This is a genomic window from Collinsella sp. AF08-23, assembly GCF_003479805.1.
GTDB lineage: Bacteria > Actinomycetota > Coriobacteriia > Coriobacteriales > Coriobacteriaceae > Collinsella.
Genome location: NZ_QUHV01000002.1, coordinates 114493 through 172163, shown reverse-complemented (window position 1 = coordinate 172163; position 57671 = coordinate 114493). Strand labels below are relative to the sequence as shown.

The following is a 57671-nucleotide window of genomic DNA, read 5'->3' as shown; positions in this document are numbered from 1 at the left end:
CAGGTAGCTGATGAGACCGTTCATGGAGTTCGTGGACTCGTAGCTCTGGGCACGCGTGGCCTCCATGCCCCAAATCGCGCTTTCGGACCCGTCTGCGTTCAGGATCTGATCCCACGAGCGGTCCTGACGTACGTAGCCCTCCGTCTCGTCGTACGTGAGGCCCTCGCGGTAGTCGCCCAAGAAGTAGCTCGCGTACAGCGGCAGGCCACTTGCATCCACCAGCTCGTCCGGCACGACGATTGTGCCCGAATTGCTGCCCATCGAGGAGTTGAAGAAGGAGCTCGCGGCCTCGTCCACACTCGCGGCGACGGGACGAAGCACGCGTCCGCCAAGCTCGATCTCCACGCCCTCGCGCATGTCGGCGTTGTAGATCTTGTTCACCGACTCGCCCATGTCGCTCGTGATGAGGTAGCCATCATCACCCAGGTCGACGTGCTCCTTACCACGGAAGTCGAGATAGCGATTGTAGTCGCTCTCCTTCATGACCGTCAGGCCCATCATGCTCGCGTTACTCGAGTTCGTGCCCTTGGGCATGGGCATGTCCACCGCAGCGGCAAGATCATTCAGGCTCACCAACGGTAACTTGGTGCCTATCGGTCGCGAGTCGTAGATTTCCACCTGGACGTGGCTACCCAAGATGCCCGCAAGGTCGAAGGGGCGCTCCTCGGATGTGCCCTTATCGATGACGTTGCTCCGGCTCAGCTCCAGGATGTCCACGGGCTCGGTCGCAAGCTTCATGGGTATGTCGCCCGTATATGTGGGGTCGTTCACCACGTTCTCGCCAAGGTACATAACCACGCGCGAATAATCGGCGATCGTGCTGCGCTCCACGCTCGTGTTCATCACGCTGGCAATGGACATGCCGCCCGTCACGCTCGTGATGGCTAGGAACAAAATCATCGAGATGATGGCCATGGAAAAGCTCATCGTGTTCACCTTTGCGGACAGCTGGCGCACGGTGAACATGTTAAGGCCCCTCCAATACAGACCGCGCGCGGCCTGGAGCACCTTGAGCAAGAACCCGGACAGACCAAAGAAGAACAGAATCGTGCCCACAACCACAATGCCCGTGGTGAGCATGAACTGATTCATGGCGGCTTCGATCTCGCTTGGCGCGCTGTCAATGGGCAGGCCGTCACGCAGCAGCCGGAAGTACGCAATGCCGATGAGTGCGGTGCCCAGGATGAATATCGCCGCGGACACGATCGGGTTGCGCATCTTGATGGCCTCATTCTTGCGACCGGCGCTCATGAGGTCGATCACCTTGGCACGACGCACCACGCGCAGGTTGAACACGAGCGTCACCAGGAAAATCGCAACCAGGCAACCCACCGTGATCAAAAATGCCGGCACCGAGAAAAAGAAATGGAAGTCACGGATCTGCGTTTTGAACAGTGACGCCGTGAAGAAGGTCATGAGCTGGGAGAATCCCACACCCAGCGCGATGCCGAGTACAAGGGCCGCACCGGAGACGATGGCCGTCTCGAGGGCCATCACGCGCGACACCTGGCCACGACTCATGCCAAGGACCTGATACAGGCCGAATTCCTTCTTGCGTCGCTTCATGATGAAGTTGTTCGCGTACACCATGAGAAAACCCATGAGCGTAGCGAGGAACATGGTGAGTCCGGACATGATGGTGCTTAGGAGTTCGGGCATGCCCTCTTCCTCAAGCACCAGATCCGCCTGAACGGAAATGGTGTTGAACGCGTAGAACACCGTGACGGCAAGCGTGAGCGTGAGCAGGTAGACCAAGTAGTCCTTACCCGCACGGCGCACGTTGCCCCAAGCGAGTTTACAGAGCATCGGAGCCCTCCCCACCCATCATGGCCACGACCTCCATGATTCGGTCGAAGAACTCGCGGCGCGGGCTGTCTCCGCGGCGGAGCTCGGTAAAAATGCGCCCGTCGCGGATGAACAGCACGCGGTTGGTGTAGCTCGCGGCAAAGCTGTCGTGCGTGACCATAAGCACGGTTGCCTGGTACGCATGGTTCATGTTTTCGAGGCTCTCGAGCAACAGGCGGGCGTTCTTGGAGTCGAGGGCGCCCGTGGGCTCGTCGGCCAGGATGACGGCGGGGTCGGTCACCAGGGCACGGGCAGCCGCCACGCGCTGCTGCTGTCCGCCGGACATCTGGTAGGGATACTTATCGAGCACGCCCGCGATGTCCAGACGCTGTGCCACTTGTTCAACGCGCGCAAGGGTCTCCTTGGCGGGCGTGCGCGCGATGGTGAGCGGTAGGGCGATGTTCTCGCGCGCGGTAAGCGTGTCGAGTAGGTTCGAATCCTGGAAAATAAAGCCCAGCTGCTCGCGACGGAAGCGCGTGAGCTTGGCCTGCTTGAGACGCGTTACGTCCGCCCCGTTGATGATGACGCTGCCGCTTGTCACGGTGTCGATGGTAGACACGCAGTTGAGCAGTGTCGATTTGCCGGATCCCGATGCGCCCATGATACCCACGAACTCGCCCTTATTCACCGTGAACGACACATCGGCGAGCGCGCGCGTGACGTTGTTGCGACTGCCGTATACCTTCTCGACGTGGCGCACCTCAAGGACGGGAGCGGCCTGTGCCTCAAATGCCATGTGAATCATTCCTCTCTCTTTAACAATCTTGCCAGAGCGCGGCCAAATAGCTGACTAGCGGCTTACCAGCGCAAGCAATGCGAGCATGCCCGATGCCATGAGCGCCATCACGCACAGCCACACCGTCATCTCAACCTGGCTCATGCTCGCCTGAACGAGCGCGGGCTCACCCTGAACAATCGCGGCGTCCATCTTCATCATCATGTCCTTCATCGTAAGCGTCCTTTCCCATCTGCTCGCGCACACTGGCGCGCTGGTCTTTTTCTTCGACCCCTATACTCGCAGCAACCCCCGTGCACAACCATCGATTTGGCTTACAGAAGGGTTGCATTCGTGTAAGGTTGCTTGTGGAAAACGGAAGCAGCGATTGGAAGCATCGCAAAGCGAGGTGACGCGCATGAAGAACGTTCGCGTGGCGGCGGGCATTATCCAGCGCGAGGGTGGCGAAGTTTTGGCCGTTCAACGCGGATATGGCAGCATGGCAGGCATGTGGGAGTTCCCCGGCGGCAAAATTGAGAACGGCGAGACGCCGGAGGAAGCGTGCAGGCGGGAGCTGCTCGAGGAGCTGCAGGTGCGCGTCACTAACTTGCAAGATTTTTACACCCTCGAGTACGACTACCCCGACTTCCATCTTTCGATGAACTGCTTCTTTTGCCAAATTGCCGAAGATGAGGGGGAGCCTCAGGGCAACGACCGTCAACGTGAACTGCGCTGGATACCGCAGGTCTCGCTCGCGACGCTGGAATGGATGCCGGCCGATATCGAGCTTGTGGAACTCCTCGAACAGCTCGCGCGGAAATCGAACGGCGAAGGGGCCCGTCAGCCCAAGACGAGCGACGAGGTCGGCAAGGAGCATGAGGGAAGGACGCGCGCTAGCAAGAGGCGCGCTCGAAAGAAGCGCGCCCCGAAGAAGCCCGACCTCCTCGACGGCATCGACACCTCGCAGCTGACCGCCGGCCAAACCGCCCTGGTCCGTCGCCGCGCCGCTGTGCGCAAATCCATGCAGGGCAACAAGCGGCGCGACACCAAGCCCGAACTTCTTGTGCGCCAACGGTTGCGTGCCGCCGGGCTCACCGGCTACCGCCTCGACTGGGCAAAGGCCCCCGGACGTCCCGACATCGCCTTCCCCGGACGCAAGATCGCCATCTTCGTCAATGGCTGTTACTGGCACCGCTGCCCCAACTGCAATCCAAGCGTCCCCAAGAAGAACGTCGAGTTCTGGGAAGCGAAGTTCCGCCGTAACGTCGAGCGTGACCAGCGCGCGCTCGATGAGCTCAAGGCACTGGACTGGACCGCCATCACCATTTGGGAATGCGAGCTCAAGCGCGACCGCATCGATGAGACAATGGAGCGCGTGATTGAGCGCGTACGCGCGGCAAGCACCGGTGCGAGCACGGACAAGGCAGCAGCTGAGTCGCAAACCGCCCCAATCGCCTCAGACGCCCCTGCCGAACCGAACGCCTCGCCAACGCCGGATGCCGCCTCGATTTTGACAGACGCCCCAATCCACGACCCCTCGCCCACCAAGTAAGGAGCCCATCATGCACCTGGGAATGTTTCAAGCCGAGGAGTTCGGCGACCTGCAGCGCCTTGTAGACGGCCTGTTCACCGGGCGCGAGACAATCGAGCGGCTCGACCTCATCGTGCAGGCCGAGATTTTGGACCTCGCGCCCGATTTGCTCGAAATCGTGAACCTCGTGCCCCCGGGAACGTACGACCGCACGAGGCTGTGCGATCAAATCAACTCCGCCCTCGCCGCGCACGGCTGGGGCGCCACCTACGGCACGGTCGAGTAGGCAGCAGGGGCACCCCGCCGGACCTCGAATTGGAGATGGGCTCCAAATTGAGGTGCATGCGCGTGCGTGCGCGCGATGCGGACGGACGTGGGCGAATACGGGCGAATGCGGACGGACACAGGCGCGATGCGGGCACAGGCAAACGCAAGCGCAGTACGAACGCAATCAGGCGTGGTGCGAACGCGCGCGAGCAAATGCAGGCGCTGTGCGCGTGTAATGTCGAAAGTGAAGGGCTTCAATCTCATTTTTTTCGACATTACACGCGCGCGGTAAGGCTAGGCGCGCCTCCATGCGCGCGGTAAGGTCAGGGGCGCTTCGCCTTTTTGCAGGCGACCGTCATGTAAATCATGCCGATTACCGCGGCGCTCACGGATCCTGCGAGGATGGCGGCCTTGGCAGCGAGCATCTCGAAGGGCTCGGCGGGGAACGCAAGGCCCGAGATCAAAATCGACATGGTGAACCCGATGCCGCCCAAGATACCAACGCCCACGATGTGCCGCCACGTCACCCTGCTTGGCAGTTCGGCAATGCCAAGCTTCACCAGCAGAAATGTTACCCCCACAATGCCGATGGGCTTGCCCAGCAGCATGCCAAAGTACGTACCCATGGACACGGGGTCGAATGCCAACTGCACCACATCGACGCCCACCAGGCGCACTTGAGCGTTCACGAAAGCAAACAGCGGCAAGATGATAAAGTTAACCGGCGTCGAGATCTTACGCTCGAGGCGGACGAGCGGGGGCGAGACGCGATGCATAACGCGCTCGGCACCCAAGGTGGCGTGCGTGAAGTCGTGCTGTCCCAGGATATGCGCATCCTCATCGTAAGAATCGACCAGGTCGGGCATATAACCGCGCAGCCAGTCAGTCAGGTTGTCCAAGCGGATGCCCGAGCGCGCGGGAATCGCGAACGCCACAATGACGCCCGCGAGCGTGGCATGCACGCCCGACTTGAACAGGCACACCCAGAGGACGAATCCACCCACCATATAAGGCGCCAAGCGGTAATGCTGCGTCTTGTTGAGCATGAACAGGGATGCGGTCACCACAGCGGCGGCTAGGAGCCACATGAGATCGGGAGCCTGACCGTAGAACAGGGCGATCGCCGCGATGGAGATGAGATCGTCGGCAATAGCGAGGGTCGAGAAGAACACGCGCACGCCGGCGGGCACGCGGTTGCCCAACAGCGAGAGCACGCCAAGAGCGAACGCGATGTCCGTTGCCATGGGAATAGCCCAGCCCTGTGCCGAACCGCTTCCGCGATTGAGCAGCATGTAGATCGTCGCTGGCACCACCACGCCGCCCACGGCGGCAAGCATGGGGAGCAGCGCCTGACGCGGGCGCCTCAACTCGCCCACCGTCATCTCGTATTTGAGCTCGATGCCCACGAGCAGGAAGAAGATCGCCATGAGGAAATCGTTTACGAACACCTCGATGGAGATCGCCATCGTATGCGAACCAATGCCCACGTGGATGGGCTCCATCAAGATATGGTGAATCGCCTCATAAGCGTCACTGTTGGCACAGATAACCGCGGCAATCGCCGCCACAACCATCACGGCAGCGGCGATAGTTCCATTTTCCGAGATGCGTTCCCAAATATCGCGCCGCTCGATGCGCTTGCGCTGCGTCTCGTTGAAAAGCTGCTCGCGTGCGTCCATACCACTCCCCGTCTCTTTTCACATCGAGAACTATCCTACCCAGCGGGCACATATGAGCGACATATGTCCATTATTGGTTCTAGAGCGAATCCATAATTGCCGGGCATCCATATTGCAAAACTCAACCTCTGGCATAGAAAGGCGCCCTGCACCGCACATGCGTTGCAGGGCGCCTCACGCTTGTTGGAGAAGCGTTAGTTCGCGGCGAGAATGGGGGCAGCGACCTGCTTCTTGCGAGAAAGCACGCCGGGCATCCACACGCCCTCGGCCACGTCCTCGATACCGAGACCCTTCTGCGCGGCGGCGGTGTCGCCCTCGAGCAGGACCTGGGAGCCCTCCTCCATGATGTCGGTGAGACAGAGCACAATGCCATCAGCGGCCTTCTCGGCCTGGTAAGCGCGCATGGCCTCGCGGATCTCGGGAATCATACCGAGCGCGCGGGACTTGTCCACGGTCTCGTACTGACCAATGAGGAGCTTCTTGCCAGCAACCTCGAACATCTTGATGTCGTTGCCGACCATCTCGGCGGCGGTGAAGGAGCCGGACGGGCGGGTGAGGAAGACCTCCATGCCGAACTTGACCGGGTCGACGCCGAGCTGCTCGCCGAGCTTTGCGGCGATAGCGGCATCCACATCGGTGGCGGTGGGGCTCTTGAGCATGAGGGTATCGGTCATCATGGCGGACAGCAGCAGCTTGGCCTGCGTGTCCGTGGGCTCAACGCCCAGAACCTCGAACAGCTTGGCCACGATGGAGCAGGAGGAGCCCCAAGGCAACGCCACGATGTGAAGCGGAGCGGCGGTGGTGAAGTCACCGAAGCGATGGTGATCCACAACGCCGAAGATGGTGGCGTTCTCGAGGCCGGTGACGGACTGGCCGGGCTCGTTGTGGTCGGTCAGGATGACGAGCTGGGCATCGTCGCCCTCGGCAGCGGGCTCGATGGCGTCGATGAGCGTCGGGGCAGCCACGCCGGCGTCCTCAAGGAGCTTGGCGGACTCGGCGGGAAGCGGACCCAAGCAGCAGGCGGTGTAGGTGTTGCCCTGGTACTCGACCTGGTTGAGCAGCTGGGACAGGACGACGGACGACATGATGGCGTCGTTGTCGGGGTTCTGGTGTCCGAAGACGAGGACGTTTGCCATGAGGGCTCCTCCCTTGTAGCGAATGCATGGATGCTCTCATTGTAACGCGCGGACGTCACCCCGCCTCGCAAGCCTCTGTATTAACGATAAACACCCGTCTCTTTGACGAAGCCCTGTTATCAGCACGGTATCATACGTGCGGAATAGCAACACCCCCTTCGTCGATCCATGCGAGGCGCGGCATCGCGCGCAGGCTGCGCCAGCAGAGACCGGCTTTTCGTCGGGCATCCTTGCAAGTGGCATGTCCACGGCCAATTCGATTGGCATTCGCCATCGACGAGGGGAATTCTCTTTCTTGATTGGAGCCAGCATGCTTGCTGATTACCATGTACACACCGACTTCTCCGACGACTCCGTCTTCCCGCTCGAAGACGTCTGCGCGCTCGCCGTTGAACGCGGCTTCGACGAGATCTGCATCACCGACCACGTGGACTACGGCGTGCGCCCCGACTGGGACGAATACCGCCGCGACCCCTCCTGCGCCAAGATCGTTGAGGGCAAGCCCTCCATCAACGTCGACTACGAGCGCTACTTCCCCGCCATCGAGCGGGCGCGCGAGCGATTTGCACCGGAGCTCACGGTGAAAACGGGTATGGAATTCGGCGTGCAATCGCACACGCTCGACAAGTACCAGACGCTGTTCGACCAGCACGCCAATGCATGGGGCTTCATCATCCTGTCCATCCACCAGGTTGGTGACCAGGAGTTTTGGGATGGAACGTTCCAGGAGGGCAGGACGCAGGAGCAGTACAACATGCAGCACTACGAGGAGATGCTGCGCGTTGTCCAGAACTTCGACCATTGGTCGGTTATCGGACACCTCGACCACATCAAGCGCTACGACCCGCTCGGACCCTGGCCCGACGTGAACGTTCGCGACATCGTGGCGGAAATTCTTGAAGAGGCGATTCGCCGCGACAAGGGCATCGAGCTCAACACCTCCTCCGTCCGATACGGCCTGTCCGATCTCACCCCCAGCGTTGAGATCCTGAGCCTCTACCACGACCTCGGCGGCCGTATCCTCACCATCGGCAGCGACTCGCACAAGCCCGAACACCTTGGCGCGCACATCCCCATGATGCGCGAGCGCCTGCAGGAAATCGGCTTTACCGAGTTCTGCACCTTCGACCACATGGAGCCGATCTTCCATAGGCTGTAGGCTCTCCCTGTCGGCATAGCGCCGAAGCACGTCTTGCCGTCCACCTCGTCCCATCAACCCCGGAGCATCAATGGCCTCTCTCCTTCTCGCCGTCATCTATCTCACGTTTATCTCGCTCGGCCTTCCCGACTCGTTGCTCGGCACCGCATGGCCCGTCATGCACGTCGACCTCGCCGCGCCCGTTGCCGCACAAAGCCTCATCTCCATCATCATCAGCTGCTGTACGATCATCTCGTCACTGCTCACCGCGCGCCTGGTCCACAAGCTCGGCACCGGCAAGCTCACCGCACTTTCGGTTGGCCTCACCGCTGCGGCGATCCTCGGCTTCTCTACAACGAACGCGTTCTGGCAGCTCTGCCTCATCGCCATTCCCTACGGTCTAGGCGCGGGTGCCATCGATTCCGCCCTCAACAACTACGTTGCTCTGCATTACGGCGCACGCCACATGAGCTGGCTACACTGCTGCTGGGGTGTCGGCGCGAGCGTGGGCCCGCTCGTTATGGGCTGGGCCCTCGCCAGCCCCTTGAGTTGGCATGGCGGATACCTCGGTATCGGCCTTATCCAGGCCGCAATCACGGCGGCCCTGTTCCTCTCACTTCCTCTGTGGAAATCAACCGACGCGGAGGCGACCGATGCAAATGAGGGCACGGCGATCGAACCTGCCTTTGACACCGGTGCTCCCCGTAAGCAGCCCTCTGGCGAACGCCCCCTCACGAACCGAGAGCTACTTAGACTCCCGGGTGCCATCGCCTCCATCGGTTCCTTTGGCTCCTACTGCGCGCTCGAGGGCTCCATTGGCCTGTGGATTGCCAGCTACCTCGTCATGGCGCGCTCCATCGACACGGCAACGGCGGCTTCCATCGTTGCACAATTCTTTATGGGCATCACCATCGGACGCCTCGTGTCGGGCTTTGTTGCCCAATGGCTCACAAGCGAGAACCAGATCCGCATTGGCCAAGCGCTCATCACCCTCGGCATCTTCTCGCTCCTGGTGTTTGACGGGCCTGTTGCCGCCGGTATCTCCATTCTGCTTATGGGTCTTGGGTGTGCTCCCATCTACCCCAGCATCGTCGCCCTCACGCCCAAGCGCTTTAGCGCCAAGGCGTCCCAGGGGCTGGTCAGCCTGCAAATGGCATGCGCGTATGCGGGCTCCATGCTCGTGCCGCCCGTCTTTGGGCTCGTCGCCGGTGCGGGTGGAGCGGTGCTCATTCCCTATATGATTGCGGCGCTCCTCGTTACCAATACCGTCCTTGCCGAGCTTGCCGTGCGCAAGGCCAACGCCGCCCCGGGCAACGCGACGCGCTGACAGGAAGAAAGCCCCCCTCGAACCTCCCAATGTGGCAGTTCGAGGACAAACACCGCATGCAAAACAAGAGGCCGGCTCCATTTGGAACCGGCCTCTTCATCTACAGCGATCCGCACACGCCGTCGAGCAGGACAGCGGACAGTCATGCGGCGAGTGCACGACGCTCGTCTACACCTCGCACGCAGCGGCGCGCAGCGCCACGTACGCAGCACCGATGATACCCGCATCGTTGCCGAGCTCGGCGACCTCAATGGGAGTCTTGGTACTCACAGAGAGAGCGCAAGCGGCATACTTCTCGCGCAGCTTGTCCAAATATACGTCCGCAGAAGCAGAAGCGCCGCCGCCCAAGACATACACCTCGGGATCGACCACAGCAGAGATGATCTGCAGGCCGCGGGCGAGATAGTCGGTCATCGTTTCAACGGCAGCCCAGGCGACCTCGTCGCCCTCACGGCACGCCTGGAACACGGCGCGGGAGTCGCTCGTGCCGGAAAGTTCGATGGGGTCGACGCCACGGACCTTGCACTCATGCAGGTAGTTGCTCACCACGCCGGTGGCGGAGGCGTATTGCTCGAGGCAGCCCTTGTTGCCGCAGCCGCACACACGGGTCTCGTCGGGGTTCACGCACATGTGGCCGATCTCGCCGCCCGCACCGAACGCGCCGTCGATCACATCGCCGTTCACCACGACGCCACCGCCCAAACCGGTGCCGATCGTCACCATGACCATGCTGCGATGACCCTTGGCGCTACCACGCCACAGCTCCCCCATGGCAGCCGCGTTCGCATCGTTCACGTAGCGCACGGCGGCATGGGGACAGCGAGACTCGAGTGCCTCCTTGAGCTCGGGGGCGTTGATCTTGATGTTGGCGGCAAGCGTGATGTTGCCGCTCGCGGGAACGGGGCACGGCAGCGCCAGACCGACGCCGCGCACGAACAGCATGGGCTGCTGCACGGACGCCATGAGCTCCTCGATGCCGCCCACGACCGCCGCGTAGCCCTCCTCATTGGCCAAAGAGGGGGTTGGCACGCTCACCTTGCCGAGTAGGTTGCCGTCCTCGTCGAACAGGCCCTCCTTGACGGAGGTGCCTCCCACGTCGATGCCAATGTAGTACTGCTTGCTTTCGGTCATTGGAGCTCCCTTCGTGTGGCAGGTCCATGTGCCCGCCTCAATCGCTGGCTCCAACTATACCGCTACCTGCCGCCATCATGCCAAACGAATGGGCAGCATATCGCCCGGAGGCCCCGGAGCCCAAGAGGCCCGACACCATCACCCAATTCACCGAGCAGGCGCTTTTCATACGATTCGGAGGGTACAAACGCAGGAAAAGCACTCACTTAGGACGCGCTTTGGGGCTTTTTGCCGGCAAACGACACCACAACGCCGATTAACGCTCCGAGCAGTGCGGGCACAACCCAATTCATGCCCAAATCGGCAAAGGGCAGGACGTCGAACGGCAGCCAAGCGCCGGTGAAAAACGCGTCGCGCAAAGAGGTGGCAATGCTCACGACGGCGGTTAAGCCCACGGCGCATGGCCACACGGCGGGCATGCCATCGCACACCTTATGCAGCATGCCCATCACAACCAGGACGATCGCCATGGGGTACATCGCGTTGAGCAGTGGGACGGAGAACGTGAGGATGGCATCGAGCCCGAAGTTCGACACCACGCAGGAGAACACGGCAAAACCCAGTGCCCACACGCGATATGGAATGCGCGGGAACTCGTCGGAGAAGTACGTGCCGCAACAGCTGATGAGACCGATGCACACATTGAGGCAGGCAAGCAGGAAGATTGCCGCAACGACCACCGTGCCCACCGTACCGAAGTGCTGACCAGCGGAGGCAGCAAGGATCTCGGCACCGTTGGTAGCGCCGGGCAGAACGGCGGCTATGTTGACGCCCACCAGCGCCAAGCCGCAGTAGATGATGCCCATGAGCACGCCCGCGAATACGCCCGCGCGGGAAACCTCGCGCGTGAGGCCGGCATCGTCCGTCACGCCGAGCTCGCGGATATTCGTGGCGATGACGATGCCGAACGTGAGCGACGCCAGCAGATCCATGGTCTGGTAACCCGTGAGGAAGCCCGACATAGCGGGGGCGGAGGCGTACGTAGCATGGGCGGCCTCGAGACTGGATGCGGGGTCGAAGAGCGCGGCACCGATCACGAAGACCAGCAAGGCGATGAGGGCGGGGCCGGTGATGCGACCGAGCAGGCGCGTGAGAGCGTTCGGATGCATGGCGAGCAGGTAGGCAACGGTGAAGAACACGACCGAGAACACGAGGCGCGCCACCTCGAGCGAAAGCCCCGCGGGGAGCAGCGGCTCAAACATCTCAAACGAGGTGGAAGAGGTGCGCGGAATGGCGAGGCACGGACCGATTGCCAGGTAATTCGCCGCAACGAAGACGTGCGCGAACAGCGGGTGCACGCGCGAGGCGAGGTCGCGGATAGTGCCCGCGAGGCCAACCGCGATAATGCCGAGCATGGGCAGACCGATACCCGTAACGAGGAAACCGACCATGGCGGGAACCACGGCCTCACCCGCCTGCAAACCCAGTAAGGGCGGGATAATCAGGTTGCCTGCGCCGAAGAACATGGAAAAGAGGGTAACGCCCACGAATAGGGACTGCCTCGATGTCAACTTACCAGTAGTCATAGTCTCCCCGTTCCCGCGATTCCGCCGTAGTGCTCGTACTTTACCAGAGGGGAGTAGTTCTCACAATATGCACGAGGCGTGCGAGATTATGCGTTCAGCACCCCACAATGCAACGGATTAACACAGCGTCAACATTTGACATGAGCGGAAGGCGCTCACATTGCGACGAGGCACGGCGACGCACAACATGAAAAGGCGGAGCACCCTCAGGGTGCCCCGCCCTATCATCGGCGATCAGGTAACGTTACGCGCGTGCAGCAGTCACTGCTTGCGACGCCTCACAATAACGCCAGCGGAGATTACAGCCACAGCAGCCACCGCAACGCCACCAATCACGAGCATCGAGCTATCACCCGTCTGGGGCAACCCAGAATCGGGCTTCTGCGTCGAGCCCTGCCCGGGCTTCTCGCCCGGCTTCTCAGACGGCGCGTCATTCTTCGAGAACTTCGCAACGAGCGTCAGGTCGCTCGTCACGGGTGTCTCAAACGAATACAGCTCGCCGTTGAGATACCAGCCCTTGAAGGTGTGGCCGTCCTTAACCGGATCATCCTGCGGCGCCGCGACCGTCTCGCCATCGGCCACCTCAACCTTGTGATACTGCTCACCATCAACCGTGAAGGTCACCGTATGAGTCGTAGGCACAGGGGGAGCAGGCGTCTCATCGGAGCGCTTAAAGCGCGCCTCGAGCGCAACGCTGTAGTCGGCTGCAACCTCATAGGAAGTCTCCTCGCTCAGAGGCTCGCTTGAACAGGGGGCAAACCAACCCACGAACTCCATGTCATCGCCGGCCTTTGCCGTGAGAGTCACCCTGGAGCCGGGCTTGACGTCCGCCCGGAACACGGCGTCGGAGGCATCCGCGTCCTCGACCGATCCCGTCACGATACCACCCAACTCACCCGCGGACATGTCAAGCGACCCGTCCTGCGCGGCGACATAGCTCATGCCGCGCGCGTACACCGTGCTTGCAGGTGCAGGCTTGTTGGCGATGTCGAACTCGGAAACGGCGACCCACTCGTCATTGGACTTGGTCGCCTCAAAGCGCACGCCGTACACTGTCTGCTCGTCGAACGAGATGGTCTTCTTGGAACCATCCGCCTTGAACGTGGCGCCCTTGACGACCTGCTTCCATTCCCCATCTTTCTCCGTGCGAATGAACAGATTCGCCTCGGTCACCTGACCGCTGTTTTGGCCCTTACGCGGCGTAAAGGAGAACTGATTGATGAGATAGCCCTTACCGAAGTCGATCTCAGCGTAGATTGGGTTCGTCACGGACAGGTGCCCGTCGGCGTTACCTTCCGTTACGTCCTTCCAATTGGAATGCCAGATGGTGGCATCGTCGTTGTCACAGGCGTGCTCGATGTGGCCGCCGGCGGTTTCGCCTTGAAGGGTCTGGCTATTGGTCGTTGCCGTCCAGCCCTTCTTGTTGAACTCATCGATCTCGGGTTCCTCGACGGCAGGTTTGACCACCACGTTGTCCATAGTCGCGGCGATCGCCTGCGTCTTGGACCCTATGCGCTGCAGAGGCAGGGTAAAGGTGGCATTGGTAATGCCCTCCTTGGTCACCTTGCCCGCATCGACGTTGTAAAAGCTGCCACGTGCCGTCCCGATGGCCTCACCATCGATCTTGAGCGTTGCCTCCTGCACGCTGGTGACAATCTCAACGTGGACCGACTTGCCCACCGGCAGCTTATAGTCGAAGTAGTAGTTGTACAGCTCGCGCGTAAAGCCAAGCCGCCCGTCGTCCATTACGCGAATATCCAACGTGCCGTACGGCGCATCGGCCTCAAAGAGGATATCGCCGGGACAGGCAGGCTCGGTGAGCTCGATGTCAAAGGAGAGCGAGGTGCCGGTCGAAATCTTGTCGATCGCACCGTCAACATAGGACTCGCCACCGCTCAATGTGAGCTTGCCGTTCTCCACCTCCGCGTTCTTGCCCTCCGTAAGGTCGCGGCCGTTCTCACTCACATCGTCGAGGCCCTGCTCGAAGTCGAACTCCTCGTAGGAATCGCCCTTGAGGGAAGCCTCGCCGTACGGATTCACGCCCGGACCGTAGCCGGCCGTCTCCACGAGAGAGCGAAGGTTCTGATACCCCTTGCTTCCCTCGCCCTTTTCCTTGCCGGTAGCAGCCCAGTTGTTCTCTGCGTACACAGGCATCGCATCGAAGAAGCGCGTGAACTCGTCGGCCTCAGATAGACCGGATGCGCGTGTGTCGATATTGTCGTTCCAGATGGCGAATGCGGATCCCAGCACCTGCTTATCGCCAGATGGCAGCACGGTACCGCCAAAGTTGTTGGGATCGAACGAGTTGTACAGCCCCTCGGAGTTGAGGTAGTCGCCGTATGCACCGCGATTGCCGCCACCATTGGGGACCATGTAGCCATAGGAATCGAGGATGTTGATAAGATCGAAGCCCTTATCGTGCATGCGCCGAGGGTTCGCCCAACCAAGAGACCAGATGTTCATCTGAACGTCCTCGATGCCCTCAGGACCGGGCTCGGTGCCACCACCCTGCAGGTAGCTGCTGTCAAAGCTGCCCCATACGCGTACGGTATTGCCGTTTGCCTTGAGGTGCGGCACGAGGTCGTTATAGAAGCTGCAATATGCCGGGCGGCCGTTGGGGATGATGAACTCGTCTGCGCCGATGTGCACGACGGTCTCGTCGTCGAAAACCTCGTTTTCGCCCGTAGTGTAATCATCGAAGATATCCTTGATGAGTTCCATGGTCTCGGGCTTGGTCACATCGAGATGGTCGATAGCGGAACGCGTCGTGTTCCCAGCCGTCGTGACCCTGGTGTTGTGCACGCCGAGCTCAGGCCACACCTTGGTAAAGGCCACAGCATGCGCGGGCATGTCGATCTCGGGGACGATGTTCATGCCAAGGGCGCGTTCGGACTGAATGAAGTCACGCATCTGGTCCTTGGTAATGGAGTAGTCCTTTGCCGTGGGGGTCTCGCCCTCGGCATTGGCCACATCCGTCTGCAAACGGAAGGCACTATAGGCCTGCCACTGGTTTTCCTCCGCGCCGTAATCCTCGAGGAAGATCAGGTTGTCGGAAAGATGGACCTGGAAGTCGTTCATCTTGTAGTAACGCATGGTGCGCGTCACGTTCTTCATCATGTCGAGGGACACGGGCTTACGCGCCACGTCCCACATGAAGCCGCGCACTTCGAAGCGCGGATAGTCGCGCATCTGGCCAACGGGGAACCCGGCCGTGTCGAGCTTGTACATCTGTAGGATGGTCTGCATAGCGTACATGTTGCCGGTCACGGCGGGCGCCACCACGTCGATGCTGTCGGCATCGATGGTCATGGCATAGCCCTCATCCCCAAGAAGTGCATCGCCCTCGGGGGACGCCAGCGTGAAGTTGAACGCGCCGGCCTTTGCGCCGACCTGCTCGATCGTCAGATCGCGACCGGTAAAGGTCTTGTAGTCATCTGCGAATTCCTCGGCAATTGCCTTGAGCGAGGCATCGGAATAGGTGATCGCGGTCACGGTGTCGAGGGAGAGCTTGGCCGTCGAGTCGGAGAACCACTCCTGGATTTCGGGCACAACGGAGGGCTTGGCGTTTTTGCCCTGCTCCTGCGTTTTGGCGCCCTTCACCACATAGGGGATGTCCTTGGTCTCGGCGGTCTCATCGCTGCCGTCCTTGGTCACCTTCCACGATACCTGCACGACCTTATCGACCAGAGGGTGAACCACGCTCAGGTCATCACCGATGACCTGCTCGAAGTCCGCTCCATTCAACTGGACGCTGAAACCCTCGGGGACCTCGGGAAGGGAGATGGACGCGGCGTCGAGCGCAATGGTCTGCTCCCCCATCTGCTCCAGGTCCTTCACCACGCTGCTAAGCGACTGGGTCACGGCCTGTTCATTCGTGTAGGCAGCGAGCTCGACCACGGACACGCCGTTCCACTGCGTGTCGCCCGCGACGATGTCGAAATTAGTCAGGCGGACCTTGGAGGCCACAATGGGCTCGTCAAGCATCACGCGAACGTGAGTCTCGTAACCATCGCCGCTCTTGACGTTCTCGACGGTCTTGGCCAGTTTCCACTCGTCGCTGCCTGGGGTCTGATACTGAATATCAAAGCCCTTTACGTTGCTGGGCTTGACCGCAACCGTGCGCCCCTCGAACTGGATGTCGAAGAACTGCAGCTTGGCGGCTTGCTTGAGGTCGACGGCAAGCCAGGTTGTATCGTCCCTGTTGGGCTTTGCCGAGCTGCTCGACCAACGCGTATCGGTCTTGCCGTCGATGGCATGGTCGGGCTTGAGCTTATCGTCGTTGTCCTCGTAGGCACTCGCGGTCGCCGTCCCACCAAGCAGGTGGTTGACGTTCACAGTATCGACCACTCCGTCAACAGCAAACACACGCATGGGTCCCAAAGCGCAACAAAGCGCCCATGCAAGCAGCGCGATGGCAGCAAGTCTCCGGCTTACACCTCCCTTATACATATTGAGATGCATTCGAACCATACATGCTCCTTTCTGCGAGCCTCCGGCATGCCGAGTGACAGAACCCACAGGAGTCCCATTGGCCGGCCTGCGCCGACCCGCCTCCCCTCGTCATCCTGCTCAATCACTCTGCATGCATAGCCGCATGATTGTCGCATGCACATAAACATATAGATTCAATGGGCAATTCGCACCCCAGCAACGGTCGCTTTTTCTCGGCAAGCGGTACGTTGCGCGATGCAACACATCCAATTATCTATGCAAAGCAGAGGGCGGGGCGCAATTCACTTGGGGAGCGCCCCGCCCTAAAACGGAATCCGTAGAGCCCGAGGTTAGCGCGAACGAAGAGCGCGCGTTTGTTCGTGGCGCCCGACGATTGAAGGCGAGTCGAACACGTTGTGCACGGCAGCCGACGTTTGAACGGCGGGTCGGGTGCCACGAGAAGCCGTTAGGTCAGTTTGACGATGGGAGCGAAGCCCTTCATGAGCTTCTTGGTCTGACCGGAGCGCTCGAACTGGACTTCGATCATATCGCCAGCGGCGGAGATAACCGTGCCCGGGCCGAACGTCTTGTGGCTCACGCGATCGCCCGCCGCGAAACTCGTGGCAGCAGCAGTTGCGTCGCGCTCGCGCTCGACCGTGGCGGACACGCTGGCCTTCTTGGGTCGGGGCGCACCGGAGCCGAAGGTCGACGGCTTGCGGGGCGCCGAGCTCGCTCCCGCGCCTGCACCCACAGCACCCACGCGCCCGGCGTCGGGGCTGATCGCGGTGCGGCGTTGCGTGCCGGGCGTCGAGCGGGTATACGAGCCGAACACGCGCCCGCCGTACATATCGGAGCCCTTGCCGGAACCGAACGTGCCGCGACGGTCGCCGCGCTTCTCCCAGCCCGTGCCCTCAAAACCGGAGGAGCCGATCCCGGAGAACTCGATGTGCTCCGACGGGATCTCGTTCACGAAGCGAGAGCGGGGATTTGCCTGGGTGGAGCCGTAGGTGCGGCGCGTGGCGGCGTAGGTGAGGAACAGACGCTTGCGGGCGCGCGTGATGGCCACGTACGCGAGGCGGCGCTCCTCCTCGAGCTTGGCCGGGTCGTCATCGGTCCAGCCGGCGACATGCGGGAAGATGCCCTCCTCCATACCGGCAACGAACACCGCCGGGAACTCCAGGCCCTTCGCGGAGTGCACCGTCATCATCGTGATGGCGTGGGTCTCCCCCGCCAGTGCATCGAGGTCGCTGCGCAGAGCGAGCCACTCGAGCAGGGCGGGCAGGGCCTTGCAGGCGAGCGGGCCGTACATGCGCTCGACCTCCGTCGCGGCGATGGCGGCGGCGTTCGGAGCGGAGGCGGGCGCCGTGGAAGGGTTCGCCAATGCGCCAGCGAGCGCACCGGCGGCCGAAGCCGTCGCGTCATCCAACTGCATCGATGTCCCTGCCCCCGCAGCGGCCGAGGCACCCGTGGCACCGACGGCACCCAGGGCGCCAGCAGAACCACCAGCACCACCGACGGCACCCGCCTCCGGCACTCCCGCGACGCCCGCGGCGCGCAGCTCCTCGAGGCTCTCGAGCGTGCCCTCGATGTCCTCGTGCGTCTCCTCGAATTCGGCGGCGACGCCCAGGAATTCCTGGATGTTCTCGGCGCGGCTCTCCGCCTCCATCGTCGCCTCGGCACGGAATGCCTGGATAAGGCCGCTCTTGTCGACGATCATCTCGACAACATCCTTGAGCTCCCCGTCCATGCGACGCCCCTCGCGCACGAGCGAGACAAAGTCGCCCAGGGCATTGCGAACCTTGGCGGAGAACATGCCCGTCTCCGCCGTGGCGATCTCGCACGCCTGGAAGAACGAGCAGCGGTTGGTGCGTGCAAGGTCCTCGATCTTGGAAATGGAGGTGGATCCGATGCCGCGGCGCGGGGTGTTGATAACGCGTTTGACGCTCATCTCGTCGGCGGGGTTCACAATCATCTTGAGGTACGCCATGACGTCGCGGATCTCGGCGCGGTCGAAGAATCGCGTGCCTCCCACGATCTTGTACGGCACGCCCGCGCGCAGGAACATATCTTCCAAGATACGGGACTGCGCGTTGGTGCGGTAAAAAACCGCCATGTCGTCGTAGCTCATGCCACCAACGTGCAGCTTCTCGATCTCCGAGGCGATCCAACGGCCCTCATCGCGCTCGTCGCTCGCCTGGTAGGACTGGATCTTCTCGCCGTCGCCGAGGTCGGTGAACAGGCGCTTGTCCTTGCGCTGCGAGTTGTTGCGCACCACCGCGTTGGCGGCGGCGAGGATATGGCCGGTCGAACGGTAGTTCTGCTCGAGCTTGACCACCTTGGCCTGTTTGAAGTCCTTCTCGAAGTCGAGGATGTTCGAGATGTCGGCGCCGCGCCAGGAATAGATGGACTGGTCGTCGTCGCCCACGACCATGAGGTTCTGGTACTTGGCGGCGAGCAGATTGGCGATCTCGTACTGGACGTGGTTGGTGTCCTGGTACTCGTCGACGCTGATGTAGCGGAAGCGCTCCTGGTACTTCTCCAGCACCTCGGGGCGCGTACGCAGCAGCTCGAGCGTGCGGACGAGCAGGTCGTCGAAGTCCATGGCGTTCGCGGCGCGCAGGCGGCGCTCGAGCTCCAGGTACACCTGGCCCGCCTTCTGCTCCTGCGGGGAGCTTGCCTTCTCGATGAACTCCTCCGGGCCGATCATGGCGTTCTTCGCCGTGGAAATCTTGGAGCGGATCATGTTGATGGGGTACTGCTTTTGCTCGATGCCGAGCTGCGTCATGATCTCGCGCACCATGCGGCGGGAGTCATCGTCGTCGTAGATGGTGAACTGGCCGGTGTAGCCCAGCAAGTCGGCGTCCTCGCGCAGAATGCGCACGCACATGGCGTGGAAGGTGCAGACCCACATGCCGCGCATGCCGCCGTCGGAAAGCATGGCGGCCAGACGCTCGCGCATCTCGGCAGCGGCCTTGTTGGTAAAGGTAATGGCCAGGATCTGCCACGGGCGAATGCCGAGGTCGCCGATCATGCGCGCGATGCGGAAGGTGAGCACGCGCGTCTTGCCGGAGCCGGCGCCTGCGAGCACAAGCAACGGCCCTTCGGTGGTGAGGACCGCCTCGCGCTGGGCGGGATTGAGCGAGTCGATGTCCACAAGCGGGCGGGCGGGCGCGGCAGGGGCTGAAACGGGAATCGGGGCGGATGCCGGGACGTCAACGGGCACGTAGTCTGCAGGAACGTAGTCCACTGGTGCGGATTCGGGCACCGCCACCACGCCATACGCCTCAAGCGGAACGTAATCGGGCTCGGGCGCAGCGGCAGCGGCCTGCATGCCCCACAGATCAGGCTGATCGTTCATGACTTCTCTCCAAAACACATCATCGACGGGCCTGCGGGCCGCCGTCTTTTGAGCCTATCCAGTATACCGAGGCGTCGTGACGGAACCTTTGACCCTGCAAATACGCAAATGTTGACTGCTTTTCCGAAAACCCGAGTAGACAGCGTCAATGACTTTGCAAACATGCAGGTAGACGCGGTGCGGGATTTTGCTCTACTCCGAGCGTCCTCTTTTAGGCCAACATTTGCGTATTTGCACACGGCACCGCACCTGCATCCACGCACCCGAGCCGCGCAAAAGGCCCCGGCAACCCAGAAAAGGCCCCGGCGCACCCTAGAATAGCCACTGGCAAAACGCAGAAGAGCCCCAAACACCATGATTTCAGCGCCCCGCGAGACGCCGCTGCCCAGCGAGACACCGCTGCCCAGCAAAACGTCGCCACCCCACGGGACGCCACTGCCCCACGGGACGCCGCCGCATTGCGAGGCGCCACTTCTCCGCGAGGCACCTCCGCATTGCGAGGCTCCGCCGCGCGCTTGGCGCCGCATTCAGATAGCAAGACGACCCGAAGTCCGCGCGCTTCGCCCCAGCCGGAACTATTTACCAGCACCCACGCGGGTGACGTCGTAGGGCGTGGTCTGATACACGTAGTAGTTGAGCCAATTGGTGTAAATGAGCTGCGCCTGGGCGCGCCACGTGCACAGGGGTTCGCGCGCCGGATCGTCGCCGGGGAAGTAGTTCACCGGCACGTCTGGATCAATGCCTGCACGCACGTCGCGCTCGTACTCGAGCTGCAACGTATCGGCGTCATACTCGGGATGCCCAAACACGAAGAACCGCCGACTATCCACGCTTTTTACCAGGTAGAGCCCTGCCTCGGACGAACTCGCGATGACCTCGAGCTCCGGATGCGCGCGCACCGCGGCCTCATCGACCTCGGTGTAGCGCGAATGCACCGCGAAAAAGCGGTCGTCCAAGCCACGCACCAAAGGCGAACTCGGCTTCTCAATACGATGCTCGTACACGCCGGAGAGCTTGGCGGGCAGCGCGTGCTTGTCGATGTCGTAATGATGAAAGAGCCCCGCCTGCGCACCCCAACAGATGTGCAACGTTGAGTGCACATTTGTGGTAGACCAATCCATAATGTCCACCAGCTCGTCCCAGTAGTCGACATCCGCGAAGTCAAGCTTCTCAACCGGCGCTCCCGTGATAATGAGGCCGTCGAAGTGCTCATGGCGTACCTCGTCGAACGTGCGGTAGAAGGTCTCCAGGTGCTCGGGGGAGACGTTTTTCGCCTCGTGGCTACGCGTGCGCAGCAGCTCGACTTCGATCTGCAGAGGCGTATTGGAGAGCTTGCGCATGATTTGCGTCTCGGTGGCGATCTTGGTGGGCATGAGGTTCAAGATCAGCACACGAAGCGGACGAATGTCCTGGTGGAGGGCGCGGAACTCGGTCATGACAAAGATGTTCTCGCTCTCCAGCGCCGCGGTGGCGGGCAGAGCGTCAGGAATGCGAATGGGCATGGGGCCTCCTTGGTTCACGTCCCCCTATGGTACGACACAAACGCGTGCGCCGGGAGGTGGGCTCGATGCGAACCGATGCCGGAGCGAACCGAGCGCCACGGACGCCGTGCGTGCGTGTCTGCGCCGTCCCGCAACCCCGCCGCGCCCGCTGCACCTGCAGAACCCATCATGCCCGGAACGCCCGCCGCCCCCACATGCCGCCACCGCAATGTGTCAGAACTGAAACGAATCACTTTATCTCGGCGCAGCGCCATGCACGAACTACAATGACTCTTACGCGAACTTCGGCCGAAAGGACTCGGATATGTACCAGACTCGAAAGATTGGCGTGGTGGGCCAGGGCCATGTGGGCGCGCACGTTGCCGACAGTCTGCTGATGCAGGGAATCGCAGACGAGCTCTACCTGTGCGACATCAACGAGACAAAGGTGACCTCCGAAGTCCAGGACCTGCGCGACTCGCTCAGCTTCGTTCCCTACAACACCAAGATCGTCGACTGTGGAAACCGCTACGAAGAGCTCGCTTGCTGCGACATCGTCGTCAACGCCGCCGGCAAGGTCGCGCTTGCCGCAACCAATCGCGATGGCGAGCTGTTCTACACCACGGACGCCGCGCGCACCTTCGCCAACCGCATCGTCGACGCCGGGTTCGACGGCATCTTCGTAAGCATCTCCAACCCCTGCGACGTCGTGTGCACCGAGATCTGGCACCTGACCGGCTACGACCCCAAGAAGATCATCGGCTCGGGCTGTGGCTTGGACTCCGCGCGCCTGCGCACCGAGATCTCCAAGCAGATCGGCATCTCGCCCAAGTCCATCGATGCGTACATGGTCGGCGAGCACGGCTTTAGCCAGATCGGCGCATTCAAGGCCGCGACCGTCGCCGGCAAGAAGCTCAGCGAGCTCGAGGCGGAAAACCCCGAGAAGTACGCATTCGACCACATGAAGATCGAGGAACTCGCACGTAAGGGCGGCTACGTGACGTACGCGGGCAAGGGCTGCACCGAGTACGCCGTCGCCAACTCCGCCGCTCGCGTCTGCGCCGCCGTGCTGCACAACGAGCACGCCGTGCTCTCCGCCTCCACGCTCATGACCGGCCAATATGGCGAGGAGGGCATCTTCACCTCCCTGCCGTGCGTAATCGGCGCCGAAGGCGTCGAGGAGGTCTATACGCTCGATTTGTCCGAGCACGAGCTTGAGGGCTTCCACAAGAGCTGCCAACACATTCGCGACAACATCGCCCAGCTCGATTGGTGGGACGAGGCCGCCTGGGACGCCAAATAGTCAATCGACTGCCGTCTGGTCGAGCGTAACGCGCTCCTACATATCGCGCTCCTACAGAGGCCGCGCGCGGAGAAAGCACTTCCGGCGCGGCCCGTTTATTGTCCCTGCGAACGCCCACAGAGGCCTCCGTCACTGAACAATTACCCCACAGCTGCCCCAGGATGCAATCGAATGACGGCACCTACCGCACGCTTGCTTCGTACTCGGCAATCGCCGCAAGAAACGCCTCGCCATAGGCGTCGGCCTTCTTCTCGCCTATGCCTGTGACCTCGAGCAGGTCCTCGCGCGTTGCGGGACGCTTGCGGCACAAACCGCGCAGCGTCGCGTCCGAGCAGATGATGTACGCCGGGACGTTGTGCTCATCCGCCAACTTGCGACGCAAGGACCTGAGCTCGTCGAACAGCTCGGCGTCATCACCCACGCGCGGGCGAGCATCCAGCGCAGCCTCCTCACGCACCAAGTCGACCGCCCGGCGCGCCCGGCTTGCCGAGACGCTCTGGGAGGCGCGCTTCTTCACCGTAAAGGAGAAGCCACTCACACGCTGCGGATCAAGTGCCTCACCTGCGTGGGAGCCCAGGCCCACAACGGGGAACCGACCCTGCGATTGCGCCAAGTAGCCGCGACCAACCAGCTGGTCCAGGACGTCCTTGATGCGCTTGATGGAGACCTCCGCAACAACACCGTATCCCGGCGCGTCGTCGAGGTGAAATTGGCGGATCTTCTCGGTGTTGGCACCGTGCAGAACCTCGGCTATAAGTGCCTTGCCAAACCGCCCGCCCGTCGCGGAGACCAGGCGCATGGCAGCGAGCGCGATGTCCGTGACGTCCTCCACTTCATAGCGCGTCAGGCAATTGGAGCAATTGCCGCAGCCGGTCTCGCTTGACGCGGCGCCCCCGATTGCCAAAGTCGCGCTGACCGGTACGGGGCTCCCTGCCGCCGCGCCTGCGCCGATCGGGTCGGCACTCCCAGTTGCCACCCCCTTGACACCCAGCGCGCCCTCGTCGCCAAAATAGCGCAGGATGTACTCGCGCAAGCAGCCAGTGGTCTGACAGTAGCCCTCCATCTGCGCCAACAAACGGTACCGGTTCTGCCGTGTGAACGCGCGCTCTTCCGCGCTGAGCGCGTCTTCAGGCACATCCCGCTCGATAAAGTAGCGCCTCAGGCCAAAATCGTGCCCGTTCCACAGCAGGTAGCATGCGGCTGGATCACCGTCGCGCCCCGCGCGACCGGCCTCCTGGTAATAGGCTTCGATGCTCTCGGGCACATTATGATGAATCACGTAACGCACGTTGGGCTTGTCGATTCCCATGCCAAAGGCGTTCGTGGCGACCATGAGCGGTGCGGCGTCGGCGATGAAGGCGGCCTGCTCCGCCGTGCGTTCGTCTGTGCTCATGCCTGCGTGGTAGCGCGCAACACGTATTCCCTGCGGCGCAAGCGTCCGGCCCAAGTCAAAGGCCAGTTCGTCCACCGCCTTGCGAGTGGCGCAGTACACAATGCCGCTTTCGTCGGCGTGCGATGCGGCATAATCGCGAATCCAAGCCGCCTTCGCCTTGTCGCCCATCTCCTGCACGTTGAACGAGAGGTTGGCTCGGTCAAAACCCGTCACCACCGTCTGCGGCGAGCGCAGCCCCAGCATCTGGACGATGTCGTCGCGCACGCGCTCCGTCGCCGTTGCCGTAAAGGCAGCCACCACGGGGCGCGCGGGCAGGGCGGCAATGAACTCTGCTATCTGCAGGTAGGATGGGCGGAAATCCTGACCCCACTGGGAAACACAGTGGGCCTCGTCCACGGCGACGAGTGGAAGACCGATGCCTCCCGGGGCCGCGGCCGCCTGCGCAAACGCGAGGAAGCGCTCGTCGGCGAGGCGTTCGGGCGCCACGTACATGATCTGGTACCAGCCTTCAGACGCACGCTTGAGCACGGTGTTCTGCTGGGCGGGCGTGAGCGAGGAGTTGAGGTAGCTCGGGCGCGCACCGACTTCTTTGAGGGCGCGGACTTGGTCGCCCATAAGTGAGACAAGCGGAGACACCACCAGCGTGAGGCCCTGCATCATGAGCGCTGGCACCTGGTAGCAGATCGATTTTCCGGCGCCGGTGGGCATCACACCCAGCGCATCGCGGCCGGCGAGGATGGCGTCGACCATCCGCTCCTGACCCGGACGAAACGAGTCGTAGCCAAAATAGCGCTTGAGAATGTCCTTTGTTGCTTCCACGAACCCCCTATGCCTCCCGAACCGAATGCGCGGATTCGCCCGCATTGGACGAGACGGACCTAGGCTTGGTGCGCCGGGGCCTTCCACCAGGCCTGGGGTTGTTTGCGCGGTCGCGCACGCTCTCCACGTCCACCATCCATAGATTCCCTTCTTTATGCCCGCGCAAAATGCCGCTTTTCAGCATACGTGAACTCAAGTTCCATATGTATGACGACAGCGTTTGAGGACGATTCGTCTGTGCTATGATGTATCCAAGCACGCGAGGCTCACCCTCTTTTAAGCAAGTGAATCGGGTGGAACGGAACATATGTCTCGCACCTAGACTCCGGGTCGCTTGCAGGGCGGCCCGGAGTCGTCTTTTGTGCGAGAGCAGAAATTAAGACTTGGCCACGATCACCAGGACGGTGACGAGGGCCAGAAGCAAAATAACCTCGGACACGACGACCACCCCCTTCCCATTGGATGAGGGCGATGGGCACACCTCGCGTACTCGATCTCCATTATAGCAACCGGCGCGTCGCGTGCTGCAAGGCCGCTGGCGATAGACGCGGCCCGCCCGTGATACAATCGCTCGACACACCCTGTACCAACACCTACCTGCAAAAGGAGCGCCCGTGGCGAACGCCGTCGACCAGCTCACCGACCGCGCGCTCGAGCTCGCGCGCCTCACCATCGTCCGCCGCATCATCACCGCGGCGGCCGTCACGGTGTCCGCCCTGATCCAAACCTTCCTCATCCAGACCTTCGTTCAGCCCGCCGACCTCCTGCCCAGCGGCTTCACCGGCGTCGCGGTCCTCCTCGACCGCATCACCTCGCTCGGCGGCGTCCATATCGACACCTCGCTCGGTATGCTCGCGCTGAACATCCCCGTGGCACTCATGTGCTGGAGCGGCATCAGCAGGCGCTTCGTCATCTTCTCGATGACCCAAGTCGCCCTCTCCTCGCTGTTCCTCAACATCTTCGACTTCGCGCCTTTCCTGGGCGACAAGATCATGCTCATCATCTTCGGCGGCGTGGTCTCGGGGCTCTCCATCGCCATCGCCCTCAAGGCGGGCGCCTCCACCGGAGGAACCGACTTCATCGCGCTGTGGGTCTCGAACCACACGGGCAAGACCATCTGGGGAGTGATCTTCGCCTTCAACTGCCTCATCCTCGTGATCTTCGGTTGGATGTTCGGATGGGACAACGCCGCGTACTCAATCGTGTTCCAGTTCATATCCACCAAGACGATCGACAGCTTCTACCACCGTTACGACCGCGTGACCCTGCAGATCACCACCCGCCTGGCCGACGAGGTCATGACCGCCTACGTCAACCACTTCCAGCACGGCATCAGCTGCGCCGAGGTCATCGGCGGCTACAGCCGCGAGAAGATGTACCTGCTGCACACCGTTGTGTCCACATACGAGAGCCAGGACATCATCAAGCTCGTGTGCGACATCGACCCCGGCGCCGTGATCAACGTGTTCCATACGCTCGACTTCGTGGGCGGATGGTGGGGTGGCCATGTGGATGAGCCGTTGCCCACCGCGGTGCCCGACCCCGACAAACCCGCCCGCCTGCTCTCCAAGCAGGCCCGCAGGCACGAACCCGCCGGCCTGCAGCAGGACGACGGCAGGTAATCCCCGCACATCCCATATGGCGGCGCGCCGTCATATCGACCCACCGCCATGCCGAAGCTCCGTTATATCGAGCGCTTTTGCCTACAACACGAAGCGGTACCTGCTGCCCACGTAGTACTGGCGGCCGATGCACACGGGGTTGTCCTCGTCGTCGGCGAAGCAGACATTCAGGAAGAGCAGCGGGTCGCCCACCGAGATCGCCAACCTCGACGCCTGCTCCTGCGTGGCGCGAACCGCCTCGACGGTGCGTCTTGGTGTTTTAGTCGGCCGGTGTCCGGTAACTTCCGCAATTTTGTCGAACAGGGATACGTCCTCCAAATCGACGTTGAGAAGCTCTTGGCAACCTTCGTACGGCACGAAAACATTTTCTTCGAAAATCGGCTGCTCGTCGGCAGTGCGAATTCGCTGGACATACAGGAGTAGCGCCGACTCGTCGAGGCCAAAGAACTTCGCTTCCTCCAAGCGCACGGGGACGATGAGGCGATTGAGAACATGGGCACCAGGCTTCATGTTGCTGTCGCGACACACATCTGTAAAACTCCGCGCCGCCGTATATTGCAGAAGACGGCGATTAATGTGAGGCGTGCTCACGAAGGTGCCGCGACCCTGCTGCTTGACCAAATATCCCTCGGCACACAACTCCTCAACAGCACGGCGAACGGTGATACGGCTCACTCCATAACGCTCGGAAAGCTCCGGCTCGGAGGGAATCCGCTCCTTCGGAACGTAATCCCCCGCCTCGATCGCCCCTTTAATCTCTTCGAAAATCTGCTGGTACAGAGGTGCCGACTTGCTATTTGTCATGATTCCATCCAATTATGTGATGTATATAACGTCTTAAGTATAATCGCTTGCGCATCAGTTGAGCCCGCCTCAGCCGGCAATGGCATACACCTCGGTAAACGGTAAAAAGCCAATCGCCGTCCAGACCTTGACTACAGCTCGTCCATGATTGCGCCCAAAGTGTCAATCACTTTATCTGCCCGAGATTGATCGAGCACAACCCCGTCGCGGGGCCTCAATGCCAAGACACGTGCGCCAGAACGCACGCCCGACTCAATACCAGTAGGAGAGTCTTCGACGACTAAGCATTCGGAAGGCTCAACCCTCAAATAGCTCATCGCTCTCGCGTAGATTTCAGGATCAGGCTTGAAAGCATTGCACTCAAACCCACTTATCACATAGTCTACAATACCCCTGATTCCCGCAACGCTAATGACCTCCTCAATCATGTCTCGATATGATGAACTCGCAATAGCAGTCTTTATTCCGCGTTCGTGCAACTTTCGAAACGTGTCCCTCACCCCATCATTGAGAAGCTCGGAATACGGAATGGGGTGAGCATCGCAATAGGGGCCATATGCCTCACATAGACGTTCACGCAGCCCTAAATCGTTAGGGATGAGCACCTCCCAAGTTTCGGCAGTGCTAATACCAGTCAAATCGGGAAAAACATCGTATGTTATCCCGCACTCAGCTAAATATGCCTCACGACGCCTGCTGTAAAACCACTCTGTATCTACCAGCACACCGTCCATGTCAAACAGCACTGCCCTAATCATAGGAACCTCCCTGTAATAAAGGGCGGCCCCATAAGGAGCCGCCCCGCCGAGTCAAAATACAAATCGCAGACAGAACCTGCGGCCTTCACCTAGTAGGTGAGCTTCCACATGTAGCGACGCATGGTCAGCGGGTGCTGACGGGCCTCGGCGATCTGGTTGCCGTACTCGCGCATAACGGCGAGGTGCAGCAGCGGGTTGAAGTAGGTGATGACGCTTGCCGGCACAGCGTCGGCCAGACCGTAGTCCTTGGAGTCGATCAGAGCGACCTTGGCGCCCATGCGCTCAAGGAAGGTGAGGGCGCGGGCGTCCATCGGACGGGTGGCACCATCGGACATGAAGAAGACGTAGGGCTTACCCTCGGTGGAAACCTCGAACGGGCCGTGGAAGTACTCGCCGGTGTTGTAGGCGGCGGCGTCGATCCACTGCATCTCGGTGAACAGGAAGGCGGCGTGAGAATAAGCCATCTTCTCGGAGGCACCGGAAGCCATGAAGTAGATCATCTTGTCGTCCTTGAAGTCCTCGGCGAACTTCTTGGCGAGCTTCTTGCAGTGCTGAGCGGCGTTCTCGCACAGGTCGAAGATGTTGGTGAGGCCGGTGATCATATCCTCGTAGCGATCATAGCCCTCGGTCTGCTGAAGGATCTCGAGAGCAAGAGCGATGGCATAGCCAGGCTTCTCGGCCTTGGCGGCATAGTTGGCGTGGAAGCCGTGGACGATGACGTGGTCGGCGTCGACGGTCAGAGCGGAGCCAGCCTTGTTGGTGAGGGAGACGACCGGGCAGTTGTGCTTCTTGGCGGTCTTGTTGGCCTCGACGGTCTCGGGCGTGGAGCCACCGAGGGAGCAGGTGATCACGAAGGTGTGCTCGTTGACCCAGGAAGGCGTGTCGTAGTTGAACTCGTTAGCGGTGAAGATCTGAACGTTCAGCTTGTCCGTGTTGTTGGCCAGGAAGTACTTGGCGGGGTACAGGTCGGACATGGAGGCACCGCAGCCGACGAAGGCGACGCTGTGGATCTCGTGGTTGGACAGGACGTCAGCGACGATCTGCTTAGGGAGGTTAAGGTCGATCTCGTACATAACATGCTTCCTTTCTATGCTGCCGCGACAAGACTCTCCTACGCGCCGTCGTGGCACCTATAAACAAATGGTTTTATGCAGTGGATTTAAACCGCCGTACGCTAAACAGACGTAATAGGTTCTTTCGGGAACGAAGGGGTCTGCTGGCTATAGAGCTTCACGCCCATTGCGAGCAACTCTCGGGTATCACTTTGTTCAGACTCATCCAAAAAGACGCTTTGGTCAATCTGCTTCGAACCGTCCTTATTAAAGGTGGCTCCATATTGGATCTCGTTAATCGCACCAGTAGCCTTACACACGTCGACAAGCGCCTTAGTAGTACCAAAGACCATCATGATATTCTCGTTGAGCTCGAGAATCTTTGGCATCTTCGTGATAGCTTTCTCAACGGTAAAGAAATTCAGGCGAATCCCCGCGGGCTTTGCGAGCTTCAGGGCGGCAGACTTCATTTCGTCATTCGCCGCCGCATCGTCAACCAAAATGATACGCTGAGCGCTCAGGTGGTTCACCCAGGCTGCCAAAATCTGGCCGTGTACCAAACGATAGTCCAAACGCACAAGCTTGATCATAGGTCGTCCTCCTCTTCTTCCTGTGCCTTCTGAGCCAAAAGGGCCGCGACGTCTTGGATGCCGCCCTTGCTTTGCGAGATGATTTCGTCAATGCGCTCTCGAGAAAGAGGCCCGGTTGCCAACGACATCTCAAGCACTAGAGGAAAATTCATCCCAGAGATCACCGTGACAGAGGGACGCTGGGCAAGCACGGAAACCATCGAGTTATTCACGCTGCTACCCATCATATCGGTCAAAATATAAACTGCATCAGACGGCTCGAACGAGTCGATTAGCGCAATCGTGCGCTCGTCGATCCGATCCTTGTCATCCCTCTCCAGCGAAACCACGTGAACACGCGACACATCGCCAATAATCATTTCGAGCGTATCGCGGGCACCAGCCGCAAGGCCACCATGCGACGCAAGTATGAGTTGATTCATACGTACCTCCTATTCGTTACTGACATCATAGACGTTATATACCGATTGGTCTAGATTCAAGTTGAAATGTCCGTTTATCGCCGAATATCTACCGTTCACGGCAAGAACCCCAGGTCTGCACATCATACATCTCTTTAATTTATAATCGTATATGACGTCTGAGACGTGTTTGTTGATAAATCCTTGGAAAGGAGTCGGGATGGCACAGCCTCGCATTGAACTTGCCACCATGAACCACCACTACATGTTCTATGACCTTGATGACTTTTTTGCCAATGCACAAAAGCTCGGCTATCCCTGCGTCGAGCTATGGACATCTCCCCAGCACTTCTTTATGGATTATCGGCAGAACGATCCCATTGAGCGCCTAAGCCATCTCATCGATGAATACGGCATCCGCATCCACGGCATATGCCCGGAGCAATGCAACCCCAAACCACACAATATGGCGGCAAAAGACGCGAGCATCCAAGAACGCACACTTGCATATTTTACCCGTGCCGTCGATGTTGCAAAAAGCGTTGGCGCAACTCAGGTGCTCGTAACGAGTGGCTGGGCGTATTACAACGAGCCAGTTGAAACCGCACGCGAGCGTAGTGCGACCATGCTCAAACAGGTCGCGCGCTATGCAGGCGAGCAGGACATCAACCTCGCCATCGAAGCCTTGCGCGCGCCCGAGTCGCGCATCGCCAACACCGTTGCCGACCTCAATCTTCTACTATCCATGGTCGATGAGCCCGCATTGAAAGTCTGCCTCGATATCGGCGCCATGGTGAGCGCTGGCAACACTATTCAGGAGTATTTCGATACCTTTGGCCCCAAGATGATTCATGCCCACTATGTCGATACCGGCGAGCGTTCACTCCACCTTGCCCTTGGCGACGGAGAACGTGATATTGCGACTGACATCCTCACCTTTGAGCAGAACGGCTACCAAGGGGTGTTAAGCGTCGAGTGCACCGATTCCGCAACGCTCACCGATCCCATGGCAGCCGATGCGCGGTCAATGGCAACCTATCTTAGCGCCTACGAGAAGATCGAAGCCGCACGCGCATAACGCGCACCCCACCAAAAGACAGAAACCCTCCATCCCCCGTTTCTCATACAGCAGAAACGGGGGCTTCTTGTCTCTGACAATGCCAGCCACCGGTCATGCAGCGGAACCAAAAGACCCCACGCAAAGCACCCACTCATATGGTTCTCAGCAACCTCGAAAGGAAAAAGGCCGCCCGTGGCGGTAAGGATCCGGACTCTCATAACCCATCCGCACATTGACATCAACATGATGACCCTGCGGCACACGCACATTCGACACCTACGCCATCACAGCTTTCGCCACACCCGTCCACATTTCGATGAGCCATGGCTGCGAACGAATCGGCGAGCCACTACTTGCCCGCAACCACTGGCAACAGTCGGGGACCAGGTCCTGCCCAAGACCGACATACTTCAAAGATGTCTCACTCGAAGCACCAGACCCCGCTCGACACATTTCGTCAACATACGAAAAGGCGCAGACCCGTCAACGATCTGCGCCTAATAAGGGGGCTATATACGCAATTGCTATGCAAGAATTCCAAAGAAGCTTGCAGCCAAGCTAGCAGCAATGCCGCCCAGCAGCAACACCGTGAGGCTGACCTTCTTCTTGAGCAGCCAGTAGAAAGTCATAGTAATAGCCAAGGGAATCATTGCCGGGAAGATGCCGTTCAGCACGTCCTGAATTACCAAAGCTCCATCCTGGAACTGCAACGGGGTCGTAATACCAACCATCGTGGCAATCATCGCGCCCACAGTCATGAGGCCAACAATGCTCGCAACGTACATCACGCGCTCCATCATGCCGCCGCTCTGCAGCTGCTTTACGTAGTCGGCACCAAGTGTATAACCGAGTTTGCCGCCAAACCAAGTAATAAGGGCTTTAGGGATGCCGGAGATGAGGATCGCCAAAATAGGTCCAAGAATGGAGCCCTGCGCTGCCAGGGACGCGCCCAATCCGAAAGAGATAATGCGAAGCGTTCCCTCAAGCAATGAATCGCCAATGCCCGAAAGCGGACCCATAAGCGAAACCTTTAGGCTGTTCATCACCTCAGGGTTGAAGTGTTTGGGGTCGCGAGCGTACTCTTCCTCCATCGAGGCAACGAGACCAAGCACAAAGCTGTTCAGCTGTTGCGTGATGTTATACAAAGCGGTATGACGGTGATAGGCCTCCTTCTTTCGCTCGAGAATCTCCGGGTCGGACTCATCTGTGTAAATGCGGTCGAGCGTCGGCGCAATGGAATAGAGGAAGCCCAGGTTCATCTGGCCCTCATAGTTCCACGAAGATTGGATCGCCCAGGTGCGCCAGAAGAACTGCCAAAGGCGCTTCTTCTCGGAAACAGGTTGCGGCTCCAAGCTTTTCAGCTCGGTCGTGCTGGATGCCTGCTCAACAGTAATCTGCTCTGCCATTGAAATGACCTCCTTCTTTCTTAGTCGTCGTCCTCGAGCGGATCATAGTCGTCTGCGGCCTGGGTTGCGAACTGGCCGCCACCATCACGGAATTTGAGATCCACGAGCAGCAGGGCGAGCAACACAGCAAAGATCGCAACGGCGGTAACGTTAATGTTAAGGAAGGCCGCAGCAAAGAAGCCAACGAAGAAAAAGAGGGCCATCTTCTTGGTAAGCATGATATTAAGCAGCAGGGCCATGCCGAGAGCAGTAAGGACATTGCCGGCAAGGTTAAGTCCACTTGTGACCCATGCGGGAATCATATCCACAATAGACTGGACAAGATCGGTGCCGACATAGATCGCAAGGAAGATAGGCACGAAATACATCAGAGCATACAGGACATTACCCCAAATAATATGAAGGTGAAGCGCCTGCTTAAATTTGCCCTGATCGATAAGGGTGTCGGCCTTATGAGAAAATGCCGCGAGGACCATGCGCACCGCAAGACCAATCGCTTGGCCAAATGCGGCAACAGGGACTGCGATGGTCAACGCCGCCTCCGGACCCGCTCCGGTCAAGATGCAAAACGCCGTAGCAACGATAGATCCCATATTCATGTCGGGGATCATCGCGGCGCCCACATTAATCAAACCGATGCTCATAAGTTCGAGCGTCGCGCCAGCGGCCAAAGCCGTGGGGATGTCACCAAGCACGATGCCGACCATCGTGGCGCCAATAAGCGGGCGCTCAAGACTCAGGCGCCCCAGCATACGGGAGTCCATGATGCAAATGACACCCACGAGGCCAACGGCTATTGCTGCATAAAGCTGATTCATTACCGTCTCCTTTCCATCAATTCTTTATGGCGCTTCGAAGCGCCCTCACCGAAGCGCGCGAGTCCGGATCCCGCGGCAACATGTGACATAAGTCATCATATACGTCTTATACGTTGTATACGATTTAGTTACATCAGTCTTGGGTAGACGGTAGCTATTTCCATGTGAACGGTCTTCATCTATCAACATCCTCAAACTGTCCCTCGCCGCTGCGCCCGAACAAGAACTCTTCCGACAGCCTTGTGAAGATAACGGTTATGGCAGAAAAAGCGACTACAGAAGGCATGGCACCATAACAACCAAAGCATCGGATCGATAACATATTTTGGCATGCCGCACGAGACGGCAGCTGACACCTCCAGCAAGCAAAGAGCCCCAAGCGGACCACCGCTCCGGCATCAAACGCCCGCCCCGCTCCACGTCTCAAAGCGCGTCCAGCGCACCGACCGGGCCAAATACGTCGAGCCTATTGGGTAGCCAGCCAAAGGGGCCGTATGCCAAGCCGGGCCCAAGGGGTCGGGCGCCGAGCGTGCCCGCGAGAGTTAACTCTCGCGGCGACATTTCCGCCATGATGGCAAATACGCTCTTCGAGAGTTAACTTTCGCGGAAGCTATTTCGGCGCAAGAGCAAAAACGTGCCGCGAGAGTTAACTTTCGCGGCACTTTCGCGCGGAGCCGCCATGGGATGGGACATGCCGCGACCGGCACAGGCAGTTGCGAAACGCCGCCCGAGCGTTACCCGTCCAGGCCCTCACGCTCATAGGGGAAGACCTCGGCAAGATAGCCCTTGGCCGCAAGGGCGGCCTCAATGGCGTCCAGGGCCTCCTCCGTATCGGCAGAAATACGATGAAAATGATAGCCACTCGTCACCGTCATCAACGGTGTGCTCTTGCCCGTGCGGATGTCTTCGAGGTAGCGGGCTATGCCGCTACGGCTGCGTATGTCCAGATTGGCGGTGATTTTGCCGTATGCGCGATGATTTACCATAACGGTTTGAACGGTTCCGCCCAGGTCGACGACGGTCTGGAGCTCGTCCTCAAGTTGATCGATAGTGTGGTGAACCTTGATAAGACGCGTGGGAACCGAGAGCTCCGAGGCGCCCTCGCGCAGCACGTACCCGCGATTGGTCGCAACGATGTCGTGCCCATCGGCACGCAGCAGGGCGATGTCCTGCACGATCACCTGTCGGCTCACACCGGCGACGCTTGCGAGCGCCGTCCCGCTCACCGGGCGTTTTGCGCCACGCAAGGACTGCAAGATGGCATCCCTGCGCTCATGACCCATTAGCGGCATCGCCGCACCTCCCGTCTCGCACTCTCCGAACGAACCACATCCCACATCAAGATGAGCTAGAGCAGGCGCAGGTGCTTGAGCGAGAGATCCAGAATGGGCGCCGAATGGGTAAGCGCTCCCGACGAGATGATATCGACGCCCAGATCGGCGATCTCACGGATATTGCTCGCGTCAACGTTGCCCGAGGCCTCGACCTTGGCGTGGCCATCAATGAGCGCAATGGCCTCGCGCATCTGCTCGCGATCCATATTGTCGAGCATGATGATGTCCGCACCAGCATCGAGTGCCTCTTGCACCATATTCAGGCTCTCGCACTCAACTTCCACCGTGCACACAAAGGGCGCATGGGCGCGAGCACCTGCCACGGCGGCAGCGATACCTCCCGCCGCATCGATATGGTTGTCCTTGAGCATGACCGCCTGTGAAAGGTTGTAGCGGTGATTGTGGCCACCGCCTGCCTCGACCGCCGCTTTTTCGAATATGCGAAGGCCAGGCGTGGTCTTGCGCGTGTCGGCAAGCAGGGTCTTGGTACCTTCGAGCTCCTTTGCCATGGTACGTGTATACGTTGCGATACCGCTCATGCGCTGCAGGAAGTTGAGAGCCACGCGCTCACCGGAGAGCAGCACGCGGGCGTCGCCGCGCACCGTCCCTAGCACCTGGCCGGGCTCGACCTCGTCGCCATCACTCACGCGCGCGTCGAACGTCGTGGCAGGGTCGAGCAGGGTAAAGGCACGCTCGAACACATCCAACCCCGCGATGACGCCCGCTGCCTTCGCAATGAGTTGAACCTCGGCCTCCCGCGGACCGGAGCAGACCGACTCGGTCGACAGATCGCCCGCGTTCATGTCCTCGCGCAGGGCAAAACGGATGATATCGTCGGCAACAAGGTTCATGGTGATTGGATTCACAAGAATTCCTTTCGTAAGCATGACGGTCGTGAGCATGACGGGCGCGCCGCACGCCAAGGGGCGCGTCGCAGATAGCGCACCTCAAGGCGCGCTCATCACGCGTGCACGAGCACGTCGATGTTGAGGTTTTGGCGCACCTGACCGGGCAACAGGCGATGTGCGCCGTCGAGCGCGGGCTCGCCCGCCTTCTCGACTTCCAGGCTCTCCCCCGTCGCCATCTTCCACGCCGCACGGCGCGCAAAAACGAGCGACTCAAGCAACGAATTGCTCGCAAGGCGGTTCCTGCCATGCACACCATTGCACGCCGCCTCGCCGGCAACATACAGATGCGGCATCGTGGTCGCCGAATCCCGATCGACCCAAACGCCACCCATGAAGTAGTGCTGCGTGGGCACCACAGGAATAGGCTCCTCGAGGATGTCGCGCCCCTCTTGCTGGCAGTGGGCTCGGATGTTGGCAAAGTGCGTGCGTACGATCTCGCGATCAACGGGATCAAAGCTCAGCCACTCGTACTCCGCGTCCTCATCGCGCATCTCGTCTTGAATGGCGCGCGCCACCACGTCCCTGGGCTGCAGCTCGTCGGTAAAGCGCTCGCCGGCTTGGTTGAGCAAAACCGCTCCCTCGCCACGGCAACTCTCTGAGATGAGGAACGTGCGACCGGGCTTTTCGGAATACAGGCCCGTGGGATGAATCTGAACGTAGTCCAAGTGTTCCTGACTGACCCCATATTCGTTCGCCAGGAAACACGCATCGCCGGTGAGCTGCGGGAAGTTTGTGGAGTGCTGGTACACGCCTCCGATGCCGCCCGTTGCGAGCAGCACATCACGCGCCCGAATCTCAAACGGCGCTCCCACGCCCTCGGGACGGACACCCCGCTCACTCTGTTCACCGCGCAGCTCTTCGACCGTCGCAGCCGAGGCATTCTCCGTTACCGGCACGGCGATCACGCCTGCGCACGTATGGTCATCAACGATGAGGTCGACGGCGGCAACGTGTTCGAGAACGGTCACATTGGGCAGCCGTTTGACCGCCGCGAGCAGAGACTCGGTAATCTCCTTGCCTGTCACATCCGCATGGAATGCGATTCGCGGACGCGAGTGCGCACCTTCGCGCGTGAACGCGAGCGAACCGTCCTCAGCCCGATCGAAATCCGTCCCCAACGCCACGAGGTCGTTGATGACCGAACGGGATGATCGAATCACGATGTCCACGCTCTCGCGCCGGTTCTCATAATGACCCGCGCGCATGGTGTCCTCAAAGAACGCGTCGTAATCCGCGGCCTCGGGCAATACGCAGATGCCCCCTTGGGCGAGCATGGAGTCGCATTCGTCAACCGCGCCCTTGGAAAGCATAACCACCCGCATATCGCTCGGCAAGTTGAGCGCGGCGTACAAACCCGCCACGCCACAGCCGGCGATTACCACATCGCATGTCATATCTTTGTATGCAGCCTCCATCGTGCCGCCCCTTTCGCCGCGCATGTGCCGTCGATTATCGAGCGGCGTACTCGAGCATACGGTCGAGCGTGAGCTGAGCGCGCTTTGCGGAGGCCCCATCCACGCCGATCTCCACGGCACCCGTGCCGAACTCCAAACAATGCAGGAGCTTCTCAAGCGTAATGCCGTCCATATCGCTGCACGTAGGCGGCGTAGACGTAACGTAAAACCTCTTCCCCTGGCCGGCGCATCGACGCTCGAGTTCGTACAGAACCCCTCGAACCGTCACGATAATGAACTCCTGCGCGTCGCTTTGCTCGGCAAACGAGATGATGCCCGCCGTCGAACCAATGTAGTCCGCCTCGTCCAACACGGCGGCGACGCACTCGGGATGAGCGAGCACCAGGGCATTCGGATGCCCCGCCTTGAGCTCGCGCAGCTCGGCCAAGGAAATGGCCTCGTGCCGCGGACAGCACCCGTCATTCAAAATCACGTGCTTCTCGGGCACCTGTTCTGCCACGTAGCGCCCCAAGTTGCGGTCGGGAATGAACAGGATGTGGCGCTGGGGCAGCTCGTGCACGATCTTCACCGCGTTGGAGGAGGTCACGCACACATCGCTCCAGCTCTTGACCTCGATGGTGGAGTTGACGTAGCAAACCACCGCAAGATCGTCACCGTACTCCTCGCGCGCCTTGTCGATCGTCGCACGCTGCACCATGTGGGCCATAGGGCAGTCCGCTGCGGGCTCGGGCATCAACACGGTCTTATCGCGATTGAGGAGCTTCGCGCTCTCCCCCATGAATTCCACGCCGCACAGCACGATCGTCTGTTGAGGGAGTGATTTTGCGAGTTTTGCCAGGTAAAACGAATCACCCACGTAGTCAGCCACCGCCTGGACCTCGGGTTCTACATAATAGTGGGCCAAAATCACCGCGTCACGCTCAGCCTTGAGCGTCTCGATCCGCGCGCGGGTCTCCGCCGTCACCGCGGCGGCGCGCTCAAGCGCGGTGGGTTCCATCGTCGTCTCCGTCATTGAGTCCTCCCGACGAATCAGCTTCCGTTGGGGGAAGTATCCCACTGACCGCCTTTACTGACAAGACAGCTGACAAGACAGTTAATAATGACGAGAAGTCGCCACGGTTCACGGTTAATAGGGGGCTCCCAAGGGAGGGAGCTGCTTGAGATATGCCCACATGCGCTGCTTTTGACGAGGCTCCGTGAGTGCCGCCTCAAAGCCGTCGAGCGCAAGCACGCGCCGCCCCAACACCGGAGCCACCAACCCGGGCTTGAGCATAGCCGTGTCAAAGTCCTCGATGATCGCAAGGGCGTCCGCGTACGCTTCGCGCATCGCATCCGCTGCGGCATCGTCGAGCAAGACGATCGCCTCGGGGTCAAGCGCCTCGAGCGCCTCGCGAAACAATTCAGCGGGCACGGCATCGCCCGGTACGGGGCCGTCGACAATGCCTGGCTCGCCCGCGCCGAACACCGTCGCAAGCGCACAGAAATCCTGCGGTTCCCACCCAATGGCCGGAAGCGCCGCACGGAGCGCCGCGCCGTCTGCGCCGCTCAAGAGGCTTTCGCCCGCCAATTCGTCGGCATTCAGCTCGCCTTTTACCAAAACGACAGGCGAGAACGCATTCCCCGCAATCCGAACGCCACGCGCTTGGAGCGAGCCAAGTTCCTGCTCAACGGCAGCCGCCAGGGCCTCCTTGCGTTCGCCTGTTGTTACCGACATGCGCCCTCACCCCGTCCGCGTTGACCGTCGTCCTACATATTGTAAGAACATTCTACCGCTCGGTGTAACACCAGTACGCTCGTGGGTATAACCACCTCGATTAGACCAACCCTTGCAGCGTCCAACGCTGCGAGACCACCCATACAGGAGGCTCTCATGGCCAATATCATCGAAGCGAATGCAAACACGTTCGACAGCCTGCTCACCAACGAGCTCCCCGTCGTCATCGACTTCTGGGCCCCGTGGTGCGGCCCATGCCGTATGCTCTCCCCCGTGGTCGACGAGATCGCCAACGAGCTTGAGGGCAAGATCGTCGTCGCCAAGTGCAATGTCGATGAGAACCAGGACCTCGCCATGCGCTACGGCGTCATGTCCATCCCCACGGTCGTTATGCTCAAGGGCGGCACAGAGGCCATGCGCTCGGTTGGCGCCATCCCCAAGCCCAAGCTCAAGGCAGATATCGAGGCAAACCTCTAAACGCCTGTTACGTCGCGTCGCACTGCGGCGCGTCAACACACCTTCCCTCTGAGACCGCGCCCGTCCCCCAGGCGCGGTCGTCTTTTTGCATGAGCCGCATCGTCCCATGTATCATCAACACCTCACGAGCCGACCCCAGTGGAACTTGTGCGGACGATACACATCCTTGATACACTATGAATCGTATGCCGCGCGGGCATGTTGCGCTCGCGTGCATGAGATAGCGCCGTCACCGACCAGATGGTGGTGTGCGCCAGGCTTGTTAGGGGATCCGCATGGAATCCATCACACCGGGAATGCAAGGGCCTGCCGTCGAAGACGTTCAAACGCGCCTCGCATCGCTGGGATATGCCATTGATACCGCCGAGACGTCCGCCCAGGAGTACGGCACCACCACCGCAGAGGCGGTGCGTGCCTTCCGCTCCTCCGAAGGCATCGAGACGGGTGACGAGGTCGACGGCACCACATGGAGTGCGCTGGTCGACGCCTCGTACAAACTCGGTGACCGCACGCTCTACCTGCGCCTGCCCAATTTCCACGGCGCGGACGTGCAGGCACTGCAGCGGGCACTCAACACGTTGGGCTTTGCCTGCGGCGTCGACGATGGCTACTTTGGCCCGCACACCGAGGCGGCGCTGCAGCAGTTCCAGGAAAACGTCGGCCTCTTCGCCGATGGCATGGCGTTCCAAGACACGTTTGCCTACGTCAAGCGCCTCCACCATGTCTGGGAGGGCAAGCCCTCAATCGTCGACATCGATGCTGAGGCACGCATGGGCTTCGCACGTGCTGCAAACGTGCTTGAGAACTGCCGCATTGCCATTGGCGGCGAGGACGCGATTGCACGCAACGTCGCCTCGCGCGTGTGGAATATCGCCTCGGCGACCACGGACGGCAGCGGTATCGTCCTGTACGACAGCGAGGCACCGCACGACGTCGACCTCATCGTCGAGGTCGCTTCTGACGAGCTTCCCGAAGACGCAGAGCCCCGTGCGACCATTGCTCTCGCCGAATGCCAGAATCTTCCCCTTCGCATAAAGACCGCTCTGGCGGCGGCCAAAACCAAACCTGTGATCCTGCGAATCGAGCTCACGGGCATCACCGGTTATGGCATGTTCACTGCAAGCGATGCGCAAACCTTGGCGGTCCGCCTCCTCGACGGTTTGTGCGATGCATTGAGCGCCTAGGTACGCTACACTATGACGGTCGCGCGTTTGCGCGGTCGATGCATTGGGGTATCGTCCAGCGGCAGGACCCTGGTTTTTGGTACCAGTTACGGGGGTTCGAATCCCTCTACCCCAGCCATTGAATACAGCAGGCCGGAGCAGATAATTGCTCCGGCCTGTTTACTTACGTGTTCAATGACGAACGCACAGTGGATTCTTCTTATCCTTTTCTACAAAGACTTCGAAGGCACCTGTTATTACGCTGATCGGTTTCCCGCATAGTACCCATCAAGGTCTTTGCTAAACCAACGCCCATTCATCACATTTTTCGCAACTAGGCTTTTTATCTCATCGCTTACCGTTGTATCCAACTCCATGCGCTCGATGATATCGCCATAGGTAGTAGTCTTATCAAGGCTCTTCACCACTGCACCTTCTGCATCCGCGTCAAAGCACAGGGATTCATGGCAATCGCTGCTCCAAGCCACCCACTCTTCGAGCTCCTCGGAATTCGGGTCTCCCGTCTTCAAATAGTTTGCGATGTAGCTCCTGAATACTTCCGCCATTGCCTGGTAGCTCTCACTTTCGAACACGCCTGGGAGCATCGAGGTATAGGAATTAGTCGAGGACAGCATGGGAATAAAGATGCCATGGAACGCGCCGTAACCGCTGAGTTCATCCTTCATCTTTGACGCATCATCGCCATAGTTCACCTCGCATACGTATATCGGCTGCTCACATCCACTCATCATCGTGTTTGCGCTTTCTTGCGCGTTGAAGATGCGATACATCTCGTTCCCATATGTGCAAGAGAAGTTCTTTGCCGCAGTCAGTTCGTCATCTGAGAGCCCTGCCGCTTCTTCACCCTGCCACCACGAATCTCCATTGGAGAATAGTCCGAACTCCGAAGAACCCGTCAACATAATCACGGGCACATCGTTGTACAACGCTCCATCAAATCCTCCCCTTGGAAGGGCCACACCATCTTCGTACAAATGAGGGAACACGCTCATCCGGATACTGGCATTCGCCATGAGAAGTGCCAGACGCTCCGCTTCCAGCCCGCGCACGTATGCTTCGACCTCATTGTCATTCGCAAGAAGCCACGCCACCGCCTCTTCCGATGTGTCGGCGATTCCATCCTCAAGCGCAAGAGGCGCCAATGCCCGGGCCACTCGCACAGAGGCGGCAGACTCATCACATGTCGTCATACCGCCGCTAAAGACGATCGCACGTTTAAAAGCTCCTTCAAACAAAGGGCTGATAAGCATCGCCATAACGTCTCGGCCTCCCGCCGAGAAACCCGCTATCGTAATATTCTCTGGGTCGCCACCGAACACGGAGATGTTCTCCGCAACCCAATCAAGAGCCATTTTAATATCGAGCAGCGCATAGTTACCCGTAGCGTCATCGTCGCTCTGTAGCGCCGGAAGACAATTGAATCCAAAGAGACCCAGTCGATAGTTTAAGGAGACATACACACAGTCGAGCGTACTCACCAGCTCGTTTCCAATAAGCTCCCGAGCATCACCAGTCTGATTGTTGCCACCATGAATATAAACAAGAACCGGTTTTCCACCCTCACCGTCACGAGCTGTCACGGTCAGGTTAAGGCAGTCTTCAGAGCCAATAACCTTTCCGCCGGAATACTGGAGCGACCTCTCGCCCATTTTGCTGCAGTCAAGCTCGTCCGTCCACGCAGCACGGGTTTTTGGAGCACTCCAACGCAAGTCACCAATCGGTACCTCGCCATACGGAATTCCGTACCACGAGAACACTCCATCAGCAACTTCAGACCCCTTGACCGAACCTGCGCTCACCGTGGCGCGCGCACCATCAAACTTCACACCACTTGCCTCAGAAGACAACCCGCCTTTGGTAATATCGTCACCCGTGCACGCCGAAAGGCCTGCAGAAGTCGCCGCCGCAGCCACCATCGCACACAACCCCCCTACGACTTACGTTCTTGCCCATTAAGGTAGTACCTCCCATGGCACCGATCCGGCACCGTTTCCGTTTTCGCTTATTTGGCTTGATCCCCTAATAAAAAGGCGGCCAGTGGTATCTCGTAGGCCGCCAAATCAAAGTCATATATACGATATCGCTCGTCTTAATCCCCAAGGGCCTTCTTGACCTGGGCAATGACGGCCTCGCCGTTCATCATGCCGTAGGCCATCATGTCGATCGCCTCGACCTTCTTGTCGGACAGCAGACCCTGGATACGCGCCAACTCAAATCGAACCTGCGGGCCAAGCAGGACAATATCGGCGTCCTTGCCGTACGTGTCGGCCTCCGCAATGGGGTGAGCCGCAATCGTTGCCTCATAGCCGGCGGCGTCGGCAGCTTCCTGCATCTTGGTCACGAGCAGGCTCGTAGACATGCCGGCAGCACAGAACAAAACGATGTTACGCATGATGGTTTCCTCTCTGGCAATGTGGGGCACGGGCATCCCGCGCCCCACACATGTGATACGGGTTCGGTCAATACACCGGACACGAACCGAACGACTGGCTTAGGCAGCGAGCTTCTCCTGAGCAGTCTCGGCCTCGACGAGCGTCTTGTCATACGCCTTGATGAACGGCAGGCACACCAGGACATCGACCGCGAGCAGCACGAAGTACAGAACGATGGTCTTGGGGTCCATAGTGGCGAGGAACGCCTGCAGCGGGCCGGGGACCGTGAAGGGTAGCGTGATGTAGAAGCGACCCAGGATGCCAGCATCGGCAAGCAGATAGTACGTAGAGAAGTTGATGATCGAGCAGATGAGCAGCGGCACGTACGTGAAGACGTTCAGCACCGTGGGCATACCGAAGATCATGGGCTCGTTGATGTTGAACACACAGGGAACGGATGCGACCTTGGCGACGCTCTTGAGCTGGGAGCTCTTGCAGAAGAACAGCACGACGAGCAGGATGGCGAAGTAGGTGATCCAGTTGCCGAACACGCTGTTAACCGCGCCGGAGAAGATGTAGGGCAGGGGCTGATTCGCCTGATAGGCCTCAAGGTTGGCGGCGAGGGCTGCCGTGGTGATGGGGCTCGTGACAACGCTGACCATGTTGGCACCGTGGATGCCGAAGAACCAGAAGGTAGTCATGATGACGTTGATGAGCAGAACGGAAGGAAGGCTACCGGTTGCGGAAAGCAGCGGCTGGAAGATGGTGTACACGAGCGAGGTGATACCCGCGCCAGTGACCGCGGTGCACAGGACGTTGAGGAGCGTGAACCCGACGACGCTGAACGTCATGGGAATCAATACGTTGAACGGGGCGGCAACGTTGGGCGGAACGGATGCGGGCAGCTTGATGCTGATGTTGTGCTTGATGCACTGGTGGTTGATCTCAACAACCAGCAAACCGATCATCATGGCGCCGAACATATAAGAGGCACCGAGCTTGGAAATGGAGATGGAGACCGTCTCAAGGTCGACGGCGTCGCTCACGCATAGGAACACCAACAAGGCGCAGAGCATGTTGTTGACGCCATCCATCTTGTACGTCTGGGCGAGCTGGTAGGCCACGCCGCACACAACGAACACTGAGATAATGCCGATCGTCATGTGATAGGGAATCATGAGAACCGACGCATTCGCCGCAGCCCATGCCTGCCAGGCAAGCAGGAAGTCGGCGAAGATGTTGCCGCCCGTGAGCCCAACCGGCGCAGGAGGAACGGCGAGCAGGCAGGCGAAACCGCCGATGATGGTAATGGGGATCATGACGGTCATGCCGTCGCGGATGGCAGCCAGATACTTCTGCTGCGAGATCTTCATGCCGATGGGCACGATGGTGCGTTCCATGACTGCCTGGAACTTATCCATGATGGACTGCTTTGGTGCAGTGGCCTCACTCATGGTGGACCTTCCTTCCTCTCGTTACTGCAAACGATGTGGGCGCACGGCCAGTACGTGAGTCGAATGTATACGAACTTGAATGACCATTCAACACTTTTACCGTTTACCGGAATTTCCATTCGGTAAACGGTAAATGGTAATTCATGTAGTACGATGTCCTCATCATACAGGTTTCAATGGTAAGAAGCTGGTAACTATGTATATCGGATTCGATAAAGTAGATATCACCCCACAGCGTCCATGCTATATGGCTGGCTATAATCGCCCAGGAATGAATGAATCAGTGCTTGATTCCATTCAGATTAATTCACTATGTCTCTCCATCGACAACGAGACCTTCGTTCTCGTCGTCCTTGACTCCATCATGCTCGACCCCGTGTTCTGCAACCGAGTAAAGGCGGGAATCACCTCGCGCACGGGCATCCACCCCTCACACATCACCGTGGCGTGCATTCACACGCACTCCGCCCCGGCGTATTTCAAACTCGCCTTTGAGGACACCCATGTCGAACCCGAACTCACCGCGGACGCTGAGCGCCGCATGATCGAGAGCGCCTGCCGTGCACACGCGCATATGCAGCCCGCCACCTGCACCTTCGAGAAGATGCTCGTCGACGGCCTCTACGGCAACCGCAACGTCCGGGGGGGTGTCGAGGACAAGCACTGCTACCTCATCGCCTTCCAAGGCGAGGACGGCACGCCCCTCGGAGCGTTCTTCAACGTCTCGGCGCACCCCACCATCCTCAACGGAAGCAGCACCGCGCTTTCCGCCGACCTTATCGGCCAAGTCCGTTTGAGGCTCGAGGATGCCCTTGGTTGCCAGGTGTTGTGCACCAACGGAACGTGCGGGGATGTGTCAACGCGCTTTTACCGCAAGTCATCGGGCATAGACGAGCTTAACGAGACCGCCGATGCCCTCTTTGATCAGGTCATGGTCAAGAAGACGCCCGTCGAATTGCACACGTGGACGCCCCGGTGCGGAAGCGTCAGTCGTCCCACCACCTATGATGCCCGCACCGATCGCGACTGGGCAGAAATGACCGCTCGCATTCAAGGAGACCTGGCCTCACCCGAGCCCCAGGCCATGTCCGCATTCCTGATGGACCGCCAACAGCGCAAGCTCGAGATGAGCCCCGTGTCGCTCGAACTTACGAGCCAGTTCTACTCATTCGGTACCCTCATCGTCGTCACCATGCCGGGTGACGTGTGCAGCGAACTCGGCCGCCGCATCAAAGCGGCATTCCCGCATCACGAGGTCATCATCATCGGCTACGCCAACACCTACTGCAACTATCTCGTCCCCAACTGCGACTACGGCAAGTACTTCGAGACGTTCAACTCCCGCACCGCGCGCGGCGAGGCGGACGCCTTCGTTCAGTCGGTAATTGGTAGTATTGAGTCCATGATTGCTGAATAGCCATTCGGTATGACTGGAGGACTCACTATGAACCCATTCGAGCAGATGCAGATTAAACAGGGTGCGTTCACCGCAACGGATCAACAGGTGTACGAGGCGTTCATCAATAACGTCGACGCCGTCCTGCGCGCTTCGGCGACCTCCCTTGCCGAGGACTTCGGCATCTCCCAGCCGGCGATCACGCGCTTTTGCCAAAAACTCGGATACCGGGGGTTCTCCGATTTCCGGTCCGCCGTGTACCAGCACCACAAGTCAGCTGGCGAGAGCAGCTCGCCGTCTACGGCAATCGAATGGTACTGCAAGCTCCTCCAGCTCATACCCGCCGCTATGGAAGACGCCGATATGAGTTTGCTCGTCGAGCGCCTCACGACGTCGCGGCGCATCGTCACCACCGGCTTCCACAAGAGCGCCCTGTCCGCCCAGCTTCTGAACTTCAACCTCCTCAAGCTCGGCATCATCTCGAGCTTTGCGCCCTATGACCAGCTTTCCGTCGAACAGGGCATCACCGATGAGGACACCCTGGTCATCTTCTCCGCAGGCAGCAGGGTTTACAAAGATATTCTCGATGCCTTGGCCGATACCTCCGACGAGCGGAAACCGCATATCGTCCTCATCACCATGAGTCGGAAGAACCCGCTCAACGCGAAGGTCAGCCAGGTCGTCTGGCTCCCCAATTATCAGAACCAGAACTACAGCCAATACCTCGAGACGCAAGTCTCGTTCATGGTGTTCATCGATCTACTCACCAGCGCCCTCGCGCAGCGCACCTCCCAACAGTCTTAACACCGCGATCGAATAGAAAGGACCCATCATGATCGCCATCAACTGCACCATGTACCACGACAAGCTCAAAGAGTACGTCACCGCCGTGGAAGACCCCACGTGCACGTTCGTCAGCGAGACTCCCATGGAGATGTTTTTTGAGACGACCGACGACGAGCGCGCGCTCACCGTCGTCAAGGCGGCGCTCAAGGCAACCCCAGAATTCAAGGCTGTCTACTTCCAAATCCACGCTAAATAGCAACCAGCCCAACGAACAGGAGTATCCATGAGTCCCGAAGTCGAACAGGCAAGTTTCCAGATCATCGCCTCCGTTGGTGCCGCGCGCTCAAACTACGTCGAGGCCATCCACCGCGCCAAGGAAGGCGATTTCGATGGTGCCGAGCAGTTGATTGCCGAGGGCCAGCAGCTCTTCACCGCCGGTCACGACGCCCACTTCTCCCTCATCCAGAAGGAGGCCGCCGGCGAGCAGTCCGAATTCGCCCTGATCCTCATGCACGCCGAAGATCAGCTCATGAGCGCCGAGGCCTTTGGCATCCTCGCCAAGGAGTTTATCTCCGTATACCAGGCTATAGCCGAGAAATAGGACCCATGAGCATCGCCGCAACACTGGCCTCTCAGTGCCTTGTCATGTTCGCCGTCATGGGGCTCGGCTGCCTGCTGGTGAAGCTTGGCATGCTTAGCCCCACCACCACGCGCGAACTCGGCTCATTGCTTCTCAATGTCGTGTTCCCCGTTGTGATCGTCCGCTCGTTTTGGGGCATGTACACACCCGAGCGCCTTGAAAACCTCGTGTTCACCATGGTGCTTTCCGCCCTCGCACTCGGACTGGCAATGCTCATCGCGCGGCTGGTGTTCCCCCGCGACGGCGTTCTTGAGTTCGCCGCTGCGTTTTCCAACGCCGGGTTCATTGGGATTCCCCTCGTTCAAGCAGCATTTGGAGCCGAGGCAGTGTTCTTCATCGCGCCTTTCATCGCGGCCCTCAATGTCTTGCAGTGGACATACGGGCGGTGGCGCATCTCCGGCTCCACTGAGAGCATCAGCATGCGTTCCGTCCTGAGCAGCCCCATGCTCATCGCACTCATCCTCGGGACCGTGCTGTTCTTGGTTCGCATGCCCATTCCCCCCATTGCCCAAACCCTCATGGGGACTATCGCCAACCTCAACTCTCCGCTCGCGATGCTGATTCTTGGCTCGTATCTGGCCAATGCAGACCTGCGCACCCTACTCACCACGCCCAAAGCTTATCAGGCAAGCGTGGCGCGCCTCGTGCTCATCCCCTTGGTATCCATTGCCCTCTTTGCCGTCATCCCCGGGGCGCGCGAGGTCAAACTTGCAATCCTCATCGCGGCCGCAGCGCCCGTAGGCTCCAACGTCTCCGTCTTTTGCCAACAGCTCGGACAGGACACCAATAAGCCCAGCATCACGGTCTGTCTTTCTACCCTGCTCTCTCTGGTAACGCTGCCCCTCATCAGTGCGCTGGCGACCGCCGTTCTTTAATCCACACGTCCCCTGCTTGGAGGCCCCATGCGATTCGTTGTAAATGGAGATGACCTTGGCTACACCAAGGCGAATACGCTTGGCATCATCGAGGCATACGAGCGTGGCATCCTCCGCTCAACCACCGCGCTCATGAACGCCAAGGACATCGACTTCGCACGGCAAGCGGTGGAAGGCCTGGACGGCCTGGGCATCGGCGTTCACCTCACGCTCACCCTGGGCAGCCCCCTCACCGCTGGACGCAGCATCACGGCCCCTGGCGGTACGTTCTATGGACGCAAGGAGCTCTACAGCCGCGTGGATGACCTCGACGCCGAAGACGTCCGACGTGAGTTCAAGGCCCAGATCGAGTCCTTCTGCGATGTCTTTGGACATGCGCCCACGCATATCGACTCACACCATGGCGTGCACGATATGTCTCCCGCCATCCTCGATGTCACGCGCGGCCTTGCGCGCGAGTACGGCCTCGAAATGCGCCGGTACGGGCGCTTTGCGTATGTGAGCGGATTCTTTGGGCCAACCGCCACAGCCGAGACGCTGATATCGATCATGCAGGAACATCTCGACGAGGATATCGAGCTCATGTGCCATCCCGGCTACTGCGACCTCGACCTCTACCGGGCAAGCTCGTACAACCTGGATCGCGTGCGTGAGCTCGATGCCCTATGCGATCCGGCAGTGATTGCATTTGCAGAAGAACACAGCATCGAGCTCACACACTACTAGCGCCTCAATCGCGGCGGCGCTACATGGACGCGCGAACGCACAGGCGCGCGGATATGCGGCGCACACGCGCCTCGTCCGCGGGGGGCGCAAAGCCAACCGCGTCCCCCAAAAGCTCGAGGCAGTGCCCTGCCATCTCCTCCATGGGAATCGAGACGCACGTCAAAGGCGGACACGTATGCTCGGCGTATTCCACGGCACCATTGCCCACGGAGATGACTCCCATATCGTTGGGGACGCGAATGCCGAGCTCCCAGCACCGGTGCAGCACGCCCATGGCGACCGCATCGCTGGGAGCGAACAGGCACGACACCGCACCTGGCGCGATACCCGCAAGCGCTTTATAGCCGCCTTGTGCGGAGTTCTCGTCAACTGCCATGTCGATCACCTCATGGCCCGCATCTCGCAGGCCTGCGCAAAACGCCTCTTCGCGTATGAGCATGCCCTCAAAGGCTGCAGGTGCTCGCAGGCAAGCCACGGGACGACGACCGCCATCGCCCCGACCGCCCAACCACGCAGCGGCTCTCTTCGCCGCCATCGCCCCAACTTCCGCATCGTCAACCACAACCGAGGCGTAGCCCTCAAGTTCGCGGTTGTAGAGGACCATAGGTGCCAAGGGCTTCATCTCTGCCAGGAACGCAAGGTCGTCGGGCGACGCGTTCGCGATGATGGCGGCGTCGAACGTCGGCGCACCGCACAGGGCACCAACGCGAGACAGCTCTCCGTTGCGGTACGTCTCGACACCAACATCGAGTTCTACACCACATTGCTCGAGCTTCGCATGAAGCCCCTTAAGGAAGCGGGCAAGCATGATCTCGCGGAAGTCATCCGCCCAAAAAACTGTGAGCTGGCGGCGCTCCTTGCCGCCCCGGAGCTTGCGGGCCGCAACACTTGGGCGATACCCAACCTCACGCATCGCATCCAGCACGCGCTCTTGCGTGACCTGTGAAATGTTGCGCTGTTTGGCGCGGCCGTTTGCGACGATGGAGACCGTCGAGAGCGAGACCCCCGCCAATGCGGCGACGTCTTTTATCGTGGCCATTCCCATTCCCCCATATGCACGGCACGTGCGGGCTCGACACCGCGCATGCAGACGATTTTGCTTAAAAAATCCTAGCACAACCGCTTGACACTGATAGGTACAACGTTCTACTATCCTCGTAGGGTACAACGTTGTACTTACGTGGTACCGGCACATTCACGGGAGGCCGGCCAGTACTCCCATCCTCCTTTGGCCCGCAATGCGAAAGGACGCCAAACATGAGAACTATCCGCATCGGCTCGGGCGCGGGATACGGTGGCGACCGTATCGAACCCGCCATCGACCTCATCCGCCGCGGTGACCTCGACTACATCATCTTCGAGTGCCTCGCGGAGCGCACAGTCTCCATCGCCCAGACCAGGCGCCGCCAAAATCCCGAGCTTGGCTACAATGACCTGTTCGATTACCGCTTCACGCGCATCCTCGACGCCCTCGTCGACTTGCGCGCCGAAACCAAGCGAGCCCCGCGCATCGTGACGAACATGGGTGCGGCGAACCCCACGGCCGCGGCGAAACGCTGCCTCGCTATGGCACGCGAGCGCGACCTCACCGGCCTCAAAATCGTATGCGTCACCGGCGACGACAAGACCGATGAGCTCGACCACTACCTGGGCATGACCACCATTGAGACGGGCGCGCCGCTGTCCGACATCGACGGCGAGGTCCTGTCCGCCAACGGTTACATCGGCTGCGCTGGTATTGTCGAGGCGCTCGACCGTGGCGCCGACATTGTCATCACCGGACGCGTGGCGGACCCCTCGCTCGCGCTCGGCCCCCTGGTGCACGAATTCGGCTGGAGCATGGACGACTACACTCGTCTTGGGCGGGGCACATGGGTCGGTCACCTGCTCGAATGCGCCGGTCAGGTCTGCGGCGGGTACTTCGCCGATCCCGGCCACAAGGAAGTGCCCGACCTGTGGAACCTCGGCTTCCCCATCATCGAGGTCGATGAGGAGGGCAACGGCGTGATCACAAAGCTGCCCGGCACGGGTGGCCTCGTCAGCGTCGCGACGGTCCAAGAGCAGACCCTCTACGAGATCCAGAACCCCCACACCTACTTCACGCCCGATGTCGTGGCAGACTTCTCCCAGGTCCGCATCGAGCAAGAGGCCGAGAACCGCGTCAAGATCCACGGGGCAGACGGAGCCGCACCCAACGGCTTCTTCAAGACGAGCGTTGGCTACCACGATTGCTTCATCGGCGAGGGGCAGATCAGCTACGGCGGCGAGAACGCGCTCGCCAAGGCGGAGCTCGCACGTGATGTACTCGAGCACCGCTTTGAGATCATCGGGCTTGAAGCCGAGGAAGTCCGCTTCGATTACATCGGGTTCAACTCCCTGTATGGCGATGCAATCTCCCATGCCATCCGCGAGACGTCCGGCCCTGGAGTCGGCGCCCCCATTGAGATCCGCCTCCGCGTTGCAGCTCGCACCAAGACTGCCGAGATGGCACATGAGGTTGGTCGCGAGGTCGAGGCGCTCTACACCAACGGCCCCGCCGGTGGCGGCGGTGCCACAGCCAGCGTACGTGACATCATCTCCATCGCGAGCATTCTCATTCCGTCTTCGGACTTCACCATCGGCGTCGAGCTTCTGGAGGCATAGACGATGAAACTCAAGGAAATCGCCCACTCCCGCACGGGCGACAAGGGCAATGTCTCGGTCATATCGGTCATCGCCTACGACCCAGCGGACTATGCGCTCCTCGAGGAGAAGATCACCGCCGAGCGTGTCGCCTCTTGGTTTGGAGAGCTCGTGCACGGAGAGGTAACCCGTTACGAGATCCCAAGCATCGCAGCGCTGAATTTCGAGCTCAAAGCAGCTCTTGGTGGCGGCGTGACCCGCTCGCTCGCCCTCGACATGCATGGAAAGTCCCTAGGGAGCGCCCTGCTCGAGATGGAGGTCTAACTATGAAGGTTCAAGATATCGAGCGCATCGTGGTTGCCGGCGCGGGAACGATGGGCTATTCCATGGCGCAGATCTTCGCGCGCTACGGCTACCAGGTCACCATCTACGACCTCGCTCAAGCGGCACTCGATAACGCCGCGACGCGCATCGCGCAGGGCACGGACAACCTCGTTGCGGATGGCGATATCACCCGCGACGAAGGCGATGAGCTGCTGGAACGTATCGCATATACCTGCGAGAAAGATAGCTTTGGCACCTGCGACCTCATGGTCGAGAGCATCGTGGAGCGCCTCGATGTGAAGACGTCCTTCTACCGGGAAATCTCCGAACTCGCTCGTCCCGACGCGATTCTCGCCACCAACACCTCGGGCCTCTCCATCAACGAGCTCGCGGCGGCGGTGAAACTGCCCCAGCGGTTTATCGGCATGCACTGGTTCAACCCCTCCCATATCATCCCGCTTATCGAAATCGTCCGCGGCGACGAGACTTCCAATGAGACCGCCGATATCGTGCGCGATCTGGCGCACGCGATTGGCAAGAAGCCCGTCGTGGTGCAGAAGGACGTGCCCGGCTTCGTGGCGAACCGCATTCAATTCGCGGTGCTGCGCGAGGCCCTGCACCTTGTGGAGACCGGCGTGGTCGATGCGCAGGGCGTCGATGACATCATGCGCTATGGCCTCGGTCTGCGCTATGCGTGCCTGGGACCGCTGCAGATCGCCGACTTCGGCGGGCTCGACACCTTCCACCACATCGCGTCGTACCTCAATGCGGACCTTTGCAATGCCGCAGAGCCCTCTCCCCTTCTCGCCCAGTTGTTCGACGAAGGAGCCTACGGCGTGAAGACCCAGCGCGGGTTCTATGACTACACTCAGGGTCGCGACGTTGAGGCCACGCGCGAGCGCGACGAGGCGTACCTCGCCGTGGCGAAGGCCCTCGGAGAACTGTAGCCTCTCCGCGCTGCACCCCCGCTCAGAGCCCCTGCACATCGACCTCCGCGTACACGGTGCAAGCGCTTCGCGCTTTCAAGGCTCCGTCCCGCCGCCGCGCGCAACCCCTCCAAGGTGCGACGTCGCAGACCCCCACAACAACCCCGTCCCCTCCTATACGTCCCGGCACCATCCCCCAAGGTACCGGGACGTTGCGCTATGATGGCTGCGCAATCAACCGAGAGGAAGGCCCGCCCATGGCATTCACCCACGTGATCTTCGACCTGGATGGCACGCTGCTCAACACGCTCGATGACCTCACCGCAGCGGGCAACCATATGTGCGAGCTGCACGGCTGGCCCACCTTCACCGCTGACGAGTTCCGATTCAAAGTGGGCAACGGACAGCCCAAACTCATCGAGCGGCTCATACCCGCCGAGTTCGCGGGGGACGGACGCATCTTTGAACAGGCGCTCTCCGAGTTCCGCACGTACTACAGTGCCCACAAGCAGGACCGCACGGCCCCCTACAGCGGCATTATGGAGATGCTCGACGCCCTCTTGGATGCCGGCGTGACGCTCGGCGTCCTCTCAAACAAGGACCATGCCGCCACCACTCCGCTCGTTGCCCAGTACTTTGGAGACCGCTTCGCCGTCGCGCAGGGGCGCGTGGATGCGTTCCCGCCCAAGCCTGCCGCCCCCATCACGCTCCATGTGCTCGAACTGCTCAGTGCCGACCCCGCCTCCACGCTCTACGTGGGTGACTCCAATGTGGATATCGCCTGTGGACACAACGCCGGCTTGCGCTCTTGCGGCGTTGCCTGGGGATTCCGCGGACGCGCCGAACTCGAGGCGGCGGGGGCCGACTACGTGATTGACGACCCACGCGAACTCATCGACATCGTTCTCTAATGGCTGCCACAGCACGAGCACAGCGCGATTCGATTGCTGCTGCCGCAAATCGGGCGAAAATGTAACGAAAAACCAAGGGAGCCAAGTAGACCCTCTAAAACGCCGACGTTTTCCCTGATAAAACTCTTTACTTTTCCCGTCTACTCAAGGCATCCGGAAATTCGTTACAAAATCGCCCGATTCCTGGCATCAAGGAGCATTTACGCCAAACCGAGCTGCCGCTTCACACCCGCGGCGCGGCGGCGACTCACCGGGACGCACGCCCCCGTGCGCTCGAGCGTGAGTTGGATAAGGCCGCTTGGCTTGAGAACCTCGATGTCACGAACGTCGTCGATGTTCACCAGGAAGCTGCGGTGCACACGCAGGAAGCCCTCAGACGCCAGGCGGCGCTCCAACACCGATATCGATTCGTTGACCAAATAGCCCCCTACTTGCGTGTGCGCAACGGCGTAATCGGCCTTTGCTTCGATGTAGGCGATCTCCCCCACGGGAATATACGAGCGTTTCCCATTGCGCTCCCCTTGAATACGGCGGACAGGCTCGGCAGCCGCAGCGGGTTTGCGTGCCGCAATGGTAGCCTCAACCTTGTCGAGCGCTTTCTCCAAACGGGCCTGCTCAACGGGTTTGAGCACGTAATCAGCGGCATCGAGCTCAAATGCCTCGGCGGCGTACTCGGAAAACGCCGTTACGAAGACGATTGCCGGCGGGTGCTTGAGGTTGTGCAGGCTGTCGGCGAGCTGCACGCCACTCGTGCCGGGCATCTGGATGTCCAAGAACAGTACATCCGGACGGAACGACAGGATCTTTTCAACCGCCGCCGTCGCTCCGCCCGCTTCTTCCACCGCGCCCACACGGGCATCTTGCGTAAGCAGGTAGTTGAGCTCTGCACGAATCGGCGGTTCATCATCCACAATTAGCACGCGCCAGTTTTGCCCAGCCATGCGAACTCCCTTTCTGCTGCCCGGGCATGCGCCCGAACTCATACGGCCATAATCCAGTCCCAAACGAAAAGTCTACCGCAGCGCCAACAGCCCCGACGCCCCGGCGCAATTGCCCAAGGTCAGCGGGCGGAAGGTATTGTGCTCGCGTCCGGCTCATGAGGTTCGCCCACAAGCTCGACCATAATCCGCGTGCCCACGCCCTCCCGGGATTCCACGCGAATGCCCGATTCATCCCCGAAAAAGAAGTGGATACGCATGAGCACATTGGCGAGCGCCAAACCGCCGCCGCGCTTAAGCGACCCGTCTGCCGTCGTGGGTGCATCGCGAAGACGGGCACCGTCCTGGCCCTCCGCCTCGTTGGGCTGCGACCCCGATGCCCGCTTGGGGTCAAACAGGTGCGCGACCGTCTCCTCGCTCATGCCAATGCCGTCGTCCTCCACAACGATTTCGATGCCGTCATCCGTTTCGATGGACGAAAGCACGATGGATAGCGGTTCGATCTCGCGCATGGCGTGCTTGATGCAATTCTCCAACAGCGGCTGCAAGATGAACGGAGGCACACGGCTGTCCAGTGTCGCAGGGTCAAGCTCCACACGCAGCTTGAGGCGGTCGTCTCCGTAACGCGCCTGCATGAGGTTGATGTAACGCATGCCCTGCCCCAACTCGTTTTGCAGTGTCGTGAGGGCGTCGGAGTTCGAGAGCGTCTGACGGTAGTAGTTCGAGAAGTCGATGAGCAGCGAGCGGGCCTTCTCGGGCTCGGTGCGGACGAGCGACACGATGGTTCCGATGGTGTTGAACAGGAAGTGCGGGTCGACCTGAGACTGCAGGGCGCGGAGCTCCATGCGCGCGCTCACGTCCTGCTGGCGCTCGAGCTCGAAGCTCGCGAGCTGCGTGGAGATAAGCTCGGCGAACCCGGTGGCGAGCGCCGTCTGCCGTGCGTCGATGTCGCTGTAGCGCGGGTAATACAGCTCGATCGTGCCCATGCAGCGGTCGCGCACGATGAGCGGGGCGGTGATGCCCGCGTGCAGACGGGGAAAGAAGCGCGGCTCGCCCGGCTCGGGGGTCTCCCGCGCAAAGACCTCCATCTGCTTCCCCTCGAGCACACGCAGCGTGCTCGGCAGCACGACGGGCGTGCCCGACGGGCACCTGTCTGAATCCTCGCCCCAACTCGCCACGACGGCGGTGCCGTCCGTCACGCAGATCGCGGAGGCGAGCGTTTCGGGCAGGATGATCTGGCATGCGCCGAGCGTGGCCTCGGGCGTAAGGCCATGACGCGTGTAGGTGAAGATCTTGCTCGCGATGCCTAGCGTGCGGTCGGTCGCCGAGAGCGAGAAGTCGTCCGGCGCCACGAACACGTAGGCGAAGAAGAAACACAGCAGCACGAGGCCGGCGATGGTGATGACCGCGGGAACCGGGTTGGGATTGCTCACGAACTCGAGGCCGAGCAGACCGAGCAGCATCGGCACACAGAGCATGAGGCCACGCAGTGCCCAGGTCTGCGCAACACGGAAGAACTTCGTCTGGTTCTGCCGCTCGAACGGTCTCTGCATGCGTCTCCCTCTCGCCCGCACCATCCACAACACCTCACCATCTTACAAGAGCGGAAGTCCCGAAGCCGGGCGCGCCAACTCCCCCGCTCCACCCGACCCCGCAACGGGGTAAGCGCAGGGGCTCCCCGGTCCTTAGTCTTGCGCGATTTCTGAGCGCAGCGAAGCTGAGCGCAAGACTAAGGACCGGGGAGCCCCGATGGGAGTGACCCCCGTTACTCGGAATACTTATTGCCCTCGCCGAAGGTACCCGGATCGACAATCCAGCCGTCCTTCATGATGACGTCCATGTTGTCGACGTTGAGGGTGTGGATGTCGGCGGCGACGTCGCCGTTCACCACGAGCAGGTCGGCGCACTTGCCGGCCTCGAGGGAACCGGTCTCGTCCTCGATGTGGCACATCTTGGCGCCGTTGAGGGTGGCGCAGGTGATGGTCTCGACCGGGGTGAAGCCGATCTTGTCCACGAACTCGTACATCTCCTCGATGGAGCAGGTGCCGTAAGGAGTGACGAAGGAGAAGGAGTCGGAGCCGATGGTCATCACGACGCCGCGCTTCTTGGCCTCGCGCAGGCAGTCGTAGTTGCGCTGGAGCTCCTTCTCGACGAGGGTGCCCTCGTACTTGTCGTGCAGCTCGGGCACGTAGACCGGCGGATAGGTGGAGTACCAGGTGGGCAGGAAGGCGATCGTCGGGGTGAAGAAAGTGCCCTGCTCGGCCATGAGGTCCATGGTGCGCTCGTCGATGTCGAAGCCGTGGATCAGCTGCTCGCAGCCAAAGCGCACGGAGTCATACGCGGCGGCGTGGTTGTTGTAGCAGTGGCTCCACACCGGAATGCCGACCATCTTGGCCTCATCGATCACGGCCTTGATCTCCTCGGAGCAGTAGTGCTGGTCGCGACCGGAGTCCCAGCGCCAGATGCCGCCGCCGGTAGCCCAGATCTTGATGGCATCGGGGTTCTCGCGCAGGCGACGGCGAACGGCCTTGCGAAGGTCCCACGGACCGTCGACCTGGTCGCCCCAAGGATGGGACTCTTTGTTCTCGAGCTGGCTGCAGTGGTGGGAGTCGCCGTGGCCGGCGGTGCGGCAGAAACCGAGACCGGTGGCGAGGACGCGAGGACCCTTGAAGACGCCCTTCTCGATGCAGTCACGAACCTGGATGCCAAAGCGGCCGATCTCGCACACGGTGGTCAGGCCGTGGGTGAGACAGTCATAGGCCTGCTTGACGGCGACGGCCTGCTTCTCGAGCAGCGGCTGCATGACCCAGTCGGTGTCGTCGTCGGTGAGGTTGCCGGAGAAGTGCAGGTGGGTGTCGATGAGGCCGGGCATGACGGTCTTGCCGGCGGCGTCGATGACCTCGTAGCCCTCAGGGGTGTCCTGGTGGGCGCCAGCGTACTCGATCTTGCCGTTCTCGTCGACGAGAACCAGGGAGTTCTCGACCGGCTCGGCGCCGGTACCGTCGATGAGCTTGCCTCCGACGATTGCGTACTTCTTACCCATGATGTTCCTCCTTATTGGAACGATGGATTGGCTAT

49 protein-coding genes and 1 tRNA gene (1 of these 50 running past the window's edge) are annotated in these 57671 nt (G+C 60.4%); 20 read left to right on the top strand and 30 right to left on the bottom strand.

Annotated elements, in window-relative coordinates; translation table 11 throughout:
- The 3 genes in view from DWV48_RS02060 to DWV48_RS09255 are tightly spaced (at most 54 nt apart) and all read right to left on the bottom strand, a layout consistent with a single transcriptional unit that may run on beyond the window.
- Positions 1 to 1806 carry the 5' portion of an FtsX-like permease family protein gene (locus tag DWV48_RS02060; protein ID WP_118652938.1) on the bottom strand. Its footprint begins 381 nt before the window's first position, so only the first 1806 of its 2187 coding nucleotides appear in the window; the start codon lies at positions 1804 to 1806; the stop codon falls past the left edge of the window.
- The gene (locus DWV48_RS02055; protein WP_118653055.1) at positions 1796 to 2581 is read right to left on the bottom strand and encodes an ABC transporter ATP-binding protein; all 786 of its coding nucleotides are present in this window, start codon (positions 2579 to 2581) and stop codon (positions 1796 to 1798) included. Before DWV48_RS02055 ends, DWV48_RS02060 begins: the two co-directional genes overlap by 11 nt.
- 54 nt (positions 2582 to 2635) lie before the next feature.
- A complete protein-coding gene (locus DWV48_RS09255; protein WP_199588839.1) occupies positions 2636 to 2794 on the bottom strand; it encodes a hypothetical protein in 159 nt (52 codons plus the stop codon).
- A 184-nt stretch (positions 2795 to 2978) separates the two neighbouring features.
- Between DWV48_RS09255 and mutT the strand changes: the two genes are divergently transcribed.
- Together mutT and DWV48_RS02040 are read left to right on the top strand one after the other, a co-directional pair.
- On the top strand, positions 2979 to 4112 hold the full coding sequence (gene mutT / locus DWV48_RS09350) for an 8-oxo-dGTP diphosphatase MutT (RefSeq protein WP_233546055.1): 1134 nt from the start codon (positions 2979 to 2981) through the stop codon (positions 4110 to 4112).
- 10 nt (positions 4113 to 4122) lie between these two features.
- Positions 4123 to 4377: a hypothetical protein gene (locus tag DWV48_RS02040; protein ID WP_118652936.1), complete on the top strand. Its 255-nt coding sequence runs from the start codon at positions 4123 to 4125 to the stop codon at positions 4375 to 4377.
- Between the two features lie 304 nt (positions 4378 to 4681).
- Here the strand turns inward: DWV48_RS02040 and nhaA are convergent, their stop codons facing one another.
- Entirely contained in the window at positions 4682 to 6037 is a 1356-nt protein-coding gene (gene nhaA / locus DWV48_RS02035; RefSeq protein WP_118652934.1) for a Na+/H+ antiporter NhaA, read from the bottom strand.
- A gap of 194 nt (positions 6038 to 6231) precedes the next feature.
- Positions 6232 to 7173, bottom strand: a complete 942-nt coding sequence (locus tag DWV48_RS02030; RefSeq protein WP_118652932.1) for a DHHA2 domain-containing protein — start codon at positions 7171 to 7173, stop codon at positions 6232 to 6234.
- 310 nt (positions 7174 to 7483) lie between these two features.
- Between DWV48_RS02030 and DWV48_RS02025 the strand changes: the two genes are divergently transcribed.
- Positions 7484 to 8332, top strand: a complete 849-nt coding sequence (locus tag DWV48_RS02025; protein WP_118652930.1) for a histidinol-phosphatase HisJ family protein — start codon at positions 7484 to 7486, stop codon at positions 8330 to 8332.
- A gap of 70 nt (positions 8333 to 8402) precedes the next feature.
- Positions 8403 to 9638, top strand: a complete 1236-nt coding sequence (locus tag DWV48_RS02020) for a sugar MFS transporter (protein ID WP_118652928.1) — start codon at positions 8403 to 8405, stop codon at positions 9636 to 9638.
- Between the two features lie 168 nt (positions 9639 to 9806).
- Here the strand turns inward: DWV48_RS02020 and DWV48_RS02015 are convergent, their stop codons facing one another.
- The 5 genes from DWV48_RS02015 to metA form a co-directional block, all read right to left on the bottom strand.
- Positions 9807 to 10769: an ROK family protein gene (locus DWV48_RS02015; RefSeq protein ID WP_118652926.1), complete on the bottom strand. Its 963-nt coding sequence runs from the start codon at positions 10767 to 10769 to the stop codon at positions 9807 to 9809.
- A 206-nt stretch (positions 10770 to 10975) separates the two neighbouring features.
- Entirely contained in the window at positions 10976 to 12295 is a 1320-nt protein-coding gene (gene brnQ / locus DWV48_RS02010) for a branched-chain amino acid transport system II carrier protein (RefSeq protein WP_118652924.1), read from the bottom strand.
- A 261-nt stretch (positions 12296 to 12556) separates the two neighbouring features.
- Positions 12557 to 16765, bottom strand: coding sequence for a family 20 glycosylhydrolase (locus DWV48_RS02005; RefSeq protein WP_118652922.1), 4209 nt, complete (start codon positions 16763 to 16765; stop codon positions 12557 to 12559).
- 427 nt (positions 16766 to 17192) lie between these two features.
- Positions 17193 to 20084 carry an ATP-dependent helicase gene (locus DWV48_RS02000; RefSeq protein ID WP_233546053.1) on the bottom strand — a complete coding sequence of 964 codons (2892 nt, stop codon included), beginning with the start codon at positions 20082 to 20084 and terminating at the stop codon, positions 17193 to 17195.
- Positions 20085 to 20659: 575 nt separating this feature from the next.
- Positions 20660 to 21586 carry a homoserine O-succinyltransferase gene (gene metA / locus DWV48_RS01995; RefSeq protein WP_118652920.1) on the bottom strand — a complete coding sequence of 309 codons (927 nt, stop codon included), beginning with the start codon at positions 21584 to 21586 and terminating at the stop codon, positions 20660 to 20662.
- A 304-nt stretch (positions 21587 to 21890) separates the two neighbouring features.
- Here metA and DWV48_RS01990 point away from each other — a divergent pair, with 304 nt between their 5' ends.
- The gene (locus DWV48_RS01990) at positions 21891 to 22868 is read left to right on the top strand and encodes an L-lactate dehydrogenase (RefSeq protein ID WP_118652918.1); all 978 of its coding nucleotides are present in this window, start codon (positions 21891 to 21893) and stop codon (positions 22866 to 22868) included.
- A 181-nt stretch (positions 22869 to 23049) separates the two neighbouring features.
- Here the strand turns inward: DWV48_RS01990 and DWV48_RS01985 are convergent, their stop codons facing one another.
- Positions 23050 to 25125, bottom strand: a complete 2076-nt coding sequence (locus tag DWV48_RS01985) for a RecQ family ATP-dependent DNA helicase (protein ID WP_118652916.1) — start codon at positions 25123 to 25125, stop codon at positions 23050 to 23052.
- A 569-nt stretch (positions 25126 to 25694) separates the two neighbouring features.
- On the opposite strand from DWV48_RS01985, the gene DWV48_RS01980 reads away from it, so the two are divergent.
- Entirely contained in the window at positions 25695 to 26702 is a 1008-nt protein-coding gene (locus DWV48_RS01980) for a YitT family protein (RefSeq protein ID WP_118652914.1), read from the top strand.
- 81 nt (positions 26703 to 26783) lie between these two features.
- On the opposite strand, the gene DWV48_RS01975 is transcribed toward DWV48_RS01980, so the two are convergent.
- From DWV48_RS01975 to DWV48_RS09340, 5 genes are all read right to left on the bottom strand, one after another.
- Positions 26784 to 27506, bottom strand: a complete 723-nt coding sequence (locus DWV48_RS01975; protein ID WP_118652912.1) for a GntR family transcriptional regulator — start codon at positions 27504 to 27506, stop codon at positions 26784 to 26786.
- Positions 27507 to 27637: 131 nt separating this feature from the next.
- Positions 27638 to 28264 carry an HAD family phosphatase gene (locus DWV48_RS01970; protein ID WP_118652910.1) on the bottom strand — a complete coding sequence of 209 codons (627 nt, stop codon included), beginning with the start codon at positions 28262 to 28264 and terminating at the stop codon, positions 27638 to 27640.
- Between the two features lie 89 nt (positions 28265 to 28353).
- Positions 28354 to 29337 carry an SIS domain-containing protein gene (locus tag DWV48_RS01965; RefSeq protein WP_118652908.1) on the bottom strand — a complete coding sequence of 328 codons (984 nt, stop codon included), beginning with the start codon at positions 29335 to 29337 and terminating at the stop codon, positions 28354 to 28356.
- Positions 29338 to 29438: 101 nt separating this feature from the next.
- Positions 29439 to 29906, bottom strand: a complete 468-nt coding sequence (locus DWV48_RS09345; RefSeq protein ID WP_118652906.1) for a PTS sugar transporter subunit IIB — start codon at positions 29904 to 29906, stop codon at positions 29439 to 29441.
- Positions 29903 to 30328: a PTS sugar transporter subunit IIA gene (locus DWV48_RS09340; protein ID WP_118652904.1), complete on the bottom strand. Its 426-nt coding sequence runs from the start codon at positions 30326 to 30328 to the stop codon at positions 29903 to 29905. Before DWV48_RS09340 ends, DWV48_RS09345 begins: the two co-directional genes overlap by 4 nt.
- Before the next feature lie 151 nt (positions 30329 to 30479).
- On the opposite strand from DWV48_RS09340, the gene DWV48_RS01950 reads away from it, so the two are divergent.
- Positions 30480 to 31385 (top strand): sugar phosphate isomerase/epimerase, encoded by a 906-nt coding sequence (locus DWV48_RS01950; RefSeq protein WP_233546049.1) that lies wholly within the window; start codon positions 30480 to 30482, stop codon positions 31383 to 31385.
- 506 nt (positions 31386 to 31891) lie between these two features.
- Here DWV48_RS01950 and DWV48_RS01945 read toward each other — a convergent pair.
- The 7 genes from DWV48_RS01945 to DWV48_RS01915 form a co-directional block, all read right to left on the bottom strand.
- On the bottom strand, positions 31892 to 32773 hold the full coding sequence (locus DWV48_RS01945; protein ID WP_118652900.1) for a PTS system mannose/fructose/sorbose family transporter subunit IID: 882 nt from the start codon (positions 32771 to 32773) through the stop codon (positions 31892 to 31894).
- A 20-nt stretch (positions 32774 to 32793) separates the two neighbouring features.
- A complete protein-coding gene (locus DWV48_RS01940) occupies positions 32794 to 33591 on the bottom strand; it encodes a PTS sugar transporter subunit IIC (RefSeq protein WP_118652898.1) in 798 nt (265 codons plus the stop codon).
- Between the two features lie 734 nt (positions 33592 to 34325).
- Entirely contained in the window at positions 34326 to 34883 is a 558-nt protein-coding gene (locus DWV48_RS01935; RefSeq protein ID WP_118652896.1) for a transcription repressor NadR, read from the bottom strand.
- Positions 34884 to 34939: 56 nt separating this feature from the next.
- Positions 34940 to 35791, bottom strand: a complete 852-nt coding sequence (gene nadC / locus DWV48_RS01930; RefSeq protein WP_118652894.1) for a carboxylating nicotinate-nucleotide diphosphorylase — start codon at positions 35789 to 35791, stop codon at positions 34940 to 34942.
- A 95-nt stretch (positions 35792 to 35886) separates the two neighbouring features.
- Positions 35887 to 37248: an L-aspartate oxidase gene (locus DWV48_RS01925; RefSeq protein WP_118652892.1), complete on the bottom strand. Its 1362-nt coding sequence runs from the start codon at positions 37246 to 37248 to the stop codon at positions 35887 to 35889.
- 34 nt (positions 37249 to 37282) lie between these two features.
- Complete coding sequence (gene nadA, locus DWV48_RS01920; RefSeq protein WP_118652890.1) at positions 37283 to 38245, bottom strand: quinolinate synthase NadA; 963 nt, start codon at positions 38243 to 38245, stop codon at positions 37283 to 37285.
- A 129-nt stretch (positions 38246 to 38374) separates the two neighbouring features.
- Positions 38375 to 38962 (bottom strand): hypothetical protein, encoded by a 588-nt coding sequence (locus DWV48_RS01915; RefSeq protein WP_118652888.1) that lies wholly within the window; start codon positions 38960 to 38962, stop codon positions 38375 to 38377.
- 156 nt (positions 38963 to 39118) lie between these two features.
- Between DWV48_RS01915 and trxA the strand changes: the two genes are divergently transcribed.
- The 3 genes from trxA (at position 39119) to DWV48_RS01900 (ending at position 40741) form a co-directional block, all read left to right on the top strand.
- Positions 39119 to 39439: a thioredoxin gene (trxA, locus tag DWV48_RS01910; protein ID WP_118652886.1), complete on the top strand. Its 321-nt coding sequence runs from the start codon at positions 39119 to 39121 to the stop codon at positions 39437 to 39439.
- 275 nt (positions 39440 to 39714) lie between these two features.
- Complete coding sequence (locus tag DWV48_RS01905) at positions 39715 to 40623, top strand: peptidoglycan-binding protein (RefSeq protein ID WP_199588837.1); 909 nt, start codon at positions 39715 to 39717, stop codon at positions 40621 to 40623.
- A 44-nt stretch (positions 40624 to 40667) separates the two neighbouring features.
- Positions 40668 to 40741: transfer RNA gene (locus DWV48_RS01900), tRNA-Gln, on the top strand.
- 118 nt (positions 40742 to 40859) lie between these two features.
- On the opposite strand, the gene DWV48_RS01895 is transcribed toward DWV48_RS01900, so the two are convergent.
- From DWV48_RS01895 to DWV48_RS01885, 3 genes are all read right to left on the bottom strand, one after another.
- The gene (locus DWV48_RS01895; protein WP_118652884.1) at positions 40860 to 42539 is read right to left on the bottom strand and encodes a carboxylesterase family protein; all 1680 of its coding nucleotides are present in this window, start codon (positions 42537 to 42539) and stop codon (positions 40860 to 40862) included.
- Positions 42540 to 42712: 173 nt separating this feature from the next.
- Entirely contained in the window at positions 42713 to 43015 is a 303-nt protein-coding gene (locus DWV48_RS01890; protein WP_118653049.1) for a PTS sugar transporter subunit IIB, read from the bottom strand.
- 99 nt (positions 43016 to 43114) lie between these two features.
- Positions 43115 to 44449: a PTS sugar transporter subunit IIC gene (locus DWV48_RS01885; RefSeq protein ID WP_199588834.1), complete on the bottom strand. Its 1335-nt coding sequence runs from the start codon at positions 44447 to 44449 to the stop codon at positions 43115 to 43117.
- Positions 44450 to 44732: 283 nt separating this feature from the next.
- Between DWV48_RS01885 and DWV48_RS01880 the strand changes: the two genes are divergently transcribed.
- The 6 genes from DWV48_RS01880 to DWV48_RS01855 are packed head-to-tail and all read left to right on the top strand — an operon-like array spanning position 44733 to position 48872.
- The gene (locus DWV48_RS01880) at positions 44733 to 45866 is read left to right on the top strand and encodes a hypothetical protein (protein ID WP_118652882.1); all 1134 of its coding nucleotides are present in this window, start codon (positions 44733 to 44735) and stop codon (positions 45864 to 45866) included.
- A 27-nt stretch (positions 45867 to 45893) separates the two neighbouring features.
- A complete protein-coding gene (locus tag DWV48_RS01875) occupies positions 45894 to 46649 on the top strand; it encodes a MurR/RpiR family transcriptional regulator (RefSeq protein WP_158574794.1) in 756 nt (251 codons plus the stop codon).
- A 28-nt stretch (positions 46650 to 46677) separates the two neighbouring features.
- Positions 46678 to 46887 (top strand): hypothetical protein, encoded by a 210-nt coding sequence (locus tag DWV48_RS01870; RefSeq protein WP_118652878.1) that lies wholly within the window; start codon positions 46678 to 46680, stop codon positions 46885 to 46887.
- Between the two features lie 27 nt (positions 46888 to 46914).
- Entirely contained in the window at positions 46915 to 47232 is a 318-nt protein-coding gene (locus DWV48_RS01865; protein ID WP_118652876.1) for a PTS lactose/cellobiose transporter subunit IIA, read from the top strand.
- Between the two features lie 5 nt (positions 47233 to 47237).
- The gene (locus tag DWV48_RS01860) at positions 47238 to 48146 is read left to right on the top strand and encodes an AEC family transporter (protein ID WP_118652874.1); all 909 of its coding nucleotides are present in this window, start codon (positions 47238 to 47240) and stop codon (positions 48144 to 48146) included.
- Positions 48147 to 48173: 27 nt separating this feature from the next.
- On the top strand, positions 48174 to 48872 hold the full coding sequence (locus tag DWV48_RS01855; protein WP_118652872.1) for a ChbG/HpnK family deacetylase: 699 nt from the start codon (positions 48174 to 48176) through the stop codon (positions 48870 to 48872).
- Between the two features lie 19 nt (positions 48873 to 48891).
- Here the strand turns inward: DWV48_RS01855 and DWV48_RS01850 are convergent, their stop codons facing one another.
- Positions 48892 to 49911 (bottom strand): LacI family DNA-binding transcriptional regulator, encoded by a 1020-nt coding sequence (locus DWV48_RS01850; RefSeq protein WP_158574793.1) that lies wholly within the window; start codon positions 49909 to 49911, stop codon positions 48892 to 48894.
- A gap of 218 nt (positions 49912 to 50129) precedes the next feature.
- Here DWV48_RS01850 and DWV48_RS01845 point away from each other — a divergent pair, with 218 nt between their 5' ends.
- The 4 genes from DWV48_RS01845 to DWV48_RS01830 all read left to right on the top strand — a co-directional run bounded on the left by DWV48_RS01845 (position 50130) and on the right by DWV48_RS01830 (position 53655).
- The gene (locus tag DWV48_RS01845; protein WP_118652868.1) at positions 50130 to 51515 is read left to right on the top strand and encodes an acyclic terpene utilization AtuA family protein; all 1386 of its coding nucleotides are present in this window, start codon (positions 50130 to 50132) and stop codon (positions 51513 to 51515) included.
- Positions 51516 to 51518: 3 nt separating this feature from the next.
- Positions 51519 to 51818 (top strand): hypothetical protein, encoded by a 300-nt coding sequence (locus tag DWV48_RS01840; protein WP_118652866.1) that lies wholly within the window; start codon positions 51519 to 51521, stop codon positions 51816 to 51818.
- A 2-nt stretch (positions 51819 to 51820) separates the two neighbouring features.
- Entirely contained in the window at positions 51821 to 52765 is a 945-nt protein-coding gene (locus DWV48_RS01835; protein ID WP_118652864.1) for a 3-hydroxyacyl-CoA dehydrogenase family protein, read from the top strand.
- Positions 52766 to 53001: 236 nt separating this feature from the next.
- Positions 53002 to 53655: an HAD family hydrolase gene (locus DWV48_RS01830; RefSeq protein ID WP_118652862.1), complete on the top strand. Its 654-nt coding sequence runs from the start codon at positions 53002 to 53004 to the stop codon at positions 53653 to 53655.
- A gap of 200 nt (positions 53656 to 53855) precedes the next feature.
- On the opposite strand, the gene DWV48_RS01825 is transcribed toward DWV48_RS01830, so the two are convergent.
- From DWV48_RS01825 to DWV48_RS01815, 3 genes are all read right to left on the bottom strand, one after another.
- The gene (locus DWV48_RS01825) at positions 53856 to 54596 is read right to left on the bottom strand and encodes a LytTR family DNA-binding domain-containing protein (protein WP_118652860.1); all 741 of its coding nucleotides are present in this window, start codon (positions 54594 to 54596) and stop codon (positions 53856 to 53858) included.
- Between the two features lie 119 nt (positions 54597 to 54715).
- A complete protein-coding gene (locus DWV48_RS01820) occupies positions 54716 to 56146 on the bottom strand; it encodes a histidine kinase (RefSeq protein WP_118652858.1) in 1431 nt (476 codons plus the stop codon).
- Positions 56147 to 56358: 212 nt separating this feature from the next.
- Entirely contained in the window at positions 56359 to 57636 is a 1278-nt protein-coding gene (locus DWV48_RS01815) for an amidohydrolase family protein (protein WP_118652856.1), read from the bottom strand.
- Between the last annotated feature and the right edge of the window lie 35 nt (positions 57637 to 57671).

Bases quoted from the DNA above. Each gene is read 5' to 3' on its own strand.
- trxA (WP_118652886.1), top strand. From the start codon at position 39,119: ATGGCCAATATCATCGAAGCGAATGCAAACACGTTCGACAGCCTGCTC.
- DWV48_RS01985 (WP_118652916.1), bottom strand. From the start codon at position 25,125: ATGCGGGCGAATCCGCGCATTCGGTTCGGGAGGCATAGGGGGTTCGTG.
- DWV48_RS09340 (WP_118652904.1), bottom strand. From the start codon at position 30,328: ATGAATCAACTCATACTTGCGTCGCATGGTGGCCTTGCGGCTGGTGCC.
- DWV48_RS01905 (WP_199588837.1), top strand. From the start codon at position 39,715: ATGGAATCCATCACACCGGGAATGCAAGGGCCTGCCGTCGAAGACGTT.
- DWV48_RS01870 (WP_118652878.1), top strand. From the start codon at position 46,678: ATGATCGCCATCAACTGCACCATGTACCACGACAAGCTCAAAGAGTAC.
- DWV48_RS02025 (WP_118652930.1), top strand. From the start codon at position 7,484: ATGCTTGCTGATTACCATGTACACACCGACTTCTCCGACGACTCCGTC.
- brnQ (WP_118652924.1), bottom strand. From the start codon at position 12,295: ATGACTACTGGTAAGTTGACATCGAGGCAGTCCCTATTCGTGGGCGTT.
- DWV48_RS02015 (WP_118652926.1), bottom strand. From the start codon at position 10,769: ATGACCGAAAGCAAGCAGTACTACATTGGCATCGACGTGGGAGGCACC.
- DWV48_RS02005 (WP_118652922.1), bottom strand. From the start codon at position 16,765: ATGGTTCGAATGCATCTCAATATGTATAAGGGAGGTGTAAGCCGGAGA.
- DWV48_RS01970 (WP_118652910.1), bottom strand. From the start codon at position 28,264: ATGATTAGGGCAGTGCTGTTTGACATGGACGGTGTGCTGGTAGATACA.
- DWV48_RS01925 (WP_118652892.1), bottom strand. From the start codon at position 37,248: ATGGAGGCTGCATACAAAGATATGACATGCGATGTGGTAATCGCCGGC.
- DWV48_RS01845 (WP_118652868.1), top strand. From the start codon at position 50,130: ATGAGAACTATCCGCATCGGCTCGGGCGCGGGATACGGTGGCGACCGT.
- DWV48_RS01820 (WP_118652858.1), bottom strand. From the start codon at position 56,146: ATGCAGAGACCGTTCGAGCGGCAGAACCAGACGAAGTTCTTCCGTGTT.
- DWV48_RS01915 (WP_118652888.1), bottom strand. From the start codon at position 38,962: ATGTCGGTAACAACAGGCGAACGCAAGGAGGCCCTGGCGGCTGCCGTT.
- DWV48_RS01965 (WP_118652908.1), bottom strand. From the start codon at position 29,337: ATGTACGAGATCGACCTTAACCTCCCTAAGCAGATCGTCGCTGACGTC.
- DWV48_RS01890 (WP_118653049.1), bottom strand. From the start codon at position 43,015: ATGCGTAACATCGTTTTGTTCTGTGCTGCCGGCATGTCTACGAGCCTG.
- DWV48_RS01830 (WP_118652862.1), top strand. From the start codon at position 53,002: ATGGCATTCACCCACGTGATCTTCGACCTGGATGGCACGCTGCTCAAC.
- DWV48_RS01860 (WP_118652874.1), top strand. From the start codon at position 47,238: ATGAGCATCGCCGCAACACTGGCCTCTCAGTGCCTTGTCATGTTCGCC.
- DWV48_RS01840 (WP_118652866.1), top strand. From the start codon at position 51,519: ATGAAACTCAAGGAAATCGCCCACTCCCGCACGGGCGACAAGGGCAAT.
- mutT (WP_233546055.1), top strand. From the start codon at position 2,979: ATGAAGAACGTTCGCGTGGCGGCGGGCATTATCCAGCGCGAGGGTGGC.
- DWV48_RS01945 (WP_118652900.1), bottom strand. From the start codon at position 32,773: ATGGCAGAGCAGATTACTGTTGAGCAGGCATCCAGCACGACCGAGCTG.
- DWV48_RS01990 (WP_118652918.1), top strand. From the start codon at position 21,891: ATGTACCAGACTCGAAAGATTGGCGTGGTGGGCCAGGGCCATGTGGGC.
- DWV48_RS01825 (WP_118652860.1), bottom strand. From the start codon at position 54,596: ATGGCTGGGCAAAACTGGCGCGTGCTAATTGTGGATGATGAACCGCCG.
- DWV48_RS02030 (WP_118652932.1), bottom strand. From the start codon at position 7,173: ATGGCAAACGTCCTCGTCTTCGGACACCAGAACCCCGACAACGACGCC.
- DWV48_RS02020 (WP_118652928.1), top strand. From the start codon at position 8,403: ATGGCCTCTCTCCTTCTCGCCGTCATCTATCTCACGTTTATCTCGCTC.
- DWV48_RS02055 (WP_118653055.1), bottom strand. From the start codon at position 2,581: ATGGCATTTGAGGCACAGGCCGCTCCCGTCCTTGAGGTGCGCCACGTC.
- DWV48_RS01940 (WP_118652898.1), bottom strand. From the start codon at position 33,591: ATGAATCAGCTTTATGCAGCAATAGCCGTTGGCCTCGTGGGTGTCATT.
- DWV48_RS09255 (WP_199588839.1), bottom strand. From the start codon at position 2,794: ATGAAGGACATGATGATGAAGATGGACGCCGCGATTGTTCAGGGTGAG.
- DWV48_RS09345 (WP_118652906.1), bottom strand. From the start codon at position 29,906: ATGATCAAGCTTGTGCGTTTGGACTATCGTTTGGTACACGGCCAGATT.
- DWV48_RS02040 (WP_118652936.1), top strand. From the start codon at position 4,123: ATGCACCTGGGAATGTTTCAAGCCGAGGAGTTCGGCGACCTGCAGCGC.
- metA (WP_118652920.1), bottom strand. From the start codon at position 21,586: ATGCCCATTCGCATTCCTGACGCTCTGCCCGCCACCGCGGCGCTGGAG.
- DWV48_RS01875 (WP_158574794.1), top strand. From the start codon at position 45,894: ATGAACCCATTCGAGCAGATGCAGATTAAACAGGGTGCGTTCACCGCA.
- DWV48_RS01855 (WP_118652872.1), top strand. From the start codon at position 48,174: ATGCGATTCGTTGTAAATGGAGATGACCTTGGCTACACCAAGGCGAAT.
- DWV48_RS01935 (WP_118652896.1), bottom strand. From the start codon at position 34,883: ATGCCGCTAATGGGTCATGAGCGCAGGGATGCCATCTTGCAGTCCTTG.
- DWV48_RS01835 (WP_118652864.1), top strand. From the start codon at position 51,821: ATGAAGGTTCAAGATATCGAGCGCATCGTGGTTGCCGGCGCGGGAACG.
- DWV48_RS01895 (WP_118652884.1), bottom strand. From the start codon at position 42,539: ATGGTGGCTGCGGCGGCGACTTCTGCAGGCCTTTCGGCGTGCACGGGT.
- DWV48_RS01850 (WP_158574793.1), bottom strand. From the start codon at position 49,911: ATGGCCACGATAAAAGACGTCGCCGCATTGGCGGGGGTCTCGCTCTCG.
- DWV48_RS01815 (WP_118652856.1), bottom strand. From the start codon at position 57,636: ATGGGTAAGAAGTACGCAATCGTCGGAGGCAAGCTCATCGACGGTACC.
- nhaA (WP_118652934.1), bottom strand. From the start codon at position 6,037: ATGGACGCACGCGAGCAGCTTTTCAACGAGACGCAGCGCAAGCGCATC.
- DWV48_RS01950 (WP_233546049.1), top strand. From the start codon at position 30,480: ATGACGTCTGAGACGTGTTTGTTGATAAATCCTTGGAAAGGAGTCGGG.
- DWV48_RS01975 (WP_118652912.1), bottom strand. From the start codon at position 27,506: ATGACAAATAGCAAGTCGGCACCTCTGTACCAGCAGATTTTCGAAGAG.
- DWV48_RS02000 (WP_233546053.1), bottom strand. From the start codon at position 20,084: ATGAACGATCAGCCTGATCTGTGGGGCATGCAGGCCGCTGCCGCTGCG.
- nadA (WP_118652890.1), bottom strand. From the start codon at position 38,245: ATGGAACCCACCGCGCTTGAGCGCGCCGCCGCGGTGACGGCGGAGACC.
- DWV48_RS01865 (WP_118652876.1), top strand. From the start codon at position 46,915: ATGAGTCCCGAAGTCGAACAGGCAAGTTTCCAGATCATCGCCTCCGTT.
- DWV48_RS01885 (WP_199588834.1), bottom strand. From the start codon at position 44,449: ATGAGTGAGGCCACTGCACCAAAGCAGTCCATCATGGATAAGTTCCAG.